This is a genomic window from Psychrobacter sp. ANT206, from assembly GCF_056880555.1.
In genome coordinates this window covers 2,133,846-2,191,516 of the sequence record NZ_CP096271.1, presented here as the reverse complement: position 1 = coordinate 2,191,516, position 57,671 = coordinate 2,133,846, and the positions used below count along the sequence as shown (strand labels likewise).

Here is a 57,671-nt window from a genome sequence, read left to right as displayed (position 1 = left end):
CGATGGACGTTCGGTGGGAATGATTAGTGGTGGCTGCCTTGAGCCGCATATTATCAAACGTGCATTTTGGCTGACCCGTCATGGCGCGAGCGTCCAGATATACCAAACAGGGGATGACATTGGATATCATAACAATGGCGATCCTGATTCAACTGTTGTAGAAGAAGGCACTACTGTCAAAGATGAAGATAGGTCTGAAGACGATCTTTTAGAGGGCGAGCTCAATTTTGGCTTGGGTTGTAATGGACGAGTGCATGTATTGTTTGAGCGTTTAGCGACAGCAATACCGCTACTCGATTTAATTCGTCAGGTTCGTCACACTCAACAGTCAGCAACCATTGCTACGCTTATTAGGTCGGATAGTGCAAAGATTAAAGTGCCAGAAATGAAAGTTGGTAGCCGTATTTATTTAAATCAGTATTTAAGAGCAGGAAGTCTGACCGATTTATATTTGAACCGCAACATGATAAGCGATTCGAATACGTTTATAGATGATATGTTGTTAAATACCATTCAAAAACTATCAAAGCATAAGTTTCATAAAAAAAATGCTGAATACATTAAGTTAACGAGCGATCTAGAGCTACAAGCTACAGGTAATCGGAAGCATGAGAGTGAGTGGTTATTTCAGCGGATTTACCCACAGACACGATTAGTGATTTGCGGGGCAGGTAACGATGTTATACCGCTGGTGACAATGGCAAAGTTACAGGATTGGCATGTCACCGTCATAGACAGTCGACCCCAATATGCAACACGTCTGCGCTTTAGCCAAGCAGACTCAGTACTGTGCGTGGCTTTGGATGATAGCGAAACATTGCTCAATCTCAGTGCTGGCGCCGCCGTTGCTGTGATGTCTCATAGTCTGGCTCAAGACCACGCCCGACTAGCCGTACTACTAGAGCATTCTGCTCAATATCGTTATCTTGGACAACTGGGACCTCGCTATCGTACTGAGCGTTTAATCAAAGAAATTAGTGAGACAAGTGCTAACCCACATATTTTAGCTGATGGTATTCGTAAACTGCATTATCCTATCGGTTATAAGTTGGGTGGGGATGGACCTGAAGCATTGGCACTCAGTATCATGGCACAAATGAGCGCGGTGATTCATGGACACGCGCCGCAAATATCACTTCCAAATAGCTACTATAATCTGGACGCTTCAGAGCAATCAGGCTTCAATAATTATAAAAATGATTACGCCCATGACTAGCGATGTTGATACTAATAATTCTACTTTACCAACCAAAAATCCATTGCCCAATAGTACAGAAAATGATGAACAAAACCACGCTGTTATTATTTTAGCAAGCGGTCTGAGCGAGCGTCTTGGTCAATCTAAGCAACTGCTCAGCAAGCATGGCGAACCTCTCATCTGTTATATGACTAAAATAGCATTAGCCACAAAGCCTCTTGCCGTTATTGTTGTCCTTCCTAAAGATCAACCAGCAATCACTGATGCGATTAATGAGTTGGTCCGTCAAAATCCAATAATCTATACCGTGATGAATTTAATACCTAAAACGGGTATGGCGCATAGCTTGTCTCTTGGTATTGAAGCTCTGACTAACTTGAAGATCTCATTGATTAATCGAGTGTTAATCATGGGGGTAGATCAAGTATTGTTAGATAGTGAGCATTTGAAAGAATTGTTAGCGTTCAAAAGCACAGTGGTCGCTAGTCGTTATCAATGTCTAGATAAAGTGTATTCTACTAATACAAGTAAAAATAATATCACCGGTCTTCCGATAGTCATTAACGTTGAGCGTCTCAAACAGTGGCAACCAGCACTGATAGGGGATAAAGGTCTGCGCCATTTTATTAGAGCCTTACCATCAAATGAGTTAAGTACGGTCATAAACCATCAACTTAGCTATGATATCGATACGCCCAAACAGCTTTTTTATGCCAGACAACAGCATTGGCTTGATGCTTAATCATTTATAAGAAAATGGGTAGTTATAAGTACAGGAGCATATAGTTTGAGGGTTGCGATGAAAGAAAATGATAAGAGTAGCGTAGAATCAAGGGACGAACTGATTAAAAAATATTATCAAGACAGTAATTTGGGATTATTTGAATTACGCTCAAAAATCAAGTCGCATGCTTTGGGTAAGTATGAGGATCTATCATTAAATAATCTCAAGTTAATTACAAATTGTTTAATGCTATTGGAAGATTTTACTTATCAAAAAAGCTTAGAAGACAAAGAAAAAGACAAAGTAGCGTATTACAAGAGCTGCAAGTTACAAATGAGCGCACTACACGAAAAGCTAAGCGCCATTGAATTACATACAATGTATAGCGGTCTGCTATAAATGGCAACCGTGTTTAATGAGTTACAGAACTCACGTCAAACAGCACACTCTGGTCACTAGATTTTTACTGGAGCTATGGCACACTTCTTATTAGATTTAGTTGCTTAATAGTGGCCTTCCTATAGATCTATATTAAAAACGACAGTAACTTTTAGCAGCTAAATTATTTCAAACTTAGGTGGTGTTAGAGCGAAAAATGTTCTCATATTAAAAGGGAAGAAACGTGACTTCAGGAAGAAATCCCAGCATAAATAGGCGACCTATTTATATTCTGCCAAAAAACTTTGCTGACTATTTATGCCCTCAGCAAAATTATTATTTGTTTCTAGATATAGATGGTACGTTAGCTGATTTCACACTGAATCCAAAAGACAGTGTTATCCCAACATCAACCTTAACTCTTCTACAAAAAATACAAAGCCATGGTGTAAAACTTGCTGTCATAACAGGACGCAGTTTGGCTGAAGCAAGGCAAATGCTGTCTCCTTTAACATTACCGATTGCCGCAACGCATGGACTAGAAATAGCGTTTGATGATATCAGTGATCATAATGAGACACACGTTGTATCTGTTGACATCATGGAACTTGCTGTAATAAGAAAGTCTATTATCCAATCTTGCATTCCTTTTGATGACCTCACCGTAGAAAATAAACCCTATTCTGTCGCCCTCCATTTCCGAAAGAACCCTGTGTTGGCTGATGCGGCTTATACTCTCATGGTAGAAACCTTAAAAACTTATGCTAACTGGACATTGAAATCCGGTAAATATGTTTGGGAGGTAGTGCCAAAAGGAGTGGATAAAGGTAGCGCAATTCTGACTTTATTAAAAAGAATGCAGAGTAGTAATAGTGTTTTCCCTATTTTTATCGGTGATGATATTACGGATGAAGCAGGGTTTATCGCTGTACAAGGTGAAAATCAAATAATAGTCAGTCAACCACAGCCATTAAAAGGAATGGGGATTAAGGTTGGTAGTGAGGCTACGCATGCCAATTACTATGTACGTAATACTCATGAGGTCACCATGTTACTGAATAGCTTTTTAAGCTTTTGCCAAGAGCATTCAATGCTAGCAAAAGAAACAGTGAGGCACGTGATATGAGCCGCTTAATCGTCTTGTCTAATCGGGTTAAAATGCCTGATAAAAATCCAATGGCAGGCGGACTGGCGATAGCACTGCAAGACGTATTGATGGAAAAATCAGTCGTTTGGATGGGCTGGAATGGTGAAATCGTTAATATACTTGATGATGATTTCTCTCATGAATTTAGTATTACCAAACAAGCCGTCTTATCAGGCATAGATATATCACAGGGTAAGACCTCTATTACTTATATGACCACTGCTTTTACGACTAAGCAATATCAGCAGTTTTACTGTGGATTTGCCAATAATGTATTGTGGCCATTATTGCACGAGCGACCTGATTTAATTCATGAAACACCAGAGGATTACGCAGGCTATCAAGAGGTAAACCGTCTTTTTGCTAAGCAATTAAAGAAGATTATTAAGCCTGATGATGTGATTTGGGTTCATGATTATCACTTTTTAAGTGTGGCATATCATTGTAGGCAGTTGGGTATTCACAATCGTATCGGATTTTTTTTACACATCCCATTTGTCTCATTGCCATTTTGGCAATCGCTTGATAAAAGCGATGAGCTCATTAGGCACCTTGCTCATTATGACGTACTTGGTACACAAACTCATCAAGGTAGAGCCAACTGTCTTGTGGTTTGCAGATATTATTTAACAGATAAGATTTTAGAGGTATGTTCTTTAGAGCTCTCACCAATAAATGTTTTACACGACAAACATGCTGCTAGTCTATATAAATCATCTGATGTGCAGTTACTGCTCAATTTAGATTTAAAATCCCAGCATTCTTTAATGGTTAAGGCTTATCCAATCGGTGTGAATGTGGAGAGAATCCAACAACAGGTTAGCCATTTGTCTGCGCAGTGCTCAGTACAATACGTCAAAGCCCATCAGAGCAAAAAAAGCATAAAGTCTAACGCCCAACAGATTATTGCAGTAGATAGAATTGATTACTCAAAAGGTTTATTAAAGCGTTTTTCAGCATATCGCAATTTTTTACAGCAAAATCCGTCCTATCAGAATCAACTGAAATTATTACAAATCGCCTGTCCTAGTCGCTTAGATGTGCCTGCTTATCAACGACTTCATCATGATGTTAAAACTGCTGTTAATGATATTAATCAGCAGTTTTTGCCTCATAAATATACAAAAGATGCTTCTACAGGTAATTGGCAAGCTATCAGCTATGACGAAAGCGTAATAAGCCACGAGACATTAATGACGATGTTTTGGCAGAGTGATATCGGCTGGGTCAATTCGCTTAAAGATGGTATGAATCTGGTTGCCAAAGAGTATATTGCCGCTCAAAATCCTGATAATCCTGGCGTGCTATTGCTCTCACGTTACGCTGGAGCAGCGGCGCAAATGCAAGCCGCAGTCATTATCGACCCACATCAACCAAAAAGTATGACAAAAGGTTTAAGCATTGCTCTGACGATGCCATTAGGTGAGCGGCAGTCGCGCTATCAATCGCTACTGCAAGGACTGCAAAAAGATAACTTGCAAGCTTGGCAGCAGAGTTTTTTAGATGATCTGTATGATGTTAAAAGGCGACAAACAGATATTTTGAAACCTGTCACAGTCCAAATGTCTGACTCATAAGAACGATCAGGAGACCCTTATGCTACCGTTAGATGCAAAAAATCCTTTATTATCAGAGATTAAAGCCAGTATAGACAATATCATACATACTGATAATCAAACCATTAGGACGCTTGGCTTAACTGATGCATTACGTCATGACATTCTAAAAGCCTTAATCACCTATAGCAAGAAAGTCCCGCATCCGGCAAGTGGTGCTACCAATGTAAATGGTGCAATATCAAGCACATTGATCCGTTGGCAGATCTTGGCCTACGTTGCAGGAATCGATTTAACGATTGCAAAATGGTTTGAGTCGCACTTGGATGCGCTAAGTATTTTACATGAGGTGGGCTATGCTAAAGCTGATCAAGGGTTGTGGGCTGTTTGGGCAGCAGAGGGTCACTCCGATCCTATTCATTATCAGCAGGGTAAAATCAGCGGTACAAAAGAGTGGTGTTCCGGAGCCAACATTGTTGATCGCGCGCTAATGACCTATCGTGATAAGAACGGACAATCGCAATTACTTATTGTAGATATGCAGCAAACTGGCATTGAGATTGATAACGAGGAATGGCGGGCGATAGGGATGCAAGCCACTGATACAGCGACTTTACAGTTTTGTAAGGTGACAGCCAATCAAGTTGGGACAGCCAATGCTTATCTAGAACGTGTGGGGTTTTGGCATGGGGCGGCGGGCGTTGCTGCTTGCTGGTATGGGGCAACCGCTTATCTAGCAGACTATTTAATCAGCGCCTATGAGCAAAAACCAAACGATTATAAAGCCATGTATTTGGGTCAAATTAGTACGGCATTGGCAGTCACTCAGCAGTATTTTCATTATGTTGCTGGTTTAATAGATAGCCAGCCACAGCTGAGTCATGAACTTGCCATACGCCAGCTAAGATTACAAGTTGAGAAAGTCGCTCGCCAAGTAATGGAGGTTGTCGGGCAGGCATTGGGAGCAGCGCCATTTTGTCGCAATGCCCATTTTGCAAGATTGTCAGCCGATCTGCCCGTGTTTATCCGCCAAAGTCATGGCGCTGTTGACTTACAGAAAATCGGCGAATTAACTGGTATTTTAGCCAATGACTTAACTGATGGGCAGGACAATATATGGCAACTATAATATCCAATAAGGCTGTAGAACCTGCCACCAAAGATAATGCTGCTACCCATGTTGCTTTTCCTGAAGGCAACCATCCGATTGTAGGTGACCGTGTTATTGAAGGTGATGGCACCAGTCAAGATGCCTGGAAAAACTGGTCAGGCCTGCAAGACATGCCTCGATTTGATATTGCAAAAAGCTTTGCCCCGCATCAGCGTGTTTGTATCTTCGCCCCGCATCCTGATGATGAAGTGCTAGGCTGTGGCGGTCTGTTGCAACAACTGGCGGCGAATGGCAATCCTATCGTTCTTATTCACGTGACTAATGGCACACAAAGTCATCCAAACTCGCACGTTTATTCTCAAGAAAAGCTTAATATCATCCGTCCACAAGAAAGTATTAGAGCGCTAGAAGTATTGAGTGTGGCCCATCAAGTTATGACTATTGCTTTAGACTTAACAGATGGCAATGTCTTTGCCCAACAAGATCAGTTTCACCAGAAACTATCCACCATTATTAAACCTAACGATATTTTAATAACGCCTTTTATGCATGACGGGCATCCTGACCATGAAGCAACTGGACAAGTGGTGGTCTCATTTGCCAAGCATCATCATTTAGCCTGTTATCAAGTGTTGATTTGGGCATGGCATTGGGCAAAACCTGCGGATAGCCGTATTCCTTGGCACTGTGCCAAAAGAGTCGACTTAACCACTGAGCAGCTACAGCGTAAAATAAAGGCCATTGCCTGCTTTGAAAGTCAAATCACTGCTGATGACAGTACGGGCAATCCGCCTATTTTATCCGCGCAAACGATCGCTAGAATCAGCCAACCTTGGGAGGTTTATTTATATGAATCACACCTCTGAACCTAAGCCATTAATGAATGCCGATAATTTAGTTGATAGTGTAGATTATGATAAAACTGTCTTAGACGATAATTCTGCTACTAAGTGCCAATCATCTGCTTATTCAGAATCGTATTTTGACGCATTATATAATGACAATACGGACCCATGGCAGTATCAAACTCGCTGGTATGAAAAACGAAAACGTGATATTTGTCTAGCGATACTGCCCCAATCTCAATATAACAATGCCATTGAACTGGGCTGCGGAAACGGCGTGCTTAGTGAATTATTAGCTCAACGTTGTCGGGCATTAGTGAGTATCGATGGGAATCAACGGGCAGTGCAACTTACGAAAGAGCGCTTAGCAGAATTGTCTCATGTTAAGGTTATTCAAGGTGTGGTTCCTAATAGATTATTAAATTTAAAGGAGGCAATCATAGAGGCTTATCCTTTATCAAACGATACACCTACTATAGAGCCAGCCTTTGATTTAATTGTCATTAGTGAAATTTTATATTATTTATCACCCAATGATATTGATACAGTGATCGCTTGGACTCAGCAAAACCTTGCTATAGGCGGTACATTGCTATGCTGTCATTGGCGCTATGCTATTGATGGCTTTGCTATGACAGGTGAAACCGTACATCGGCGCCTGCAACATGCCTTTAACTTTGCAAATAATGAGAAGCATCAGGTTGCGTTCAATCATCAAAGCCAAGTGATAGACAATGATTTCTTATTAGACGTTTGGCAACGTTCTCCAAGCTCGGTAGCCATGCAAGAAAACTTGATATAACAGAGTGTAAGTTTTAAAAAACTGAGTAGAGAGGTGAATAGGCTATGAAAATTGGCATTGTGATTCCCGCTCATAATGAGGCAATGACCATCGCTAAATGCTTGGCATCAGTACGGACCGCTATCGAGCAATTGCCCTCAACGATTAAAGCGTATCCGCTAGTGGTGTTGGATAACTGCACTGATAATACGCAGTCCATCGTCAAAGCCGCTGGCATTGATTACTTATGCTGTGACTATCAATGTGTGGGAAGGGTGAGAGATATTGGTATTCGTCATGCGATCACAAATGGTGCCACATGGATTGCCTGTACAGACGCTGACTCCGTGGTAACTGTGGATTGGTTGGCACAGCAGATTGAACATACTAGCCACCAGCCGACAGATATGATTTGCGGCGTAGTGCAAGTTGACAGTTGGGCACGGTTAACACAGCAAACTCGAAAGGATTATATCGCTCATTACCAAGATAGAATGGGACACCATCATATTCATGGAGCAAATTTAAGTTTTAGTAGTGAGGCTTATCTGGCTGTTGGCGGCTTTGCATCTATACCTTGTCATGAGGATGTGGACTTGGTTAGTAGATTTGAAGCTCAAAACTATGCCATCACTTGGAGCAATCGTGTCCGTGTAATGACCAGTAGCCGACTACAGGCTCGAGCAACTGAAGGTTTTGCAGCATTTCTAACCCATTTAGAACAAAACAATATACATTAAGATATGCAATATGAGACTGTACTGTAGTAGTCAGATGTTCTAAATTAGTTGACCACTACAGTTGATCTACCAATACCAAGTGAGTTTGCTACATCGGGTATTTTACGTTGATGATCAACCACTAAGCTGATAGCTTCAAGTTTGACTTCTTGGATATATTGGTTGCGTTTGTTGGCCATACTATTTTCTTTCTTTGGGTTCAGCTAACCTCTTAGAAGCTGTCCAGTTTTATTATGCCATTACATCAAACCATTGATACCCTTAGCCTACAGCCTACAGCCTACAGCCTACAGCCTACAGCCTACAGCCTACAGCCTACAGCCTACGATTCAAGTCCTCACTAGGGAATTGAACCTTCGGCTGCGCTGAACCTATTTTTCTGGGTATAGCTATATTACAAACTCGAAAGCAGAACACTGGTTTCACTATTCAGAATGCCGTCAATTTCTCTTACTTGACGCAGTACTTCATCAAACTCTCTCAAGCTTGTCGTGTGTATCTCTCCTACCAAGTCCCATGCCCCATTGGTCGTATGTAGCTTAATCAGTTGCGGGATACCTCGCAGTTTCCTAATCACTTGTGACGTAGACTTTCCTGTTACTTCAATCATCATCATTGCTTTGACGGTTTCTTTGTCTAGTGCCTCATGCACTCGAATCGTAAATCCTAAAATAGCGCCGTTATGCATCAGTCTATCCAATCTGTTTTGGATAGTGGCACGAGAGACTTTGAGTTTTTTAGCAAGGTTTGAGATGGTTGCTCGACCATCTTGTCGAAGTTCAGATATCAGTTCGCTATCTAAAGAATCATAAGTGTAATACGCCATAAAAACGCTTCCTCCATTGAATTTTGACATTATGCTAAGTAACACCTAACAATATGTCAAAAATAGGCCCATATTTAATAACTTATTGACATTTTAACTGACAATTATAGTTGGTAGGATATTAATTGTCGGTTCAACAAACAATATTCATGAAAAGGAACAGCATTAATGTCTAAATTTATCGTATCACCCAAGGAAGGCGTGCCATTCGTTAGTGTACAAGCGATGGCTAAAATGATTCATGATTATGGTGTTGAGCAATGTATTAAAGATCTAGTGGATGCTTTAGAGCAAGATTTTCTTCGTTGGGATCAGTTTGAAAAATCTTCTCGCTTTGCTTCGCATTCCAAAGACGGTGTCATTGAGTTGATGCCAGTAAGCGATGGAGAGATGTTTGCTTGCAAATATGTCAATGGTCATCCAATCAATACCAAACGAAACTTGCAGACCGTAGCGGCGATGGGTATATTGTCTGACGTCGAAAATGGCTATCCTATTTTGCTGACAGAGATGTGTATCCTGACGGCATTACGTACGGCTGCCACATCAGCTATGCTGGCCAAACATTGCGCGCCAAAAAGCGTTACAAAACTGGCACTAATAGGAAACGGTGCTCAGTCTGAATTTCAAGCCTTGGGCATGAAAGCCATCATGGGTATCTCAGAAGTTCGTTTGTATGATATTGATCCAGCGGCATCACAGAAAACGGCTGACAACCTTGCAGACTCAGGTCTGAAAGTGATTGTTTGTCGCACGTTAGAGGAAGCTGTTTTAGGTGCAGAGATTATTACTACCTGTACGGCTGATAAAACCAATGCCACTATTTTACGAGACGATATAATCACAAAAGGTGTTTATATCAATGCGATAGGCGGTGATTGTCCTGGTAAAACAGAGCTAGATAGCAATATATTAATGCGAGCAGACCATGTGATTGTGGAGTTTGAGCCTCAGACACGCATTGAGGGAGAGATTCAAAATCTATCAAGCGACTTCCCTGTTACTGAATTTCATCGCATCCTCAAAGGTGAAGTGCAAGCTCGAACGTCAGCAGATGATCTAATCGTGTTTGATGGTGTTGGTTTTGCTTCAGAAGACTTTACGGCGTTGGTCTTCTTACGCGACTTAATCAGAGAGCAGGGAGGGTATGAGATTTTAGATCTAATCCCGCAACAAGCTGACCCTAAAAACCTATATTCGGTAGTGAAAGCACATAGCAAAGATCATAGCCTAGTGACGAATGAAGCTGAATCTGTGACTATATCGTAAGTGATTAATACAATAGTTATTAATACTACAAAACGACAAGCACTTCTCATTTTGTGTAGCGTTTAAAATCTGCATTATTTTTTTAAATTTTATCTATATTTAGCAAGGCTCTTGGACAGTTATGGATATGTTTATTGTTTTAAATATATCTGCTAATTTTCAAGAGCTTTAATATATAAAAATGAATTTAATTTAAATGATGTAAAAATTATTTTATTTAATAGAGAAAAAAATCATGACTGATATGATGAAAAATATAAGAATAGTAGAAGTTTATTCAGATATTGCAGGATATAAAAAAGGCGCTTCTCTAGGCATTGATGCATTAAAAGCGTCATCGAAAGAGCTTAATGCAGATTATTTTGAAAAATTGCAATTCGACAGTATTGAGGATGATAGCAACAGTGAGGGGGAATCACAATTTGCGCATGCAAAGTATGCTGATGTGATTGAACCGATTATCTCTAAGTTAGCACATAAAATAAAAGATATAAGAAATGAGAATAAATTCCCCATCGTCTTAGCTGGAGATCATTCTAGCTGCGCAGGAACGATGCATGGCCTAAAAATGGCGCATCCTGATGCTGAAATTGGTGTGGTCTATATAGACGCACACGCTGACTTTCATTCGCCCTATACCAGTGGATCAGGAAACATGCATGGAATGCCTTTGGCGATGGCGTGTGCCATTGACAATCTAGAATGCCAGCGCAATGAGCTTTCTGAAAAAGAAAAAGAGTATTGGGAAAAATTGAAATTTATGGCATCTGATGAACCCTCAATCAAGCCAGAAAACGTGGTCTTTTGTGCCGTTAGAGATTATCAAGAAGAAGAAATGGATTTAATTAGAAGACATAAAATCCCTTTATATAGCGTTGCTGAGATAACTCAAAAAGGCATCAGTTCCACAGTAGAGGAAATCTTCAAAAAATTGGAGTATTGCGATCATATCTATGTCTCATTTGATGTTGATAGCGTTGACCCTTTGTACGTGCCAGGAACTGGTACGCCTGCAATGAATGGTCTGTCGTATGAACAAGCCATGCAACTTAACATAGAGTTAATCAAGAATAAAAAAGTATGCTGTTGGGAGATGGCAGAAATCAATCCTTTGTATAACAATTCAAAAGATGACTCAACCAGAATATTTAAAATTTTAGAAAAAGTTACGCAGTCTCTTTTAAAGAATTACTGATATTAAATGTTTAAAATAAGTTAAAGCATCTAGCCTAAATATATTTATTGCAAATACTTATTTAGGTTAGTTAAAAAATGGACTGCGAGTAACAATAATATGGACATTATTAAATCTAGTTCTTCAAGTCAAGACGTTAGCAGTATCAGTACCAGACAGTTTTTAAAATTCTTTATACCCTCTATAATAGGTTTGTTGCTCTTCGTATTTCCAATTCCCTATGTAGATGGTAAATTTGTATCATATGCAGAAGGATTTACCATCCCTATCTCTGTATTAAAGGATTATATACAGGGTTACATGGGCAGCCTGTTGCCAATGTTTGTTGTAATATCCATTATGATTACACTGTGTTGTACGTTATATACTAAAATAATGAAACCTTCATTTATTCTAAATAATGCGTTTTTAAATAATTTACTGAACGTTACAACACCTTGGCTTATTATTAGAATGCTTGGTGCGTTTTTTGTTGTCGTTACCTATTTTAAATTTGGGTTTGAGGCAATATATTCAGATAATATCGGTGGGTTAATATTATATGAATTAATGCCAATACTTTTTATTGTGTTTTTCTTGGCTGGATTACTGCTACCGTTATTGCTTGATTTTGGCTTATTAGAATTTTTTGGTGTTTTATTAAGTAAAGTGATGAGACCTCTATTTGGTTTGCCCGGTAGGTCCTCTGTAGATTGTTTGACGTCATGGTTGGGTGATGGCACTATCGGCGTATTATTAACTGATAAACAATTGGAAGGTGGGTTTTATACTAAAAAAGAAGCAGCTGTTATTGCTACCAGTTTTTCAGCAGTTTCGATTACATTCTGTTTGGTCGTCATCTCTCAGGTTAAGCTAGAAAGCTACTTCCTCAATATGATTGGGGTGGTTGCTTTATGCGGGATTGTTTGTGCTTTAATAGTACCAAGGTTATTGCCTTTATCTAGAATTGACAATACGTATGTAGTAGAAAATAGTGATAGAGATCATGAAACCATTCCTGAAGGAAAAACGTTATTTACCCATAGTTTACATAAAGCCGTTCACAAAGCAGAAAAGAGTCCAAGCTTTTTTACTTTCTTAAATGATGGGTTAAAAAATATTTTGGATATGTGGATCGGAATATTGCCTGTTGTTATGGCAATCGGGACGATGGGTTTAATCGTTGCAGAAGAAACACCTGTATTTGATTATTTAGGTATGCCGTTTATTCCATTCTTAGAATTAATGAATATACCTTTTGCAGCAGAAATGTCAAAAACCATTATGGTGGGCTTTGCAGATATGTTTTTGCCTGCTATTATCGGCTCTTCAATAGAATCAGAGTTAACGCGGTTTGTCATCGCTTGTTTGTCAGTCTCTCAACTGATCTATATGTCAGAAGTAGGGGGATTGATTCTAGGCACAAAAATTCCAGTGAGCTTTTTTCAGTTGTTAATAATTTTTCTATTAAGAACCATTATTTCATTACCAATTATTGCATTATGTGCTCATATGATTTTTTAAATTGGGTTTCATGAAAACTGAATGCACTATATCTGAAAAAAAGAATATCTGAAAAAAGAATAAGCAGCAAAAGATCACTTATCAAGGTGGTCTTTTGCTATCAATATCAAGCTACTCACAAGATCATCGTTTTGCAAGGTTAATCATACATCGTGCAACAGGTATCTGACCAACTACAACTGCATAAGTTTGGTCGCTATTATCCGCGTCAAGACACCGCTTTGATACATAGAGCAGTCTGTAATGTATACCACGCTATATGACAAAAGTCACTTTGACCGCTTTAGCCTCGTTATCACACAAATCATGGGTCACCATATGCGCAAGGACGCGGTCTCTAAGAACATCAATATTACCTCACAGACAAGTATCAAGAAAAAACAGTTTACGGAGGTTGGAGATATGAATGAGTGTAAAACAGCTTTAGAAATTATGAGACGAAATAAGAATACTATAGAGGCTAGCCTGGCTTTCCATAATAATGTTGAAAAAATGAAAAAAGAGTTTGTCGGAAAGCTTAAATTAGATTTATACCTAAATGCTAAAAGTTGTCCTCAAAAACTTATTCTAAGAAATATGAAAGTAGATAATAAGTATGAAAAATTCAGCTTCGGAAGTATAGAAAATATTGGAATTATTTGTTTTGAATTTCAAGATTATTATAATAAACCAAGCTTAGGCGTAAGATTTTTAGGAAAATTCAGACATTCTGAATTTGCAAGTGAACATAAAAGTGAAATAAACAGATTACTAAACGAAAATATTAAAAATAAGCAGTTTGAAAGTTCTAACTGGTGGCCCGCTAAGGACAAGTTTGAGCCTTTCGATTGGAGAAACTCTAGTAAGCCGTGGCAAATGATGAAAGATGACACGATGGCTATAAAGATTCTAGATGAGGTTTTAGAAATCTATAAAGTATTAATTGAAAATGGTTATGAAATTACATAAAGGAATACCATGACATGGCTCGTGAACCGCACTTTTTTTCATAAGAAATGTTATGGCAAATGACTCTGGATAGAAGAAGTCGGTTTACACTGGTTTCATTGAGGTATACTTGTCTAAAATAAGATAAACGTACCTTTTCGAGATTATTACATGAAATCTGATCCAGCCTTTTTATTGATAGGGGCATTGGCAAAACAAGCCAATACGACTAAAGATACTATTCGCCATTACGATGAATTGGGATTGCTGAGATCTCGTAAGCGTCAGGCAGGGTCACGATTATATACAGAGTTTCATCCAGAATGTATTGAGCGTATCGAAATAATTAAAAACATAAAAGCTGTCGGTTTTAGTCTCAATGAAATTAAGAGTGGTCTTAATGATTATTACGATGGCAATTTCAGTATCGATAAACGAATGCTTGCCGTTTCTGAAAAGCTTGCTCAAGCGAAAAGCGAACAAGCGGCTCTTACTAATGTCATTAATCAGCTTACTACTCGTTATAGGGTATTAGAAGAAATGAAATCAAATAATAATACGCTTCTTTCTAAAGATGAATGGCAAAAACGAATAGCGGAGCTACTGCCAAGTGATACGCCGTCTTAATTCAAGTTTGCCTAACTTCACAAACTTGAAGGCTGACTGTTTTTTTCGTGAATACCTGCAGATGTATATCAAACCTATAGAAACTAACTAAGTGAAGCAGTTGCTTAGCTAAAAGAGACAGCGACTGCGCTACATAAGTAATGTCCCACTTTCAAGATATAGCGCTTCCGTTATAGAATGCATGAAATATCAGACTTTTAGTGGGCTATAAATATTGTCGAATAGTTATAGTGAGTTCAGTATTAAAGCGATACAGTAGGACTGGGATGAATTTTACGCAGCCTCTGTCAGCGTAGTCACAGCACGCCAGAAAAATTTATACCAGTACTGCGTTGGAACATAACGTATCTGTTTTATTTGGAATTGACTATACATTGATTATAAATAAGGAAATTAAGATGCAAGTAAAATTAGGTTTGTTAGTAGCTACCGTGTTGGCGTCAGGATCATGCTTTGCTGCTGATGCTTATAAAGTTTCTACCTCTGTATTTAAAGATGGTGAGTTAATTGCTTCACCTGTGATGCTTGTAAATGCTGAAGAGATGGCATCGATCGCTGTTGACACTGAGTTTCAGTATAACCTGACAGTAAAGCCCTATAATAAACATACGGCTAAAGTCGTTACGGCTCTTAAAGTTGGTGATGATGTTGCGGAACATGAAACGACCGTCGCCTATGATAAGGAAGCTACAGTTGATAATGGCAAAGACAAACTTACTTTATTGGTTCGTAAAATTACCAGTTGAAGATTATGGCATTCACAGCTATGAAGTCTATATATATAAAGAGTAAAACCTCTGATCAGTATCCATTCAATTCACCAATTAATTGAATGGATACTCTTGGTTTATAGCGATTAGATTCAGACAATAGGAAAAATATCTACCCGACTATAATTTCTGCTGAACCGAGTCGATATCTGCGTAGACTTAGGTAATGCTATCCTTATTACGCTGCATACTCTGATACGGTTCAAACTTATCTTTATACTCCATACTGGGGCTACCGACAGGCATACCCGGTACAACAAGACTCATTGCTTGTACGGGTGGATTTTCTGAAAACTGTGCCATATATTATCCCACTACACCTTGTACTGAAATTTTTTTTAGTGCTTTTTAGTATCACCGACAATCTTATCCATCAAAGCAAACAACAAGCCAGATAATACAAACGTCATATGGATAATCACTTTCCACATCAATACATCAGCATCAGCATCGCTCATCTCTTTGGGTATATCCATAAATGATTTGAGAAGATCAATGGCAGAAATGGCAACGATGGCACCGATTACTTTAAGTTTCAGACCAGAAAAATCGATTTTTCCCATCCATTCAGGACGATCTTCATGATCACCTGTATCAATTTTTGAGACAAAGATCTCATAGCCACTAAATATGATGATGAGTAATAAGCTTGCGACCAGTGACATGTCAATAAGAGCCAACGTGCCGACGATGACATCGGCTTCAGAAGCAGTAAACACATGGGTAATCATGTGCCATAGTTCTTGGAAAAACTTGATAAATAGTAGAATAATACCGATCACTAGACCCAAATAAAATGGGGCTAGTAGCCAACGACTATTAAATATTGTTTTCTCTAATGTTTGTTCAGCTTTCTTTATCATGTATATCTCTTGTTTTTGGGAATATGCGTTATAAAGTAAGATGCTTATCTTAGGCAATAGAAAGTGATCCGTGACAGAAAACAGGTCATACCAATCGCTTGATACAACCTGTCATAACTACGATTTTTTACTAAAGCGCTTTTTCTTAATTTGAACGTAGCGTTTAAACTTGAGCTAAAATTAACACTAAGTAATCGCCTTCGCTTGTTGCTTGCGATGCTTAAGTGAAGCAAGCAATGCCCAACCGATAAAGGCAATACCAATCAAACCAGTAATAATCTCTGGTACATGGAATTTCACTGATAGCAGCATAATAATTGCCAAAGCACCAATGGCATAATGCGCACCATGCTCTAGATAGATGAACTCATCAAGTGTGCCTTTGTCTACCAAGAAAATAGTCATCGAACGCACAAACATGGCACCAATCGCCAGACCTAACATAATCACAATAACGTCATTGGTGATTGCAAATGCGCCAATCACACCATCGAAACTGAATGAAGCATCAAGAACTTCTAAGTATAAGAAACCGATAATACCGCCCTTCATAATCGCGCTGGTCGCTGCGGCGCCTGAACCCTTTTCTTCATTTTCTAAGTCTTCCTCAAGGTCACCCTCGAGCATACCAGAGATAACTTGGACACCAAGATAGACCAAGATACCCCAAACACCCGCAATCAGTACGGCAGAAGCTTGCTCCGCACTGGCCCAAGATACAGCGAACATCAGGACAATTAGAGCGACAAACACGCTCATGGCATCGACTTTGCCAAGCTTTGCTAAGCGGCTCTCAAGCCAGTTAAACCAATGCACTTCTTTATCATCAAAGATAAAGTTTAAGAAGACGAGTAACAAGAAGATACCACCAAAGGCTGATATTTCAGCATGATGTGCCATCAGTCTTGCTGAGTATTCTTTAGGGTCGTTCAATGCCAAATCTATCACTTGCATCATGCCAAGGTCTGCGGTAACCGCAACGATGACAATTGGGAATACCAAGCGCATACCGAATACAGCAATTAAAATACCAACGGTTAAAAATATTTTTTTCCAAAACTCGTCCCAGCCTTTAAGGACTGAGGCGTTGACCACTGCATTATCAAAGGATAATGAAATCTCCATGACGGCCAAAATAGCAGTAATAGAAAGGGTGGTTATCAAACCGCCCATACCGCCATGTGAATATCCCCACCATGCAGCTACCATCAATGCGATAGCTGTGAAGATGAAGTCTAAATAAAAATGTCTCATGACACATCCTGTCTGGTTGCGTAAAGCTAAGGTTGTCTATTATAGACGCAGCATAAAAAAAGTGGCTATCGCTAGCCACTTCTCCATGTGTGATTTTTAATAAAATATAAAGTATTCTTAAAGAATCTTCTATATAAAATTGTGAACGTGTTTGTTATAGATAATATTCTATGGTTTGGCGTCAAAAAATATCTTGTACGTTATCTAAAATTATTATGCCAATAAAAGATGACTTCATTAGAAAAGCACTAAAATTTGATCATCTCAAGGGCTTGAAATACTTCTATAGTCAGTCTTAAATAAAATAAGTACAAATATTATAACGTGCTACTGGGATAAATTTTTCTTGCTTACTGTGCCTGCGCAGACAGAGGCGGCGCAAAACTTATCCCAGTAGCACTTTGTTCGATTTATAGTGGATTGACTATAGTAATATCAGGTTCTCTATATTTTAGTGAATCTAATATTATTATCTATAGCGCATACCCGAATGTTTGAATGTTTGAATGTTTGAATGTTTGAATGCTAATTAGGCAACCACTATTATTTCCATCAATCTAGTTTATATTCACATATTTTTAAGCACGTGCTAAATCCGCCGCTAGCGTAATTTGTTTCGCCATCAATTGATTCATATCGACACCGACTATTTGACCCTCTAATACACGCCATTTACCGGCAACCATTACCTTATCGGCTTTGGTTGCACCACAAAGTAATAGTGCTGCAACAGGAGATCCTGCGCCCGCAAAGCGTATTTCATCAAGTTTAAATAGGGCTATATCAGCTTGTTTACCTACCGCTATTTCGCCAATATCATCACGACCTAAACATCCTGCCGAGCCTATAGTTGCCCATTCAAACGCTTTTTGATGGGTTATTTCTTCAGCACCATAGCGCAAGCGTTGTAACAATAATGCTTGGCGGACTTCGCCAATCATGTTCGAGCCGTCATTTGACGCGGACCCATCAACACCAAGACCGACAGGGCAACCCGCCGCTTGCAGGGCAATGGTAGGGCATTGTCCTGATGCTAATAGCATATTTGATGAAGGGCAGTGGGCAATACCTACATTCGCTTTACCCAATCGTGCTATTTCTTCATCATTAAAGTGAATACCGTGCGCAAGCCATGTACGATTATTTAACCAACCAACGCGCTCAAGGTAATCAACGGGACGCACGCCAAACATTTTTATACAAAAGTCTGTTTCATCATGGGTTTCGGCCAAATGGGTATGTAATCTGACATCAAGCTCTTGGGCCAAATCAGCCGTTGCTCGCATTAATTCTTCACTAACAGAAAATGGGGAGCAGGGGGCTAGTGCTATGCGGGTCATCGCGCCATCTTCATATTGGTGATAGGCTTTAATCAATCGCTGGCTATCATCTAAGATTTCGCGATCTGTTTGAATGGTGGTTCGAGGAGGCAGGCCGCCCTGATCTTCACCTAAGCTCATTGAGCCACGGGTAAGGTGAACGCGGATACCCAGTTTGGTTGCCTGCTCTACTTGAATGTCAATAGCATGCTCTAAACCATTGGGAAATAAATAATGATGATCGCTGGCTGTAGTACAACCAGAGAGTAGTAATTCGCAAAGCGCTATTTGGGTAGATGTTGCTATCATTTCAGGGGTTAGTCTGGCCCAAACGGGATAAAGACTTTGTAACCAAGGGAAGAGATTTTTGTTTAAGGCGGCAGGAAAAGCACGGGTCAATGTCTGATAAAAGTGATGGTGGCTATTGATTAAGCCGGGTATAAGAACGTGTTCATGAGCATCCACTACCTCATCAACCGCTCGTAAGGGTTGTTCACCAGCCCTTATTAATTCGACAATAAGATCATTTTGAATAACGATACCGCCAGCATAAGCGGGGTCTAAACAGTCGAGGGGGTTTTTGATCCAAGTTCTTTGAGATTTAACCTGCATAGTGACTCCTATTAGTCATCAGGTTTAGAAAAGATTAAGAAAAATCTTAATCGCTTAAACCCGGATGTAGGAGCTACTAACACACAAACCGGAAAGGTGTGAATAGTAGTTGATTTAAAATCACGGCTATTTAATGATCGCCTCCAAATCATTGTTCATAAATATCTTGGCAAAAAACAACCGTGTTGTCAATTATTAAGTAACTTGTGTTCTGCTTGACCTATGTGACTTATGATCTATACCCTGTTAATCAAGAAGAAAAAAACGGCTATGGTGTTTTGCTAGTGACCTAATTGGACAAATGACTATAGAGAGTCTTGATTAAAAACAACAGACAGCTCATTTGCAGCTTCCTGTAAAAGAGGTACATGGCTTAATAACGTTTCTAAAGACTTTTTGACAGTGGGACCATGAGTAAATACGGTGGCAAATGCTTGCTGCTCACCATTTGGAATGAGTACCGCACAGGCGACCATGCCTGGAATAAACTCTTCGTTATCTATCCCTATCTGAGTATCACGCGTTTTAGCGATGGTCTGCAGTAGCTGATTTTTATCGGTCTGTGTGTTGGTGGTCAAGGCATGTATCGACATTTTATCAATAATACGTTCGCACTTATCTGTAGGTAGCTGTGCGAGAAGTAACTTACCACTGGCACTTGCCCAAACTGGAATATGAGAACCCGCAGGTAAGTATATTTGAAGGGGCCAATCAGACAATACGCGATCGACGTAAACCACGTCTAAATCTTGCATAATCGCAATGCCTACCGTTTCGCCTATTTGTGCCGAAAGCTGTTGCAAGATTGCCAGCCTTTCAGTTTTGAAATGATTGTTTTGCCATAAATCTATGGCTAGCTGATAAGTTCGTTTTCCGCAGGTTACTTTTCCAGGCAGATCTAATTGGACGAATCCGAGATTCTGTAATTGTTCTAGCAGCCGATACATACTTGGTATCGGTATGTCTAACGCTTCTGCTAGGTCGCTGACACTCATAGGTCTTTGAGACTTGGCTAACATTTCAACTATCTTCAAAACACGCTCAACGCTTGAGCCTTTTTTTTTAGCATTATTCATGGTTTGATTCATATCCTTAGCGACACAACGCCGCATAGCTACGTCAATTATAACGAGAAGGCTTGAGCATTTACATCTTGTTATGATAAATCAATTATGTTATTTTACATAACGATAATTTATCTATCGATATATGAAAATTAATGTGGCATAAAAAATATATTGGTGACATGCTAACTTCTAATTTAAGTGATTAAAGGCGAACAATCCTCTCGTTACAAATATTGAGGTTTTGTAGTCCTAAGAATATATAAGGAATAAATATGAAAGCCTTTGTAGTAGAGAAAGTAGCGGACAGAGTGTTTTCTTGCGCAATACAAGAAGTTCCTGTACCAGAAGGTGATAAAGATGAAGTGGTCATAAAGACAACTTATTCATCATTAAATTATAAAGATGCTTTAAGCTCCGTAGGCAATCCGGGTGTGACTAGAAAGTTCCCGCATATCACCGGTATCGATGTGGCGGGAGTGGTACACGAAACGACATCTGATGCCTTTGCAGTCGGAGAAAAAGTATTGGTGACTGGCTACGACTTGGGTATGAATACTGATGGCGGTCATGCAGAGTTTGTCAAAGTGCCAGCGTCATGGGTCGCCCGTATTCCTGACACAATAACTGATAAAGAAATCATGACTTTCGGTACTGCAGGATTAACCGCAGCTTTGAGTGTTAATGAATTACTAGATAACGGTGTCAAGCCAGAAGATGGTGAGGTTTTAGTCACTGGTGCTACTGGTGGCGTAGGTTCTTTAGCGGTTTCTATCCTAAACAAAATTGGCTTTACTGTCGTTGCCGTATCAGGAAAAGAGGAACAAATTGATTATCTCAAACAAATTGGCGCGTCAGAAGTCATCCTTAGAGATACTTTCAATGAGGATGCTAAAAAACCCATTATGGCTGAAAGATATGCAGGGGTTGTCGATACGGTTGGCGGTGATATTTTAGCCAATGCCCTAAAATATATAAAATATGATGGGGTTGCTACTTGCTGTGGGTTAACAGCGTCACATGAACTCAATACCAATGTATTCCCATTTATTTTAAGGGGCGTCAGACTAATAGGTATCGACTCGGTTGAATGTAAGCTTGAGAAGAAGCAAGCAGCATGGGACAAACTGGCTGGTGAGTTTAAAATAGCTACTCTAGATAGTATCACTAATGAGATTGGCCTAGAAGATATCAAAGACACCTACGCATCGATGTTAGAAGGAAAATCAGTGGGCAGGTATGTCGTAAAAATATAAAGGAAATCTATTTTCTTGTCGATATGATATGTAGTAAGAAACTCTTAATTTTTTAAAATTAAGAGTTTCTTAGTTTCTATAGATAAAATTTTATCGACTAGTAATGACTCGTATAAGAGGTCATATTTATCCTAAAGATGATCAATTGATAAAATTATAGAGTTTTTAGGAATGTAAGATGGTAACTATAATACAAGGTTTAAAACAAGACTGGTCATTTTCAGCGTCTGTTGCTGGATTTTTAGCGGTACTCATTGCTTATGCAGGGCCCCTGGTTATTTTCTTTCAAGCGGCACAAGCAGCACAAGTGTCAGAGGCCATGATGGCGTCTTGGATTTGGGGTATATCGATAGGCACTGCGATACCTGGTATTTATCTTTCTATCAAATATAAAGCGCCGATAGTGACTGCTTGGTCTGCTCCAGGAACCGTGCTGCTCGTAACATTATTTCCACAGATGAGTATTAATGAGGCCGTTGCGGCTTACATTATCTCAGCCATTGTCATTTTTATGGTCGGTGCGACTGGCTATTTTGATAAGGTTTTACAGTGGATTCCTAATAGTATCGCCGCCGGTATGATGGCAGGTATCCTATTTCAGTTTGGCTTAGCGTTATTCGTCGCCACTGACACCATGCCATTTATTATTTTTAGTATGTTGGGCTGTTATTTATTGGCCAAGCGCTTGTCACCGCGCTATACAATGATTTGGGTATTATTATGTGGCGTCATCTTAAGTTTGCTACTTGGCAAGATGAACCCTGTTGATATCAATTTTACGATGACCATACCCGTCCTCATCTGGCCAGAATGGTCCTGGCACGCAACGTTTAACCTTGCAATTCCTCTTATTCTCGTGAGCTTAAGCGGACAATTTTTACCCGGCATGGCTATCTTGAATTTAAGTGGCTATGACACGCCGGCGAAACCTATTGTCATGGCCACTAGCATTGCCTCACTAGCGGTTGCTTGCGTAGGAGGTATCACCATTACATTAGCAGCAATCACCGCTGCACTATGTACAGGAAAAGATGCGCACGAGCTCAAAGAAAAGCGTTATGTCGCCGGTGTCGCTAATGGTATTTTTTACCTATTGGGGGGATTGTTTGCTAGTAGTATTGTGCTGGTGTTTAGCTTATTACCTAAAGAGCTGATCGCCGCTCTAGCTGGTCTGGCGCTAATAGGTGCTATCTCAGCCAATATTACGGTTGCCATGAAAGATGATAGTCAAAGAGAATCGGCACTGATTACTTTTTTAGCCACGGCATCTGGCATGCAGTTTTTGGGATTGAGTTCGGTGTTTTGGGGCATCTGTATCGGTATGATTGCTCACTACATATTGACTAAAAAAAGCAGCAAGCCGGTTGTGGTATAACTGGTTGGTAAAAAGGTGATTGATTGAAAGATATTCTTAGTGATTATGGTTGGGAATTATGAGTCCAACCCTCTGCTACAATTCATTTAACCGCTTGGTTATCATATTCTGAGAGTTTTCGATCAATATAGTAAGGCGGTTCAATAATAAACACAGCACTAATCTTAAAAACTCCTCTAAATAAAACAATGCTAGTAAACGCTTAGAAATCGTGTCATAAGTAAGATCACACAACAAAGGAATGTTGTCATGAGCCAGCTTGTATTTGACAAAGTAGTATTGCATTACTACAAGCTATTAGGGACACTATTATTGCTGGTAGGTTTTACGGTTAGTAGCTTTGCCGCCACCTATAAAATTGAGCCTGACACCTCTAACGTACGTTTCGCTATTGACCACCTCAAAACCTCTGTCACCACTGGCGGCTTCTATAATGTGGCGGGAATACTCCAGTATGATCCGAGCGCAAAAACTGGCGACATCTCTCTTATTATCCCCATAAAATCCTTAAACACAGGCAACAAAAGCGTCACTCTCAAACTGATGGGCTCTGATTTTTTTAATATGGAACAGTTTCCATTGGCTCATTTTGAATCTACCAAATGGCATTTCACTTCTGACACAGAAAACCCAAAGGTCACACAAGTGGATGGCAAGCTAACCTTAAACGGTCAGACCCATCCTATTAGCTTATTGGCGACCAAATTTAGTTGCTATCTGACCGCTCTAGATAAGAAGAATATCTGCGGAGGCAATTTTACCGCCACTATTGACCGTACTCAGTGGAATATCAAAAAATATGTCTTGTTCGGTATGACTAAAAATCTGACTTTAAATATAAAAGTTGAAGCGGCTAAACAATAATCTTTTTAGCGTCGATAAATAATAAACGTGTCATAAAGTCATGGCTAAAATGATTAAAAATGAGTTTTTGCCAGCCTAGTGAGGATAGTATGAAACCAAGTTATATGCTGTTATCAGCACTTGCACTCAGTATGGCTTCCAGCGCTGTCATGGCTGATAGTGCAGGCTTATCTAATACGACGAGCCTATTCAATATCAGTCCCGCTACCAGCTTACCTAATGTCAGTCCTACCAATAGTGATTTGGTTAATCGCGGTGCCTATATTGCCCGTACTGCTGATTGCATGGCGTGTCATCGCGAGGACTATAGCGGCGGCGTCGCGATTGAAACCCCTATTGGTAATATTTACTCGACCAATATCACGCCCTCCACACGTTATGGTATCGGTAACTATACTGAGACTGACTTTAAAAAAGCCCTGAAAAAAGGTCGTGCGCCTACGCATCAGCTATATCCTGCGATGCCATATCCTTCTTATCATGGTATGGCGGATGCGGATATCAGTGCATTATTTGCTTACTTTCAAACCGTACTTCCAGTAGAGGAGCCACCTGAAAATACCACTAAGCTACCATTCCCGTTAAATATACGAACATTAATGTTGGCTTGGAATGTGCTTAACGTACCTTCTACCGAAAATCGTGCAGGGCTTACCCAAACCCAGCAGCGTGGTGAATATCTGGTTAATAACTTGGAACATTGCGGTACTTGTCACACACCGCGCAATCTCACGCAAGGTCTTGATAAAGACAAGTATTTATCCGGTGCGCCGCTTGGTAAATGGTATGCGCCCAATATCACTCCAGATAATGACAGCGGCATTGGGCGCTGGAGCGAGAGTGATATCGTCACTTATCTACGTACTGGCATGCTCGACAAACGGGCTTATGCAGGTGGACCAATGGCTGAAGCCGTCGCCCATAGTACACGCTATCTAAGCGATAGCGACTTAATTGCAATGGCGGCTTATCTAAAAGTCGTCCCTATCATTAAGACAGACGATTACGTGATACCTATAGATACATCACGGCTGCCTAATCCGGTCAGCAGCTCTATTGCTTATAATTTAATAGAGCAAAAAGACTATTTGGCACAGGCAAAAACATCTACGAATGCTCATTCTAATAATGACCAAAACTCACCAAAAGCGCTATATCTTGCTGCCTGTGGCAGCTGTCATGGGGTCGATGGTTACGCGCAGCCCGATGCTCGTTACGCCTCTATCGTAGGACTGAGTAGTATTCGTCGCGTTAAGCCAGACGCACTCATTAATGTCATTGCGTATGGTGCTAAAGGGGCGTTAAACACCGCACCCAAAATGCCAGGCTTCGAGAAAGAGTTAAGTCATGCGCAGATTGCCAGTATTACCAATTACGTGCGGGTAACTTTTGGTGGTCTACAAAGTAGTGATGTTAGTGCTGCTGACGTTAAACGCATCTTAAAGTAAGTGCCATTAACCGCACTATCGATACAGCTATAAAAATACTTAATGCAACCTGATGACATGGATGACGGTTCTATAATAAGGATAATAAAATGAATGATATGCTTCAATCGCCCACACGCCGGCAACTGCTATCAATGATCGGTAAGACCGCAGGGGCGACAGCAATGTATCAGGCGATGACTACGTTAGGGTTTGCTTCTGAATCTAGCTTTAAACAAGAGATGAATTTAAAGGGTGCGCCTGCTGGTGCGAGCATTGTGATCCTTGGCGCAGGATTGGGCGGACTCACCGCTGCTTATGAGCTACGTAAAGCCGGCTATAAAGTCACTGTTCTTGAGTTTCAAAATCGCGGTGGTGGTCGCAGTTGGACACTAAACGCAGGTGATAAATATACCGAGCTTGGTGGCGGCGAGGTGACTTGTGACTTTAAAAAAGGCAATTACTTTAATGGTGGACCATGGCGATTGCCCGTTCATCATTATGCGGTATTCCATTATTGTAAAAAATTCGGTGTGGCACTGCAGCCTTTTATCCAAACCAATGACCGCGCCTATTTGCACCGCACCACCCATTTCAATGGTGCACCGCAGCGATTGGGTGAAGTACAAAGTGACATACGTGGCTATGTCTCAGAGCTATTATCCAAAGCAGTCAATACCGGTAGCCTTGATAAGACAGTTAACAAAGAGGATAAAGAGAAGTTATTAGAAGGATTAAAAGGTTGGGGTGTCCTTGATAATAATTATCGCTATGTTAAAAGCCACGAAACCAGCAAGCATCGTGGCTATAGCGTTTATCCGGGTGGCGGTTTGATGCCTGATGCCAAACCTTCGACACCGATACCGATGGACAAGCTCTTAAATTCAGGGATGTGGTCAGATATTTATAGTAACTATACGACATATGACCATCAACCAGCGATGTTTCAGCCTGTCGGTGGTATGGGAAAAATCGGTGATGCATTCACTCGCGAATGTCGAGACATGATTACATTCAACGCTAAAGTCACTAAGATTCATCAAGATGAGACTGGCGTCACTGTCGATTATGTCGATTATGTCGATAGCATCAGTAACAATCTAGATGGCGAAACTAAAACTGTACGTGCTGACTGGTGTATCTGCAACATTCCACTATCAGTATTGACCCAGATTGGCATTAACGTCTCAGCGCCGATGAAGCAAGCGATGGCAGCGGTACCTTATGACACCTCTTATAAAGTAGGTTTAGAGTTCAAACGCCGCTTTTGGGAAGAAGACGAATGGATTTACGGCGGTATCACCTATACCGATATGCCTATCTCACAGATATCCTATCCTTCACACGATATGTTTACCACAGGCTCAGGGGTGCTACTCGGTGCCTATGGATTTGGAGAAGCCTCTTATCGATTTAATACGCTGAATCCAAAAGAGCGTATTGATGCGGCACTACAGTATGGCAAGCATATTCATCCGCAATATACCAAAGACTTCCGCTCTGGAACGTCCGTCGCTTGGCACCGTATTCCATGGTCGCTCGGTTGCTATGGCATTTGGAGCGAGTCAAGCCGTGATCAATACTACGATACGCTATGCGCGATTGACCACCGTATCGTACTAGCAGGTGAGCACTGCTCGCATATTCCAGCATGGCAAGAAGGGGCAATTTTATCTGGCATGGATGCCGCTCAGCGACTACATCAAAAGGCAAAAAAACTTGGTTAGTAGAAGTGATTATTACAGTAAATTAATCATAATAAATTCAGAGGTAATCATGGACATGATCAAACCAAACCTGCTTGCTGTGGTAATGATATTAGGTATCGGAAGCACAGTCGCGCTATCAGGCTGTAGCCAATCCACTAAAGCCAACGCTGTCACTTTCGCCAGCCAGCAACAAACCACGCAAATGGTCTTTGATAATCAAGCCAGTCGCAATAATGGTGCATGGGGTGCAGTGTATATGACTAGAGAAGCGCTTAGATCGCCAACAGCCAATATCGTCGATGTCAGCTCACTACCGAAAATGGTAGAAGATGCTAGCTTGCAAAAGTGGTTAGCAAAATTCGAAGGTAGCTCTGAAGGTAAAAAGGGGTTTATTACTACCAATGCTAAAAAGCTCTATAATGATTCTTGTGCTGGCTGTCATATGCAAGATGGTAAGGGTGCAAAGGGGGCAGGTTACTATCCGCCGCTTGCTGATAACAGTAAGATGCAATCAAAGTACTATATTATTAGTGTTGTGATGAATGGCTTACGCGGTATGCCATCCTTTCAAAGTATGATGAATGATGAACAAATAGCAGCGGTCACTCAATATGTGCATAGTGACCTTAATAAATTTACCGATACAGTCACTGCTGCCAACGTTGCTCAGCTCCGTCACGAATTTCCACCGGGTTCTGATCCGAGTGAATAATTTGATTTTATGATATCAAATCTTTAGGCACTAACTTGGGAGAGTTTAATCAGTCAGCTCGATGATAATGAACCGTGCTGTCAATGTCATAGTCATTATTTCTAGAGGAAGCTAAAAGAATTGTATTTGAGACTGAAGATATGATGTTTAGTATTACGGAAGGTTATATAAAGAGAGAAGATTATGAAAGGGCGTGTAATAACCTAAGAACCAATCTTAACACTATGGTTATTTAATACAGCAATTCATTGATGATACCGCATCACTCGCTTGCCGTATTGACCAGCTCAAGAGCAAATATCGAAGACCCACGAGTCCAACAGCTTTGGTCTGCTAATGTCACATAAAAACCATACAGAGTAATGCTTTATGAATACACTATATTAGAACATAATATATAAAAAATAGGTGCAATAACCAGTGTGTTGGGCATCATCCCTTACCTTAGACAAGGAATAATCATGATATTTCGTCAATTGTACGAACCCCTTTCGAGCACTTATACCTATCTGTTAGGGGACGAGGATACAGGTCAGGCTATCCTGATTGATCCGGTCATCGCGACCATGGATCGTGACTTGGCTGAAATCCATAGATTGGGACTGGAGTTGGTCTACACAGTTGACACGCATATCCACGCAGATCACATTACTGCAGCGTTGGAGATGAAGCGTGCCGTCGGTAGCAAGATCGCAGCGCCTGCCTTTGACCGTCTACCATGTGTGGATGTCGGGCTGGAGGAAGGAACACCTTTGCAGGTTGCTGGTATTACCCTGCACCCATTGCATACGCCGGGACACACCGATGGTCATTTTGCGTATCTCTTTAATGAGAGGGTATTCACTGGCGATGCTTTACTTATCGATGGATGTGGCCGGACCGACTTCCAGAATGGCGATGCCGATGCGCTGTATAAATCTGTGCGGCAGAAACTTTTTTCTTTACCAGACGACACGCTGGTCTATCCTGCGCACGACTACAAGGAGCGCTTTGTTTCTTCAATCGCGCAGGAAAAAAAGCGCAATCCACGGCTTGGCGGGGACATAACACTCGAAGAATTCAAGGTCATCATGAGCAACCTAAATCTATCATATCCGAAATTCATTGATTATGCTGTCCCTGGCAACCAGCAGTGTGGCGTCTGCCCAGAGGATTTACCAGAAAATTTAGCCACTTACTGTCGCCAGATGATGCAGAGCCCTCAAGGATAACGTTACTGATTTTAAAAGAGTCGACGTTTAACGATGGTTAATTTATCGGCTCTGATCTTGAAGAGATGTAATTAATGAGCATTTGATATTCCCATGCTTAGCGCGCACACTACTATTAATGCCAATACTATAATCTACGGAGAAATACTATTATGAACGGCATAATGAATGGAGAAATGATGCAGGGAACGATGATGCAAGGGATGGGCTGGGGCTGGATGATTCTCTGCCTACTATTTGCGCTACTTCTTTTTGCTATACTTGTGTTGATATTAATAGCAATTCTGAAATATCTGCGTAAACCAGATTAAAGCTTGTAATAAAGAGATGCGTGTAGTCGTCGGGAAATGGCGTTTGAGTAGCAATCTCGTAGAGTCTGAATCTATATTTTAGATAAAACTATCCAATAGAGAGTTATTGCTCTTTAAGATTAGGTGCAAATATATTATTGGATGACTGAGACCTTCGCTATACGCCTTTATTCAGTAGCCTAACAGTAGCCCAATTTTAAGTGCTATTGGTACATATTACCTTTCCTCTAGCATCCGTCTCTAACATCAAAATTAAGATTTTATCAAATAGTAATCATGATAACGGGCATCTCTTAACCATTGAGTTAGAGCGCAATCTTTACTCAATATAAGTGAAGGAGTTATCTGATGAATCCTAATAATAGCGATAAAAAGAATGGCCTTAATGGTCAAGATTCAAAGAATACTAATCAAACATATACTACCTTCAAAGAGTATAACCAAGTGCCAGCTGATTATAATGGCACCGTTTATACTTGTCCGATGCATCCAGAGGTGAAAGACGTTACAGATAGCGGCTGCCCAATATGCAACATGTCTCTTAAACCTGAAGACAGTATTGCCGAAGATAATGTTGCCGAGATGGCAGCAATGAAAGATGACCATACCAACTGCCACAGCGCGTCGAATACCGATACTCATCCTACTAAAGATAGTAAGTACGACAAAGTACCAGAGCACTATAGCGGTACGGTCTATATTTGCCCGATGCATCCCGAAGTACGAGATGTGGAAAAAAGCGATTGCCCAATATGTGGTATGTTCCTTAAACCCGAAGAAGAGGTTACTGATGAAGACAGTCATTCACATTGTCATGGCAAAGATACTGACCGTACTAAGGTAAAATCTGTCAAAGGCGGCAAATACGACAAAGTGCCAGCTGATTATAGCGGTACCGTTTATATTTGTCCCATGCATCCAGAAGTCAGAGATGTGAAGAATAGCGGCTGTCCAATATGCGGAATGGCACTTGAACCAGAGACGGCTACTATTGGTGAGGAGGACACCTCAGAGCTCGACGATATGACACGCCGTTTCTGTATTTGTACGGTGTTGACCATACCGCTATTTCTGTATGCTATGAGTGACATGGTAGGTCTAAGCTTTGACAACCTTGGTCAAGGTGATATCTCTGGACAGATCGCTCAGTGGATTCAGCTAGCGCTTGCAACACCAGTGGTGTTATGGGGAGGCGCACCGTTCTTCGTCCGTGGCTGGCAATCAATAAAAAGCCGAAACCTTAACATGTTCACTTTGATTGCAGTTGGTGTAGGTGCAGCTTTCGGTTTCAGTCTGGTAGCAACCTTCCTTCCGGATGTTTTTCCAGACAGCTTCAGGGACGCCACTGGCCAAGTAGGGGTGTACTACGAAGCGGCAGCGGTCATTGTGACCTTGGTGCTATTGGGTCAAGTGTTAGAGCTCAAAGCCAGAAGTCAGACCTCAGGAGCAATCCGTGCGCTACTCGAGCTGGCACCACCAACGGCAAGACGTGTGGATGAGAACGATGTCGAGACCGAAGTATCACTTGACGAAGTGATTAGCGGCGACAGATTGCGAGTCAAGCCAGGAGAAAAGCTTCCTGTAGACGGCACAGTAGTTGATGGTAGTAGTAGCATCGATGAATCAATGGTGACTGGCGAACCCATCCCAGTCTTAAAGGCACAAGGAGATACAGTCACCGGTGGCACAGTCAACGGTACTGGGACACTACTGATCAAAGCGGTCGATGTTGGTGATGACACTGTATTATCCAAGATCGTCAAAATGGTCGCTGAAGCTCAGCGCAGCCGCGCACCAATACAAAAACTGGTCGATAAGGTGGCAGGGTGGTTCGTGCCAATCGTCCTTATATGTTCTGTTATAACCTTTATTGTCTGGGCGATATTTGGACCTGCGCCTGCAATGGCTTTTGCGCTGGTCAATGCTATCGCTGTATTAATCATTGCCTGCCCTTGTGCGTTAGGGCTCGCCACACCGATGTCGATTATGGTTGGTACCGGAAAGGGTGCGCAAAATGGGGTGCTTATCAAGAATGCTGAAGCGTTAGAGAGCATGGAAAAAGTCGATACCATCGTTGTCGATAAAACCGGAACGCTGACAGCAGGCAAACCAGAGCTTACCGCTATCGAAGCGCTTGGCGGCTTAGACGAGGATGAGCTGCTTATACTTGTCGCAGCGGTAGAGACTGCCAGCGAACATCCGCTGGCAGAAGCTATTGTCAAGGCTGCAAAGGCAAAATCTCTCGATATGGTTAAGGCAAGCGATTTTAGTTCAACTACTGGTGAAGGCGCGCAGGCGCTGGTCAATGGCAAGCAAGTCGCCGTAGGCAACTCAAAATTTATGCAACGCCTCAATAGTTTTGATAGTACGCTTTCAGAACGCGCCGACAAGCGCAGAAAAGATGGTGAAACTGTCATGTTTGTCGCAGTAGATGGGCAAGCTGCTGGTCTCATATCAGTCGCTGATCCGATCAAGCCGAGTACCAGTGAGGCAATATCGCTGATGCACAAAGCGGGACTGCGGGTAGTCATGCTGACAGGTGATAATGAGATAACGGCTAGAGCGGTTGCTAGTAAGTTAAAGATTGATGAGGTACATGCTGACGTCTCTCCAGAAGACAAAAACCGTATCATCAAAGAGTTGCAAAGTAGTGGCAAGGTTGTGGCTATGGCGGGTGACGGTATTAACGATGCTCCCGCTCTTGCCCAAGCAGATGTCGGCATCGCTATGGGCACAGGAACAGATGTGGCCATGGAGAGTGCTGGGATCACGTTAGTGAAAGGTAATCTGATGGGAATCGTAAGAGCCCATAAACTGAGCCATTCTACGATGCGCAATATCAGACAAAACCTGTTCTTTGCCTTTATCTACAATGCCCTTGGGGTGCCGATTGCGGCGGGTGTTCTGTATCCGTTCTTCGGGCTTTTACTCAGTCCAATGATAGCGGCGGCGGCTATGAGTCTCTCGTCAGTATCTGTTATTGGTAACGCGCTGCGGTTGCGCCGTTTGAAGCTGTAATTTTGGTACGGTGAAGAGGGTTTTAAAGCACACATACACATACTGGTCTAAACAAGATCTCAAAATATAAGGATACCGTTATGGGCAGTTTTTCTATAACACATTGGCTGATTTTACTGGTTGTGGTTGTTGTCGTATTTGGCACTGCTAAGCTTAAAAATGCTGGCAAGGATTTAGGCGGTGCGGTAAAGGGTTTTAAAGAAGCGGTCAAAGATGAAGAAGCCGAGCATGCTCGCAAGAATCGTATGCTTAGCCATGAAAATAGTACGCCCGCTGCAAGTAATGATTTAAATACGCAGGTAGGTACTCAGGCTGAAGATATAAAGATTAGCCCTGTTACCACTGATGATCAACACAAAGTATGAAGCATGCCTTTTGTTCCAGTAAGAAATATTATGAAAAATGGCTTTAGATAGAAGAAGCTAGTTTTCAATGATCCCTTTGAGGTATACCCTAAAAGATCTATTCCATGATACTAAATCGCTAAGATTGTCGGGGATTCAGCATTCTGAGATAATGTAAAACGGTACACCCGAACTGAAAGCAAAGCGCTATTTGCATGCTCACTAAATTATCAGTACATCTATCAGAATAAATGAGAAGCCCTATAATGAAAAAATCCGTTCAAACTCTTTTAAATCAAGTAGGACTTACCGCTTTAGTGACAGCATCATTACTATCTGGAACCGTACATGCAGCTGACAGTGATGATCTTCTGAAAAATGCCGTTGATCAGCAAGCCAAATTACTAATGAATGAGCATAATATTTCAGGGATGGCTTTTGGTATTATTATTGATGGTAAATCACACTTCTATCATTATGGTTTGGCTGATAAGAAAGCTAAAATACCTGTCTCAGAAAACACTATTTTTGAGCTAGGCTCAATTAGTAAAACGTTTGCTGCTACCTTAGCCAGTTATTCAGAATTAAATGGCACACTTAAATTAGAAGATACCGCTGATAAATATATTCCCTACCTAAAAAACAGCGCCATTGGCAACACCAAGCTTATAAACCTAGCAACCTATTCAGCTGGTGGTCTACCACTATAAGTACCTGATGACGTCAAAAACAATAAAGAGTTGCTTCGTTATTATAAATCTTGGCAGCCTGTATTCCCTATCAACTCAAAGCGTCTGTATTCCAATGCCAGTATAGGATTGTTTGGCTATATATCTGCATTGAGCATAGACGCTGATTACACACAGTTGATGGAAGAAAAAATACTGCCGTCACTCAATATGCCCAATACCTTTATCAATGTGCCTAGCGACAAGATGGCGGATTATGCGTTTGGTTATAATGCTGCTGGCGATGCTATCCGAGTCAATCCTGGCATGTTAGACGCTGAAGCCTATGGCATTAAATCTACCATTAAAGATATGACGCACTTCATGGCGGCGAATATGGGGCTAGTACCGCTGGATAAAGATATTCAGCAAGCGTTAGACAATAATAGAAAGGGTTACTATCAGGCGAGCACTTTTACCCAAGGGTTAGGATGGGAGATGTACCCTTATCCTACTCAGCTAGATAATTTACTCGAAGGTAACTCAATGGATGTGGTACTAAAGCCTCAATCCATGAAAACAGACAATCATCCAACAGCTGTTTTAAACAACGTCTGGGTCAACAAAACAGGCGCTACTAATGGGTTTGGTGGCTATATCGCTTATATTCCTGCCGAAAAATCAGGCATTGTCATTCTGGCAAATAAAAACTATCCCAATGCAGATAGGGTCAAAGCAGCGTATACGATTTTAGAGAGTGCGATAACTCATTGATTGAGCATGAGTCACAAAGCAACTTTATAGAAAATAGCCTTTCGTAAAAAACCCAGCTAGATGCTGGGTTTTTTATATTTATTTCTTAAGAGCAGCCTTCGACCAAATAAATCGCTTCTGGTATACCGATATCGATGCTTTCTACCTCACCTTTTAATAGATTTTTATTGTCTGCTGTCCACTCAGTCGCCTTAATTGTAGAATCACTCAGCTTTTGACCGCCCTTGATATGATATTTAATTTGTAGGGGTAACTTATCCTGTTTATTATTGAGCTCAATATTTTCGTCTTTTAATGATTCTCCAAGTGGGCTTTCTTTTATTACCTTGAAATTAACATTAGCAATCAGGCTATAGTAGTCACCATCAACCGCATATTTATCGACCTCGTAGTCAAGCTCGTTGCTGTGTACTTTCATAACTGCTGTGGCTGAATCGCCAACGTTGATGTCTTTATAAAACGGTATGCTTGGATCCTGAATACTAATCAGGGCAACCTTGTTGTCTATGATTTGATATAGCACAGCAGCACGATCACCGTACTCTTTATCGATATAGCTCAATTTTGGATTACTGACGTAATAGCACTGTTCGTTATCGCCCTTGGCTTTGGTCATTCCTAGGCTACTTAGCAATTCAGGGGTAATAACCTGACCGAAGCTTAGTCTCTGATACCCTGACGGGCTGACGATTTGCTCATCAGCTATATCTGCTGCGTCGTTAGTTTGTGTCTTATCCATAACACTCGTATCTGTAGGCGCTGGATTAACAGGCATCTCATCATTCTTAGTCATGTCTTTGTCTATATTATTCGTTTGTGTAGTGCCGTCATTATTCGAAGATGAGGGCTGTGAGTCACAACCTATCATCAGTTGGACAGTACCAATTAATAAAGTAGAAACCATTGCCGTTTTGAATATCGGAAATGATGATTTTAAATGAAAAGTTAACATGGCTTAATTCCCGAATTCGAGTCATTGATATTAATATATACCTTAATGAACCTTGTATAAACTGTCTTTTTTATGCTCGATTTCATTGATGCTAAAGTTTGATTGATACGTATACAGCGAACCGATCACGAATAGTATATGTATGGCATATATATCACGAAATACACCGTAGCTATTTCAGAGAATAAAAACATTGACACCATTAGCCTACAGCTAAACACTCGAGTCTTCAATAGGGTACCGAAATCACTGAATAATGTAATACTTGTTGAAGTGCTTTAATTGGGTTCAATTCCCTATATGGAAATCGAAATTCTAGTGTTGGATATGAATTTAATGGCTATGAGGTCGATAGCATGGGTCATTATCATTAAGCTTTCTTATTAAAATTTCCTAAGTTAGTTTCTACAGTATTGCCAGCATAGGTACACTATGCAAGTCACTATGTTAAATAATTTACTCACAGACTTTTATGGCAAGCTGACTACTAAAAAATGGTCAGTGATGACCAAGTGTTCTGTAGACATAGCACTGCGTGATATTAATGATCTGATACAGAAAGGGATGCTGAAAAAATCTGAGGCTTCGGTGCGTAGTACGAGTTACGAGGTGGCTTTGTAATAAAGAACATGTGGTTCTATTACGCGTAACGCAATAGACGAGCTAGTTCAGCATTCTGATAGCTGTCTATTTTGAGTAGTCTATTAATAGGTATGAAGGATGAAATAACTGGTTCCACTGGAGTATACCCTATATTAACTATGAATTTTTTGGACAGGTAAAATAATAAGAAAGTGAGTGTATGATGCATATATTTCACATGCACTTTAAAGAAAAAATATCTTATGTTTTATATGAAATTGATTTTCCACTACAAACTATCTTAAATCGGAAAAAGCGATGATTCAAACCGTTATCCATTATTTTCTACATTTTGGTATGCCATTGGTCATCGCCTATATATTTTTTCGTGACGACTATAAACGAGTATATTTGATTCTTTTAGCAACCATGCTAGTTGATTTAGATCATTTGCTGGCCACTCCTATCTTTTCGCCCGATCGTTGCAGTATTAACTTTCATCCGCTGCATACTTACTATGCAATGGCAGCATATGCGGCTATGCTATTTCTACCAAAACCCTATAAAATAATTGGTTTGGGATTATTACTACATATGCTAACTGATTTAAATGACTGCGTGATGACTTATATTAATTGTCCGCAGTGTTTGAGTCAGGCTCCTGCCCGTGAGTTGGTAGCATGGTTAGGCAGAGCGACTAAGTTTTGATACGGCTGTGACTACATCTTTTTGTGCCTCTCTCATAGACCACCTTTTCAATAACTCCTAGAACTAGCATGTATGCACTGCTATCCAATCCTAAATAAGTCCTCGCATTAGACCGCTTGTGGTCTAATGCGAGGATTGAGTTTGTCTAGCTTGTTACTCTAAGCTTAGTGAGACAGCTCTGGCTCTAATCAGGTAATAACGGCACGAACCACTCCCTACTTTTTTACATCGTTTTAATAGTGCTGTAATCGCCACGGGTACGCAAGACAACTTGAACATCTGATTGTCCTCGGTTGCGCCAGAACCAACCATGATTACCTGTAAATGCGGCTTCTAGAACGCCTCCATCAGCGGCAATTCCGCGACCTTTTTCATAGCTAATCGCTTGGCCTGATGCGTCACCATGGGTGTCGAAGTTAACATCACCGCCTGTCACGACCCAAGAGTATTCAGTCTTGTCACCTGAATCCATTTTCATTTTAATCTCTAACCCTTCACCTGGCGTCAAGGTGAAGGGAATTTCATCGCGCCACTGTCCGTTAGCGACAGCAGTATCAGAAAGTGTGGCACTCACTGCTTGTTCAGCCACATTATCAATATCTGGTGTTTCAGACGCCAGTGTATCAGTTGCTAATAAACCAGCAGCATCGGCGGCGGCTTCTTCTGCTAATTGCTGCTTAACCTGTCCCATTTCTGTCAAACGAAGCATTTTACCAACCCCAGTTGGATCAATACCATATTCAGCTGGGAGAACCACCGTAAATAAAAGAACTATGGCTGCAATTACAGCCAGAACAGTAGATTTCATAAGCTGCTTTGAAGAGGGAAGTTCAGCCTGCAAGGGGGTATCACTGTTATACATATTAGAAATCCTTAGATTATTGAGACATTAAATAGCCAGTGAGCTGCATGCCCACTAAAATAAATCCTGCGCTCATCATGGCAACGTTGGCGGTATAGGCGTTACGGATGAAACTTGACGTGCGTCGCCAGTAGCTCATACCAATCAATATGATCGCTAGAGCCAGTAGTTGCCCAATTTCCACACCCACGTTAAATGCGAGCAGGTTAGGAAGTAGACCGTCAGGTGACATCTCATATTCAAGAATTTTAGTTGATAACCCAAAGCCATGGAAAAGGCCAAATATAAGCACTGCTATTTTGGTGTTTGGTTGATACCCGAACCATCGCTGAAAAGCACCAATGTTATCTAAAGCTTTGTAAACAACTGAGAGACCAATAATGGCATCAATCAGATAACTGTTCATACCGATGTTGAAGTACACACCTAAAATCATCGTAGTGGAGTGACCTAATGCAAATAGGCTCACATAGATACCAATGTGCTTCATGCGGTAAAGAAAAAAGATGACCCCGAAGAGAAACAGTATGTGGTCATACCCCGTTATCATATGCTTAGCGCCCAAGTACATAAAGGGTAAAATATTGACTCCTGAAATCTCCTGAATATATCCTTTATCCCCTGCGGTTACAGCATGAGCAAGCGCTTCATTGCTGCCAGTAAGAAGACAAATAAGAAGTACTGAGAACACTAACAGACGGGTCTGCCAAGTCGCCCATAGCGAGCTTGAAAGCCTATTTAAAACATGGCTATACATTAAGAATCCTGTGGTCTGAAAATAATGAATGCGTTGCGTGATGAAATGCGATAAGAACAGTTAATCCTAACCAATGGAGTAATTATGATTTGCGTTACTAAGCATTTTTTTCACGGACTATAGTCGGTCCTAAATAAAAGAAATACAAACATTATAAAGTACTACTGGGGTTAATTTTTCTTGCTTGCTGTGCCTGCGCAGACAGAGGCTGCAAATAATTAACCCTAGTAGTTCTGTACCCTTTTAAAAATGGATTAACTATAGTAAGTAAAATCGTGAATTTTTCGAATGCAAACTAAGCGATTAAGGAGTAAGATAATATCCCCTAGGGGGGGATAATGTCAACCGTAAAAACTCAAGTCTTATAGGGTATAATTGCGCTCTCTAGAGGAAGGATACTGTCATTATGAAAAAACCGCACATACACGCTTCTCATCCAGCCGTTATCACACGCCTTAAAAAAGCGAATGGTCATCTAAGCAGTACGATAGAGATGTTGGTTGAGGGTCGAACCTGCCTTGATGTAGCACAACAGTTACAAGCGGTAGAGAATGCGATTCACCAAGCCAAGAAAATTTTAATCCAAGACCATTTAGATCATTGCCTTGAAGATTTGTTAGGGTCTGTTGACAAAGATCAGCAGAATTCTATCGAGGAGTTTAAGGAGATAACCCGTTACCTATAAGATCAATCGACTGATCTAAAGAAGCATTGGAGACATTGGATGCTCAGTATCTTTGCAAACCGAATTTATCGCCATTTATTTGCCGCGCAAGTGATTGCTCTGATTGGCACAGGTTTAGCTACTGTAGCGCTAGGCCTTTTAGCTTTTGATTTGGCTGGTAATAATGCTGGGGTCGTTATGGGAACTGCATTGGCCATCAAGATGGTTGCTTATGTTGGTATTGCACCAATTGCAGCAGCCTTTGCCGAACGGCTGCCCAAACGCACGATGCTGGTAACGCTGGACGTGATACGAGCAGGTGTCGCTCTGCTACTGCCCTTTGTCTCCCAAATCTGGGAAATTTACGTGCTGATCTTTGTATTGCAAGCCGCCTCAGCAGCATTCACGCCGACTTTTCAAGCCACTATTCCTGACGTTCTACCTGATGAGCAGGATTACACCAAAGCCTTATCGCTTTCACGCCTCGCGTACGATATGGAAAGTCTGGTCAGTCCCATGTTAGCAGCAGCATTGCTGACAGTAATGAGCTTCCACAATCTGTTTACGGGGACGGTACTGGGATTTTTAGCGTCTGCCATATTGGTCGTGTCGGTCACGCTACCCGCGCATGCTATGCCCGCGCGCCGTAGCATTTATGATAGAACCACACGCGGCATTCGAATCTATTTAGCCACCCCTCGACTGCGCGGATTACTCGCGGTCAATGTTGCTGTGTCTGCCGCAGCGTCTATGGTCTTTGTGAATACAGTGGTGATTATTCAGGGTGGCATGGGACTCACTCAGAGCGCAGTGGCATTAGCATTGGCAAGCTTCGGTGCTGGTTCTATGATTGCTGCATTGGCTTTGCCAAGCTTACTGGTTAAGCTGACAGACCGTAGTGTCATGTTGAGTGGCGTGGGGTTGTTGGTGGTGGGGATGTTCGCTGGAACAGTGATGATGGGACAAAACTCGCTCATGGTCTTATGGTTCGTGCTAGGTTTGGGTTATTCTGCTGCTCAAACCCCTTCTGGACGCTTGTTATGGCGTTCCTCACATCAAGAAGATCGCCCAGCACTGTTTGCCGCTCAGTTTGCTTTGTCTCATGTCAGTTGGTTGGTATTTTATCCGTTAGCGGGTTGGTTGGGTGCTCGCTACAGTATGACCGTAGCTTTTGCGGTATTAGGCTGTGCTGCTGCGATAGCGGTATGGGCGGCGTTTAGAGTCTGGCCGTCTATTGATTTAACAGAGATTGAGCACGAACATGCCAATCTACCAGAGGGTCATGTTCATGCTACAGGATCTCCTACACCCAACGGGATACGCCATACCCATCCTTTCGTAGTTGATGACTATCATCCGCGTTGGCCAAGTTCTGGTCGTTAGCTTTAAATCTGTACCTTGAAGGAACGGCACTTCATACTGAAAGGCACACTACTATGTACACTGAGCTACCATAAATAACTTTGACTACTGATATAGATAGCCTACAGCTAAACACTCGAGTCTTCAATAGGGTACCGAAATCACTGAATAATGTAATACTTGTTGAAGTGCTTTAATTGGGTTCAATTCCCTATATGGAAATCGAAATTCTAGTGTTGGATATGAATTTAATGGCTATGAGGTCGATAGCATGGGTCATCATCATTAAGCTTTCTTATTAAAATTTCCTAAGTTAGTTTCTACAGTATTGTCAGCATAGGTCAATAACGCAAGCTTTCATAAACACGTGCAAAAGCTAATTAATAGGCACGGCGATCGCCTGTTATTTTTTACCACCATATAGCCCTGATCTAAATCCTATCGAGAAGAAGTGGGCACGAGCTAAATTTCTACGCTAAGGATGGATAGAGAAGAATCTACCTAAACTATTTCATGACATGGGCTGTATCGATTTTATATTAAACTGACTATAGTCACTTCTCTTCTCCATGGTCCAATTTGAGTGGGCTGTCCCATAATAAGGACTGTCTCTTTAGCTATACTTTTTTCCTTATCTAAAGCAATAATGGCATTGCCAAGCCTGACGTAGGCTCGCAATAAGAGGAATGTCGTTTATGCTAAAAAAGTCGCAAAAATAAATAATGAAGAGATCATATAGCTGCTGCGCATAGACAGACAATAGCTACCATACGGTAAAACACGATTATTGTCATCGTATTGTCATAACGGCATCGTATTCTTGAGCTCACTATAAATAGCGGTTGCGTATCACTCATATCTTTAGTCATTCACTGATTTGTTGATAACAGTTAGCGCATAGATATCAGGTGTGTTTATGAAGGTTGTTGATCGGTTTGGTAGTATCTCCACCCGTATACTGATTATTTTAACATTAGCTTTTTTACTCATTATTTTGCTGGTGTACTGGGTCATCGAAACCCAAGCTAAGCCTCGCATACTGGAGATGACCTCAGAGACAGTGGTTGAAACAGGCAACGAAGCCATCAATAGCATTATGGCGAATATCAGCCACGTTGACGGACTGGCAAAGGCAACCAGTGCGATGGCGGGCGGCTTGCCAAAACAAGACGTTCTTTATAAAGAAACCTTTGGTAATCTCATGCAACAGACCGATCAACGGATTGTGGGTGGTGGCGTGTGGTTTGATCCAAATATGTACGCTCAAAACCGAGAGCGCCAGTCCTTTGTATGGGCGCGGGATGACGCAGGCAACATGCAGCCGTTAGAGCAGTATAATCAAGTGCGCCAAACGCCGAGTCCCTATTATCGTGATTGGTGGTACATTCCTGCGATGTATGCACGTCATGACCACTGTGTCTGGAGCCGTGCATATGTTGATCTGCAAAGCAATCAGCCGATGATGACGTGTGCCAAGGCATTGTATGACAGTCGCAATCAGGCTTTTGATGGGGTAGTGAGTTTTAATCTGCTCTTGGATAACCTCGATGAGGCCATGAAAAAGTGGCAAGATAAGCTGGGTGGTTATGTCTTTTTGGTAGACTTGGATAATCGGTTTTTGACCTTTCCTGATCAATCTATGGTCACGCAAGCGACTGAAGATAATCCCCAAGGAGAAATGGTAACCGCGCATCAATTGGCCGAGAAACATTCAAGCTTTGCCCCTATTGCGGACAGTCTAGATAGTATTAATCAGACACTGATAGATGAGGCAGTAGCCAAAGATGAAAGCCGCTATACGCTCGCTGCTCGTAGTATTCTAAGTACGACCAATCTGAATAAAATCAGCGAGCAAGAGTCCAAATTACTCTCAGCATTATTGCTGTTAAATATCGATCAAACGTTTAATTTGGTAGACAGTCATTTGGTCGATACCATCGCTGTGCCCAATGATTTTGTGTTGCAGCAGCCCGCCACCGCCTTCGTGTTTCGCATGCCGTTTACGTATTGGAAGATGGTCATCGTCAAGCCTGATAATGACCTGATGAGCGTGGCAAATGCCCTGTCTAATAAACTGATTCAAGCCATGCTGTTGGGCTTCATTCCTATCTTGTTGTTGACTGCATGGGTATTTCGTCGCTACTTTACGCGGCCGCTAAAGCACATGGCACAGTCAGTGGCTGACATGGGGGTGTTAATTGAACAAAAAAAATATCAACAATTAAGCGCGCATAAACTGCCTTATTCCAATGTCAGCGAGATTCAAATCATCAGTGAGCAGACCAATCAACTGATTGATCGTGTTGTCGAGAATGAAGGTGCACTTGCTGAAATCAATGTTCATCTAGAAAAACAAGTTGCTGCACGCACGCAAGACTTACAGCAAGCCATGGATGAATTAAAAGCCTCGCAAGTACATCTGGTGCGTTCTGAAAAAATGGCTACGCTTGGCCAAATGGTGGCAGGGGTGGCGCATGAGGTCAACACGCCACTCGGCTACGTGCGAAGTAACATGGAATTGGTTGGCGATAATCTCATGCGTTTTGATGAGTTGCTACAACATACTGATCAATTATTGCAGGTCTTAAAAGCGCCAACTATCAATCAAGAACAAGTCGAGCAACTGATAGAGCAAACCTTACAATGCTGTGAGGAAATTAAAGAAGATGAGGTCAGTGAAGATTTGGCCGATTTGATTAAAGATGGACTTTATGGCGTTGATCAGATTGCCGAGCTGGTAGTCAGCTTACGCGACTTTTCTCGAATTGATGAATCTAAGGTAAAGGATGTCGATATCAATGATTGCATCAATACCTCATTGATTATGGCGCGCAATAATTTAAAAACTCTAGACGTCAAAACCAATCTAGTCGAGCTGCCACCGATTCAATGCAATCCTTCACAAATCAACCAAGTATTATTGAACCTATTTAATAATGCCGCCCAAGCTATACCGATTGATTATAAAGGGACATTGCAAGTCAGCTCGTCTATCGATAAGGCGCAGCAGCACATTATCGTGAGTGTCAAAGACAATGGTGTCGGTATCCAAGAAAATACGCTGGCGAAGATTTTTGAGCCGTTTTTTACTACCAAAAAAGCAGGCGATGGCACAGGGCTAGGGTTGGCCATTACGGCACAAATCATCGAGCAACATGGTGGATATATCGAGGTTAGTTCAATCGTTGGCGCGGGCACGACCTTTACCATCAACCTGCCGATACAGTCTAGCGCTCATGAACCTAAACCTTCACAAGCCTTATTTGAAAGTTAAGAGACTTCCCATCACTTATTTAAAGAGAGCGTCATGCAAAAACCAAAAATCGCTTTTATCGATGACGAGCCGCGTATCCTGCGCAGCTTAAAAATGCATTTTCGCCAGTCACATGACGTATTTATTACTACCGATGCTACTGAGCTGATGGAGTATGTCAGCCAGAATGAGGTGCAGGTGGTCATCAGCGACCAACGCATGCCAGATAAGCAAGGTACGGAAGTATTGAGTGACATCAAAGCGGCTTCGCCAAATACTATTCGTATCTTGCTAACCGGTTATGCGGATCTAAATGCCGTGATGGATTCTGTGAATGAGGGCGAAATTTATCGCTATATCACTAAGCCATGGCAAAATGATGAACTTAAAAAAATCGTTAATAAAGCCACAGAAATTGCTCAGAAAACCCAAGAAATCACGCAAAATTCTATGGAAAAGAATGCGACTCAAAACCATGCTGATAGTGGCACTGTTAGCAATCGCAATATACTGGTATTAGATGACGACGAGAGCGTCTATCAGCAAATAAAAAGTCATGTTAAGAGCGCTTATAGTGTGAGCTGGGCTAGTAACCTTGAACAGGCAGCAAAGTTATTACAAAAAAAACGCTTTGGCGTCACTATTACGGATTCGACACTCAATAAAGAAAATATTACCCCCATTGTTTATGCCTTAAAAAACATCCAGCCAGATTTGATGGTTCTGATGCTGACTGAATTCAAAGACGCCCATATGGTCATTGATTTAATTAATAAAGGTCAAGTATATCGCTGTCTACCACGGCCGACCAACTTCTCTATCATGAGTATCAGTCTTGATCGCGCTTTTGATCATCACGAAAGATTGGTAGAACAACCGATACTGGCGGCTCGCCATCATGTCGAAGAAGTGACAGAATCGGAGGCTTTGAATTTTTCTGAAAGACTTAAGGGTTTCTTTGCTAAGTTCAGAGGTTGGCGCATTATTAGATAGAATATAGCCTCAGATATAATCAATAATGGCACTCCTAGCTTCAGCGAATGTCTGACTGGTGTGATATGCCATTTGTAGCGTCTTAGCGGTCAGCACACTGTCTGTCAGGGGAGTCTGAGACTGAGATGGTAAAGCCCACCATATGCTGGGCATATAAATCTAAAACAACGGCTAGATAGCACCAGCCGCTTTTAATACGAATATAAGTCACGTCGCCCGTCCAAATTTGGTTGAGCGTAGTTGGGCTAAAATTACGGTTCAATAGGTTCTCATGGGCTTTATACGCGTTCCTGTTGAGTGTCCAGCAATACCGGGACGGTTCAGTTGAAAGCTGTAATTAATTACAATAATTGTGATGATGTCATTAGTTTGTCACATCAGAAATCTAGTATAGCGAGTTATAAATTCTTAAGTACAAGACAGCGGGAAAGATAATGTTCGCCACAAAAAAGCAAAGTGATATACAAGTTAGTCAGCAAAGTTTTGACGCCATTATGATGTTAGCAATCACTACGGTCTCAGATGATATTGGTAGTGCACCTACCGCTGATACGCCCTTGTTTGATGAGGCGCATGAAGCTTATTGTGCCCAGCTTTTGCAGAGTATCATTGGGTGGCAAGAAGAGAACAATCAAGACCGATTAGTTGATACCAATGCTACCCAAAGTTACGATTATGCTAAGCGTGAGGCATTGATAAAAGTTGCAGAGACGAAGCTCTACAACGCACTGCATAAGGATGATTGTATTAATAAGGAGATGATGTAGTGGTATGTTAACCAAGTTAATAAACTATAAAAAATAAAGCAAGGAAGAGCGTGTTTGTCTAGGTGTTATGATATGACTTAAGCCACGCCGCACTGTAGTGTTATATTTTCTATACTGTATGAGTTCCACTAAGTATAGCTAAGCAAGTCCTAAACGAAAGATACCTCTCTGGTTCTTTCGTTTTTTTTATGTTGAGGCGATAATGATATAGTAAGCTCAGTATAAAAACGATACAGCGGGACTAGAATGAATTTTTTCCAGCCTCTGTCTGCGCAGGCACAGCAAGCTAGAAAAATTTATACTAGTGCCGCGTCAAAACATGATGTATCGGTTTTATGTGAATTAGACTGTATAGCAAACTGAGCTAATTGATGATCTACCCTAGTTCCTATAAGATTAGCAGCTTGAATCAGTCATAAATTTCTAACTTTCTTAGTTACGATAAGCTTCTGTTAATACGCTTATTTTACCAAGTTTGGTTTTACATTTTTCTGAGCATAGCTCAATTTCTACATTTTAAATTATTAATTTCGACATGTTTTTAGTGAAAAAATTCTTATAAAAATATGAATTTTTATTTAGCATTACCAATAGCTAAATCATTAATTTCACTATTATGAATATATTTATTCTGTTGTTGTATTTTATCTATTTTTTGTTGATTGCGTTTTTTTACTTCATTAATAGCATCGCTAAGTTGGTCGTTAGTTTCTTCTATTTCAGATTTTATGAGATCATACTTACTATCTGTTTGAGATCTTAAACTTCGTATAGGCGTATCTATATTAAGCAAACCTAAATCATCTTTAATATTAGCTAAATCTTCATTAGGAAAACTGTTAGGTTCTATACTAATACTTCTTTCGTTTTCTAATATATTGTTGTTTTCTTGTAAGTTTTTATTGCTTATTGTTTCTATTTTCGAGGGATAAGTAGTGGTAAGATTAATAACTTTTAAAGATTTACTAGGTATTTTCTCCTTAGTTTTACTGATTGGTTCTTTGCTTATATCTAAATGTCTCTCTTGAATTTTGTCAATGTCATGGTCTTTTTCTGCAGTATTAAGCGTTGTTATATGAGCTTGAGTCATAGTCGATAGATAATCCTTTTCTATATTAGTACGCATAGTAGTATCTTCAATAAATTCCTGACTATTAACCATATTATTTGTACGATTTTCATACGAATTTATATAGAAGAGAAAGAAGATACCTAGGTGTAGAAGTATTGCAAATACTAACGCTGCTGACCATTTTTTAAAGAATTGAGACATCATAAAAAATCCTTTTTTTCTAATCTTAGAATGTGGCAGCCATGTATATGTTTATCAAACTATTGATAAGATTTTCTAAAAATAAAACTTTCTATTGAAAGTTTTATTAATCAAATATATAAAATACAATATGAAATTATCCGTTATTAATGACTCCATATTGTACGATCGTTTATGTAATATTCAGAAAAACATTACATAGTCTAATTTAGATGACATAACAATAAGTTCTACTATGTATTCAAAGTCAAAGTATGTATTTGATTGAAATCACTCGATTGCATTATAAATATAGGTATATATAATAAAATGAACGCCGCAGTAAAAGTTAGCTATTGCTTTTTTTTGGAGGCATAATTTTTTAGGAAAATCTAGTTTAACCCTAATATCAAATATTTGTAACGCTGTTGATATTTATATGCTGGATTTTCCATTGACGGGAATAAGATGCTATGGACAGCAGAACTGTATTGTTATCAATCGTGATTTTTTCAACAATTGGTTTAGTAGGTTGTCAGACTATAAAAACCGATTCCATGTTATCTACCTCTAATAATAGCCATGAAGTTAAAGACGTTACTTGGGGAAAAACTGGCGAGCTATTTCATGTGCCTACTGATAATAATTTAGCAGCTAATGAAAGTAGGGTTGTCTTTTTCCGCGACTCGAATGATAACGAGCAGTTACATAATGTCAAAATAGGAATGGGATCTGATAACACCTTCCATGTGAGTCTTCAAAACGGATATTATTCAGATGCCGTTATCTGTAGCGGCGATCAAATCATTACTATAGGAAAACTAAATCAGGAAAGTGGTCAAGTTATTTCTCATTCTAGAAATTATCAATTTATTCCTCAAACAACAACTTATTTGCAAGTTTTCTTGTCAGCAGCAGGTAGTCCTGTTATTCAGCAGATACCAGCTGATGAAGCATTGGTGTTATTAAATCAAACGACGCGTCAAACTCATCAGATCAGTCGGGTTTTAGCGGGCTGCAATGTTTCAACATCCTTTCCAATTTTAGCTTCACCCCAAAACCCAATAGTGATCCCTGCGGTAGATAAAACGGAAATTAAAAACCCCGCGCAGTTTAATGTGCTGTTTGACTTCAATAGTACAGGTGTTAAAAGCAATCACTCTGCAGTGTTAAGGAGCATGGCTAATTTTATTCAAGCTTATCCACAGATGTCAGTTACGTTAGAAGGTCATACGGACAATAAAGGTTCTGAAAGCTATAACTTAAAGCTTTCGGAGTCCCGTGCAAATATGGTTAAAGATATTTTAGTAGACCAGTACGATGTTGAAGCTATGCGTTTAAGCACAGTAGGGTATGGGGAAACTATGCCAGTGGATACCAATGATACTGAAAAGGGTCGTCAAAACAACCGCCGAGTTGTTGCTATCGTTAGTCAATGAAATAACTAAACGAACTCATACTTCTATATGGATAAGTCTCTCATTTAGAACCAGTTAATTAAGGATGATTTTATGAGCACTATAACTGTCAAAGTCAACGCCCAAACTGAAACTATTACTAAACATAAGGTTGTGACACAAAATGGTAAACCTACAATAATAAAAGCCGTTGATAAAGTGAACTACGAGCTACTTGATGAGTCTACGGGCCGCGCTCCGAACCATATTGTTACCAAACGTATAGATAAAGCACTGCATATCTCTTTTGAAGACAATAATGAAAATCCTGATCTTATTATTGAAGGGTTCTATGATGATATCGATAGTGCTCTTATCGGTGTTGCTGAAGATGGCAGTTATTATTATTACATTCCTGATTCCGGTGAAGTTGGCGACTACGTCACTGAGCTACAAGCAGGTGAAATGCAGGGTCAAGCGCTAGGCGGCAATCCACAGGTCGCGCCTTGGTGGGTAGGTGCTACAGAGACTGAAGGTTTTAATGCGTTACCATGGTTGGTGGGTCTTGCAGGTGTAGGGCTATTAGGCGCTGCTCTAGGTGGTAGCAACAATGATAGTAACAATACCAATAAACCACCAGTTGATACCACGGCTCCGGATGCACCGACTGACTTGGTGGTCAGTGAAGACGGTACCAAGGTAACTGGTAAAGGTGAACCTGATACTAAAGTTGAAATCACAAATCCAAATGGTGATGTGATTGGTGAAGGTGTGGTTGATGCAGACGGTGAGTTTGAAGTCGAATTGGTTCCGCCACAAGTTGATGGTGAAAAGATAGAAGCTACTTTAACAGATAAAGCGGGTAATACCTCTGATTCTGAAAGTGCAACAGCGCCTGACTTAACTGCACCTGACGCTCCGACCGCTGAGATAAACCCTGAAGGCACACTAATCACAGGTACTACTGAGCCTGGTGCTATCGTTAAGGTAGATACTGATGGTGATGGCGTCCCCGAGTATACTGTTACCGCTGATAATGATGGTAACTATACGGTTGATACCAGTGGCACGCCATTAGTTAATGGTGAGACCATTACCGTAACGGCAACCGATAAAGCGGGGAATAAATCTGATCCTACTAAGATTTTAGCTGCAGACAGCACAGACCCGACAGCCCCAGAGATTAATACACCTATTGCCAGTGATGATGTGGTTAATAGTGAAGAAGCTATAGAAGGATTTAATGTAACGGGTACTGGCACTGCTGGTGACACCATTACTTTAACCAACGAAGCGGGCGCTGTGATAGGCGTCACTCAGGTGAATGCGAATGGCAGTTGGATAATTCCTGTTAATACAGATAATGTTGCTGCAATGGATCAGGGTTCAGAAATATTAACGGCAACCGCATCTGATCCTGCAGGTAACACAGCATCTACCAGCACAACTATTAATATTGATACTGTAGTACCTGACGCTCCGACCGCTGAGATAAACCCTGAAGGCACACTAATCACAGGTACTACTGAGCCTGGTGCTATCGTTAAGGTAGGTACTGATGGTGATGGCGTCCCCGAGTACACTGTTACCGCTGATAATGATGGTAACTATACGGTTGATACCAGTGGCACGCCATTGGTTGATGGTGAGACCATCACTGTAACGGCAACTGATGCTGCAGGTAACAAGTCTAACCCTGCTGACATTGTAGCAGAAGACAGCACAGCGCCTGGTGGCCAAGAAGGCGCCACTCAAGTTGCCCCTATCATTGCCATTCCAGAAGCTGAAAATGGCGTGAATGCAACAGAATTTGCTGATGGCATTCAAACCCAAGTGACCCTACCGACGGGCACCTTAATGGGTGACACCATCACTATCACGGTAACCCCAACGGGCGGCGGCGCTCCAATAAAAATCACTCATACCATTACTGACTCTGAGATCGAAGCTGGCGTCTCAGCGGTTACCATACCTAATGCAACCAACGGCATTACTGCAGATGGTGATTACAGTATTGTTGCCACTGTAACAGACAAAGCAGGCAATAGTAGTGCACCAAGTACGGTAGTGAATATTACGGTTGATACCACAGCGCCTGGCGGCCAAGAAGGCGCCACTCAAGTTGCCCCCATCATTGCCATTCCAGAAGCTGAAAACGGTGTCAACGCACAGGAGATTGCTGATGGTATCCAAACCCAAGTCACATTGCCGACAGGTACTTTAGAAGGGGATAGTATCACCCTAACTGTGACCCCAGTGGATGGTGGAGCGCCCATACAGATTACTCATACTGTCACTGGTCCTGAAGCTGCAGCTGGCTTCTCAGAAGTTACGATACCCAACGACCTAGATGGCATCACCGTTGACGGTGACTATACTATCGTAGCCACTGTCACAGATAAGGCGGGTAACAGCAGTGCGCCAAGTACCCCAGTAGATGTGACTGTGGATACTACCGCCCCAGATGCACCAACCACAGCGCCCATCGTCACAGACAACGTTGCCAATGATGGTAGTGGAGACATATTAAATCCACCAGAAATAATCCAAGCTGGTGATGTCACCAACGATAATACGCCAAGTATCACCATTCCTGCGGCGCAAGCGGCTAAAGGGGTGCCGCAGTTGATAGTTGATGGGAAAGTGGTGCCATCGATAGCCTTCACCAACCCAGATAATGGCAACGTGACATTAACATCGCAAGTAGCGCTTGCGGAAGGTAAGCATGACCTAAGTTACAATCTGAAAGATGCTGCTGGTAACGTGAGTGAGAGTGCGCCTGTAGTGACAGTAACGGTAGATACCATCGCTTCATTAACCGTCAATAAGCCGATTGCAGGCGATAATATTGTCAATGCTGACGAGGCAGCTCAAGGTTTTAATGTAACAGGTACAGGTACGGCAGGCGACACCATTACTTTAACATATGGAACAAATGGTGAGATTGGTACAGCTATCGTAGGAGCTAATGGCAAATGGTCAATTGCTGTCACGCAAATAGACGTTGCCAATATGAATCAAGGGTTAGAAACTTTGACGATCACCGCCAAAGACCCAGCGGGCAACGTCAGTTCTGAAACCGCTGATATTACTATTGTTCCTGCAGATCAATTAACCATTACCTCGCCAATTGCAGGTGACGATATCGTCAATGCTCAAGAAGCAGATACGGGCTTTAACGTAACAGGTACAGGTGTGGTAGGTGATACCATCACATTAACCAACCAAGCAGGCGATATCATCGGTATTGCAATTGTGGATGAGAATAATAAATGGAGTATACCAGTCGCTCCTCAGAGCATTGCTGCCATGGGAGAAGGATTAGAGACTCTGACTGCAAAATCTACACGCAGCACTGATGTGACCAGTGCGACGATTAACATTGATACCATTGCCCCTGATGCCAGTACTACTGAGATTATTGTTGATAACGTGACTGCTGATAACGTCATTAATGCGATAGAAGCTGAGGGGACTATCGCAGTCACTGGTAGCGTGACAGGTGATTATAATGAAGGAGATGCGATTACGATAACCGTTAATGGTATTGACTATACAGGTGTGGTGGATCTTGCTGGTAAATTTAGTATTGAGGTTCCAGGTGTTGAATTAGTCGCTGATGCTGATAAGACTATTGAAGTCAGTGTTACAGCAACCGATGCGGCTGGTAACACGGGCACAGTAAATACAACTAAGGAATATACTGTAAATACAGATGAAATCATCGCTGCTGCTGATAACTTTGTTGATTTTCAGATAACGGCGACGCCATTAGAGATAAAAAATGATACGCCATCAGATTTGAATAAGACAGGTTTTACCGTTGTCGGTGCAAGTTTAGGTCCTGTATTAGGTGCAGGCGTTGTCGCTGATGTCGTCAAAAATTCAGTGGTGCTTAATGTAGGTGAGGATCAAGTCCGTGAAGTCACCGTTCAAGGTAATGCAGGCGGCGTACAAGTCGCAGGCACCATGAATCTGAACTTATACAAATTAAATGAGTCTACCAACGAATGGGAGCTGCAGGCTGTCAAAGAAAATTGGGTAGTGTCTTATTTACTAGGGGGCGTGTCCAAAGAGGCCAACTTTAGCTTGGATGAAGGTCAGTGGCTCTTTGTTATGTCTGGTAATGAAGGGATCTCAGCGCTGACAGGTTATACCTTAAAATTCCTAGAAGATACCGTCTTAGATTACTCCCAAGCAACAGCGGTGAGTGGTTCAGTGACAGGAAATATTTTAGCAGATGATGATGCAAGCTCTAGTTATGATGAGCTACCAGTTGGTACTACGGTGACATCCATCACTTCATCTAATGGAGCACCACAAACTCTTGAATCAGGCGAGACAACGATTCAAGGACAGTATGGCACATTGACCATATCACCTGAAGGTAGTTATGAATATAGGGTTAATGAAGACTTCCGTGGACCTTATGGCAGTGAAGAGAGCTTTACTTATACTATTACCTCGCCTGATGGCAATACTGCTTCTGCCGAGCTTAATATTCAATTAAATATTCTTCCCGTTGACAAGCAAATCAAGATAGATCAGAGCTTAATTGTTGATGTTGAACCAACGATAATCTTAGATACAACCGATTCTGAGATTAAAGATGCTGTTGGCTTTGGGGTTCTTGATTTAAGCTTTGGCTCATCATCCGTGCTTGATCTTGAACTATTAGGCGGCAAGCCGCCACTTGAGTTTACGGTTGGTGACAATCAAGTGCGCGAGCTTACCTTACATGGTAGTGGGGGCGGGGTAGATATTGCAAAAACTTATAGTATGGCCGTCTACAAGCTAGATGAAAATACGGGACAATATGTACAAGTGCACTTTGAAAAAAATTGGTTCAATGTTCCATTCCTCGGTGGCAAGTCAGATCCTTTGACGCTAAGTTTTGGTGAAGGCGACTATAAAGCCGTTTTATTAACTGCAGGCGGTGTTGGGGTGCTTAGTGGTAATGGCTTATATGTGGATCGCGATATCATCTATGATTATGACCAACCTTCCAAGTTTATGGGTGAGATAACAGGAGACGCCACCCCTGATGCGGGCACAGTCATACTTAAGGTTGGCGAAGAATCTGTCACATCAGATACACCAGTGACTTACCAAGGTAAGTATGGGCAGCTCACAATAGATGCAAATGGCGATTACACCTATAGCGTAAACAATAACGCTAGTGATCCTAATTGGCAGCCGCCATATGGTGAGGTAGACTCATTTAGATTGGTGACTAAAGACGCAAATGGTAAAGCTGCTGTTGAAACCTTGAATATTAAGATTGGCACTCATACTGCGGTTGATGACTTCAATAAAGTGACAGTTCAAACGCAAAATACAGTGACAGTAAACGATATCGATATGCCAGATAAATTTGGTCAAAACTATGGGAAATCTTATTCAACGGAGTTTGACGTTGCTGATCATGATGCCGCTGCTCCAGTTGTTATAGAAGCAACAGCTAGTTCAAGCAATATAGCTTTTGGTGCTAATGTCACCATTACCTATACATTGTTAAATACCACAACTGGCGATAGCTTTACTGGATCAGTAGAAGGTACAAAGGCTAGTGCATCATTTAACGCTTCATTACCTGATTTGCCAGCAGGCAATTATGAGCTCACGATTACTACTAATAAAGGCAACTTGCAAAGCATCAACTTTAAGTCGTCGGTAATACATTCAGAAGATTACACAGCATCCTCTCTTGATCCGGTAACGGGTTTGTTGCTTGATAATGACACAGGTACAGACAATATCTCTGAACTAAAAGTTGGTAGTAAGTCAGTCTTTATCAGCGATCCAAACCAAGGTGCTAAATCGATTGATATCGAAGGTTTGTACGGAACCTTGACGGTCAATAAAGATAGTAGCTATAGCTATCTACCAAATGGCGAAAGCTTTGGGATTGAAAACTTTACCTACCAAACTATATCTGTGACTGGCGTCAAAGAAACCGCTAATTTAGAGATTAACGTTGGTAAAACAGTTACCGCCTCTATTCATAATGATGTTGCTATTAGCTCTGCTGCTAACGATAGCTTCATAATGGGTGTGGGTGCTGATACTTTAGTCTTCGATAATCTAGGTACAGCAAACGGCGGCAATGGTAATAATGGTCGGGATGTTTGGAGTGACTTTAGTGCGGCCCAAGGCGATAAGATTGATGTGACAGGCTTGCTCGATGGCAATCAAACGACTGAAAATATCGATAACTACCTGAAATATGAGAATGGCGTTCTCATGGTAGATCGCAATGGCAATGCTGAATATGAAGCACTATTACAAGTCACAGCTACTGATCTTACTGAGTTGTTAGGCAGCATAAAGTGGCAAGTGGCAGGTGCTAATATAGCAAGCTATAGCATTGGAGCTATTGGTGAAGATACTGTTTATCTGGATGATATCTATGGCTCATCCTTCCGTAACTTTGATGAAGGTTCTGATATTTTCAATGTGACTGGCTCGGGTCAGACCATTAGTTTGTCAGATTTCTTCGAGACTAAAGTGATTGATATTAGCGGTACGGGTGCAAATACCTTAAATATTGGAGAGGAAGATATTACTGGTTCTGAAATGTCGAATCCGATTTATATTAGAGGCGATGGTGATGACACAGTACATCTTCAAGGGAATGATTGGAGTAATACTGGACAAACTGTTAACGACAATGCAGGACAGACATATGATGTCTGGCAGATAGATAATAATTTCTCTTCTCAGGTTTATATTGATACTGAGATTGCCAATATTATCTGATGATATTGCGATCTAAAAAACGCTTCCCTAGTTGGAAGCGTTTTTACACTTATTGCTGAGTGGTTTTAAAAGGTAATATTTGGACCTTCATGACCAATTACTCATACCAAAATATATTTACAGAGCTAACTATCGAAACCTAATATGAAAAATCTGTCATACCAAAAAACTCTGTCTAATAGCTTGATACCATGCAGCCAACTAACAATATTAGCTGCAACCATGTGTTTTGCTATGAATACGCAAGCTGCAGTAAAAGATATGCAAATCAATACTTTGATTACACATGCAGTTCAGACTCACCCTTTGGTTGGATCAGCTCGCGCCAATCAACAGGCAACCACGGAAGGTATCAATGCGGCAAAATTGAATCTATTACCAACCCCAAGCGTCAGCTCTGGCTATGATAGAGATAATGATTTTGTCTCACAAGTTACCATTCGCCAGCCATTGTGGACAGGCGGTAAGCTCACCGCTGAGGTCAATCAAGCCATATTTGATGACAAGGCTGCAGTTGAGTATATCTATGAGCAGCAAAATCTTGTAGCAAAAACCACGATTGATGCTTGGCAGGCTTATATACAGGCCATTGCTAAACAAAGCGTTCATATTGATGGTTTAAAAGAGTTGAATGAATTTGAAGCCATGATGCAGCGCCGTGTTAATCAGGGTGTCTCTGCGCGTATTGAGCTTGATCTAGTGACTAACCGTATATTGCAGGAGCAAAATGCCTATCAAGCGGCAGTAGAGCAGCAACGCATTGCGGCTGCGCGCCTTGAGCAAATTGTCGGGGAGCCTTTGTCGCAGAGTAGTGTGATGAGTTTACCCAATATCAAAGCCCTCGTAAATCAAGCCAAACAACAATCCACCAATTTTGAGCGCATGGCGTTTGAGCAAGCCGGTTTTTATAATCCCACAGTAGTAAAAGAGCACTTTCAAATTGAGTCGGCAAAACAAGGTGTCGAAGCCCAACAAGCCTCTAAATATCCGACGGTTTATGCACAATATGAGCACGCTTACTATCACGAAGACAATGAAAATAAAGGCAAATTCTCATTAGGGTTAAATTACGCGCCTGGCGCAGGGTTTTCTAACCTAGCGCTGGCACGTGCCTCGCAGGCGCAGGTGAGCAGCCTGGTACAAACCCAAGAAGCGGCACGTCGGCGCGTTATAGAAAACGTTCAAGTACAATATCAGCAATTTGTTAGCGCTAGAGATCGAGAAACCTCATTAGTAGCAGCGGTAGCGGGAGCGCAGATTGTCGTTAGCTCTTATCGTCGTCAGTTTATTGCCGGACGTAAATCGTGGTTAGAGGTACTAAATGCCGTTCGTGAGCACAATGAGTATCAAGTGCAGCTGGTGCAGACAAGAGCAGACATGCTAGGCGCATTTTATCGTCTTCAAGTAGATTTCGGCAGCATGCCTTGGCAACAGTATGGACACAATCGTGAGCCAGTGACATTATTTAAGCCATTGGATCCAGTAAAAGAGTGGATTAACAATCAGGAAGTAAAAAAATCCGCCAAGAGCATGGGTTATGTATCGACAGTAGAAGAGGATTATATAGAAATTAGGTTGCCTGACAATGTAGAAGACAGTCTTAACAATGGTAATTTTATTATGCTAAACGAAGATTATAGTGTCACACCCATCGTTGATCAGAATACTATGATAGAGCTGAAGAAATGACTGATATGAGTGAAGAATTTAAGCTGACAACCGCAGATCTAGAAAGTAACCAGATGAGCAATATGGCAGATCAAATGTTGACGTCATCTGATTTGATGCAGACTTTGGCTGATGCTATTAGGCATTTACTGAGCCAGCAAGGTTATCCGATAGACAATGTGCGCTTACAGGAAGTGGTTGCCCGCTATGATGGCAGGTCAACCAATGATAAAGATCAAGTCATTAATGAGCTTGGTAGCGTGGTTGCAGTATTAAAAGACGTTGGAATAGATAAGACGCCAGAAATACTAGAGCAGCCAGACGCGGCTTTTTTACCCTTATTGGCTTATCGTCCGGATTTAGGCTGGGGCGTTATTGACGGTCAAACGCCACAAAAAAGCTGGAATTTTAGACAAGAAAATAATCATATCCATACGCGTGCTGATGAGCTGACATCGGTGCTAAGGATTCGTCTTAGTGATGAGCATATCCAAAAGCGTAAATCCTCTTTTACGGACTTATTAAAATCTGATTTAGGCAACTATAAAGGCGTTCTTTTCGAAGCTGTTTTGGCTACCTTTTTGATTAATATGTTGGCATTGGCCGTGTCGTTATTCTCTATGCAGGTTTATGATCGAGTTATACCCACTCGCAGTGAATATACGCTCATTATTTTAGCCAGTGGTGTCTTTCTCGTGATCCTTTTTGAAGCTTTTATGAAATTCTCACGGTCGAGAATTATGGATAAAGTCGTTGTGGGATTGGATCAATACTTGTCTCGTGAGGTGTTTCAACGTCTGCTAAAAGTTCGTATAGATCAAATGCCAGGCTCAGTAGGCTCGATGGCGGCGCAATTACGTGGTTATGAGCAAGTGCGCAGCTTTTTTACTGCCAGTACGTTATTTGGCTTGGTCGATTTACCTATGACCATTATTTTCATCTCTTTAGTTGCTTTCATTGGGTCACCACTGGTGGCAGTCGTTCCTGTTATTGCCGCCGTGATTGCTGTCACGATGGGACTGTTCGCTCGTAAGCGTATTGATACCATTGCTGCTGAAGGTGCTACTGCCTCTTACTATAAGACAGGTCTGCTGGTTGAAGCGGTTGAAGGCGTTGAAACCATCAAAGCGGGGGCTGGAAGTTGGAAATTCTTATCACGTTGGCTTGATGTGATGAAGGTCACTATCAAAAACGATTTAGACATGAAGCACACCAATGATAATCTTACCTATTTTACCCAGATGCTACAGCAGATCAGTTATGTTGGGATTGTGATTGTAGGATCATTCGTGGTGATCAGCGGCGATATGACCATGG

General features: G+C 41.3%; 49 protein-coding genes and 1 pseudogene (2 of these 50 cut by a window edge). 38 read left to right on the top strand and 12 right to left on the bottom strand.

Annotation, left to right across the window (positions count from 1 at the left end):
• The 9 genes from M0221_RS09065 to M0221_RS09025 all read left to right on the top strand — a co-directional run.
• On the top strand, positions 1 to 1,216 hold the 3' portion of the coding sequence (locus M0221_RS09065) for an XdhC family protein (RefSeq protein WP_483283619.1). It extends 134 nt beyond the left edge of the window; 1,216 of the gene's 1,350 nt are visible here — the last part of the coding sequence; its start codon lies off the left edge, out of view; it ends in the stop codon at positions 1,214 to 1,216.
• On the top strand, positions 1,209 to 1,940 hold the full coding sequence (locus tag M0221_RS09060; protein WP_483283618.1) for a nucleotidyltransferase family protein: 732 nt from the start codon (positions 1,209 to 1,211) through the stop codon (positions 1,938 to 1,940). The genes M0221_RS09065 and M0221_RS09060 overlap by 8 nt, the downstream gene beginning before the upstream one ends.
• A gap of 57 nt (positions 1,941 to 1,997) precedes the next feature.
• Positions 1,998 to 2,321, top strand: a complete 324-nt coding sequence (locus M0221_RS09055; protein WP_483283617.1) for a hypothetical protein — start codon at positions 1,998 to 2,000, stop codon at positions 2,319 to 2,321.
• A 223-nt stretch (positions 2,322 to 2,544) separates the two neighbouring features.
• Positions 2,545 to 3,426, top strand: coding sequence for a trehalose-phosphatase (gene otsB, locus M0221_RS09050; RefSeq protein WP_483283616.1), 882 nt, complete (start codon positions 2,545 to 2,547; stop codon positions 3,424 to 3,426).
• Positions 3,423 to 5,024 carry a trehalose-6-phosphate synthase gene (locus M0221_RS09045; RefSeq protein WP_483283615.1) on the top strand — a complete coding sequence of 534 codons (1,602 nt, stop codon included), beginning with the start codon at positions 3,423 to 3,425 and terminating at the stop codon, positions 5,022 to 5,024. The genes otsB and M0221_RS09045 overlap by 4 nt, the downstream gene beginning before the upstream one ends.
• Positions 5,025 to 5,043: 19 nt before the next feature.
• Entirely contained in the window at positions 5,044 to 6,132 is a 1,089-nt protein-coding gene (locus M0221_RS09040; RefSeq protein ID WP_483283614.1) for an acyl-CoA dehydrogenase, read from the top strand.
• Positions 6,120 to 6,980: a PIG-L deacetylase family protein gene (locus M0221_RS09035; RefSeq protein WP_483283613.1), complete on the top strand. Its 861-nt coding sequence runs from the start codon at positions 6,120 to 6,122 to the stop codon at positions 6,978 to 6,980. The genes M0221_RS09040 and M0221_RS09035 overlap by 13 nt, the downstream gene beginning before the upstream one ends.
• On the top strand, positions 6,964 to 7,761 hold the full coding sequence (locus M0221_RS09030; protein WP_483283612.1) for a class I SAM-dependent DNA methyltransferase: 798 nt from the start codon (positions 6,964 to 6,966) through the stop codon (positions 7,759 to 7,761). The genes M0221_RS09035 and M0221_RS09030 overlap by 17 nt, the downstream gene beginning before the upstream one ends.
• A gap of 44 nt (positions 7,762 to 7,805) precedes the next feature.
• On the top strand, positions 7,806 to 8,480 hold the full coding sequence (locus M0221_RS09025; protein ID WP_483283611.1) for a glycosyltransferase family 2 protein: 675 nt from the start codon (positions 7,806 to 7,808) through the stop codon (positions 8,478 to 8,480).
• A 44-nt stretch (positions 8,481 to 8,524) separates the two neighbouring features.
• On the opposite strand, the gene M0221_RS09020 is transcribed toward M0221_RS09025, so the two are convergent.
• Positions 8,525 to 8,659, bottom strand: a complete 135-nt coding sequence (locus M0221_RS09020; protein ID WP_483283610.1) for a transposase — start codon at positions 8,657 to 8,659, stop codon at positions 8,525 to 8,527.
• A gap of 215 nt (positions 8,660 to 8,874) precedes the next feature.
• Positions 8,875 to 9,306: an Lrp/AsnC family transcriptional regulator gene (locus M0221_RS09015; RefSeq protein ID WP_149492220.1), complete on the bottom strand. Its 432-nt coding sequence runs from the start codon at positions 9,304 to 9,306 to the stop codon at positions 8,875 to 8,877.
• A 168-nt stretch (positions 9,307 to 9,474) separates the two neighbouring features.
• Here M0221_RS09015 and M0221_RS09010 point away from each other — a divergent pair, with 168 nt between their 5' ends.
• The 6 genes from M0221_RS09010 (at position 9,475) to M0221_RS08985 (ending at position 15,573) form a co-directional block, all read left to right on the top strand.
• Positions 9,475 to 10,575, top strand: coding sequence for an ornithine cyclodeaminase (locus M0221_RS09010; RefSeq protein ID WP_483283609.1), 1,101 nt, complete (start codon positions 9,475 to 9,477; stop codon positions 10,573 to 10,575).
• 235 nt (positions 10,576 to 10,810) lie between these two features.
• The gene (locus tag M0221_RS09005) at positions 10,811 to 11,770 is read left to right on the top strand and encodes an arginase (RefSeq protein WP_010199096.1); all 960 of its coding nucleotides are present in this window, start codon (positions 10,811 to 10,813) and stop codon (positions 11,768 to 11,770) included.
• A gap of 99 nt (positions 11,771 to 11,869) precedes the next feature.
• Entirely contained in the window at positions 11,870 to 13,273 is a 1,404-nt protein-coding gene (locus M0221_RS09000) for a YjiH family protein (protein ID WP_483283608.1), read from the top strand.
• 318 nt (positions 13,274 to 13,591) lie between these two features.
• Complete coding sequence (locus tag M0221_RS08995; RefSeq protein ID WP_483283607.1) at positions 13,592 to 14,221, top strand: hypothetical protein; 630 nt, start codon at positions 13,592 to 13,594, stop codon at positions 14,219 to 14,221.
• A gap of 150 nt (positions 14,222 to 14,371) precedes the next feature.
• On the top strand, positions 14,372 to 14,827 hold the full coding sequence (locus M0221_RS08990; protein ID WP_483283606.1) for a MerR family transcriptional regulator: 456 nt from the start codon (positions 14,372 to 14,374) through the stop codon (positions 14,825 to 14,827).
• A 398-nt stretch (positions 14,828 to 15,225) separates the two neighbouring features.
• Complete coding sequence (locus M0221_RS08985; RefSeq protein ID WP_227672994.1) at positions 15,226 to 15,573, top strand: hypothetical protein; 348 nt, start codon at positions 15,226 to 15,228, stop codon at positions 15,571 to 15,573.
• 183 nt (positions 15,574 to 15,756) lie between these two features.
• On the opposite strand, the gene M0221_RS08980 is transcribed toward M0221_RS08985, so the two are convergent.
• The 5 genes from M0221_RS08980 to M0221_RS08960 all read right to left on the bottom strand — a co-directional run bounded on the left by M0221_RS08980 (position 15,757) and on the right by M0221_RS08960 (position 20,721).
• A complete protein-coding gene (locus M0221_RS08980; RefSeq protein WP_483283605.1) occupies positions 15,757 to 15,900 on the bottom strand; it encodes a hypothetical protein in 144 nt (47 codons plus the stop codon).
• A 35-nt stretch (positions 15,901 to 15,935) separates the two neighbouring features.
• Positions 15,936 to 16,460, bottom strand: coding sequence for a TIGR00645 family protein (locus M0221_RS08975; RefSeq protein WP_011514108.1), 525 nt, complete (start codon positions 16,458 to 16,460; stop codon positions 15,936 to 15,938).
• Between the two features lie 186 nt (positions 16,461 to 16,646).
• Positions 16,647 to 17,714 (bottom strand): DUF475 domain-containing protein, encoded by a 1,068-nt coding sequence (locus M0221_RS08970; RefSeq protein WP_011513117.1) that lies wholly within the window; start codon positions 17,712 to 17,714, stop codon positions 16,647 to 16,649.
• A 578-nt stretch (positions 17,715 to 18,292) separates the two neighbouring features.
• Positions 18,293 to 19,645, bottom strand: coding sequence for an 8-oxoguanine deaminase (locus M0221_RS08965; RefSeq protein WP_483283604.1), 1,353 nt, complete (start codon positions 19,643 to 19,645; stop codon positions 18,293 to 18,295).
• Positions 19,646 to 19,950: 305 nt separating this feature from the next.
• Positions 19,951 to 20,721 (bottom strand): IclR family transcriptional regulator, encoded by a 771-nt coding sequence (locus M0221_RS08960; protein ID WP_483283603.1) that lies wholly within the window; start codon positions 20,719 to 20,721, stop codon positions 19,951 to 19,953.
• A gap of 263 nt (positions 20,722 to 20,984) precedes the next feature.
• Here M0221_RS08960 and M0221_RS08955 point away from each other — a divergent pair, with 263 nt between their 5' ends.
• From M0221_RS08955 to ampC, 11 genes and pseudogenes are all read left to right on the top strand, one after another.
• Positions 20,985 to 21,965, top strand: a complete 981-nt coding sequence (locus M0221_RS08955) for a YhdH/YhfP family quinone oxidoreductase (protein ID WP_483283602.1) — start codon at positions 20,985 to 20,987, stop codon at positions 21,963 to 21,965.
• A 178-nt stretch (positions 21,966 to 22,143) separates the two neighbouring features.
• The gene (gene benE, locus M0221_RS08950; protein WP_483283601.1) at positions 22,144 to 23,340 is read left to right on the top strand and encodes a benzoate/H(+) symporter BenE; all 1,197 of its coding nucleotides are present in this window, start codon (positions 22,144 to 22,146) and stop codon (positions 23,338 to 23,340) included.
• 249 nt (positions 23,341 to 23,589) lie between these two features.
• Positions 23,590 to 24,204: a YceI family protein gene (locus M0221_RS08945; protein WP_483283600.1), complete on the top strand. Its 615-nt coding sequence runs from the start codon at positions 23,590 to 23,592 to the stop codon at positions 24,202 to 24,204.
• Positions 24,205 to 24,293: 89 nt separating this feature from the next.
• Entirely contained in the window at positions 24,294 to 25,652 is a 1,359-nt protein-coding gene (locus M0221_RS08940) for a c-type cytochrome (RefSeq protein ID WP_483283599.1), read from the top strand.
• Positions 25,653 to 25,741: 89 nt separating this feature from the next.
• Positions 25,742 to 27,358, top strand: coding sequence for a flavin monoamine oxidase family protein (locus M0221_RS08935; RefSeq protein WP_263241805.1), 1,617 nt, complete (start codon positions 25,742 to 25,744; stop codon positions 27,356 to 27,358).
• Between the two features lie 49 nt (positions 27,359 to 27,407).
• On the top strand, positions 27,408 to 28,052 hold the full coding sequence (locus M0221_RS08930; RefSeq protein ID WP_263241807.1) for a c-type cytochrome: 645 nt from the start codon (positions 27,408 to 27,410) through the stop codon (positions 28,050 to 28,052).
• A gap of 461 nt (positions 28,053 to 28,513) precedes the next feature.
• Positions 28,514 to 29,263 (top strand): MBL fold metallo-hydrolase, encoded by a 750-nt coding sequence (locus tag M0221_RS08925; RefSeq protein WP_133104391.1) that lies wholly within the window; start codon positions 28,514 to 28,516, stop codon positions 29,261 to 29,263.
• Positions 29,264 to 29,415: 152 nt separating this feature from the next.
• Positions 29,416 to 29,574 (top strand): hypothetical protein, encoded by a 159-nt coding sequence (locus M0221_RS08920; protein WP_156772648.1) that lies wholly within the window; start codon positions 29,416 to 29,418, stop codon positions 29,572 to 29,574.
• 348 nt (positions 29,575 to 29,922) lie between these two features.
• A complete protein-coding gene (locus M0221_RS08915; protein WP_483283598.1) occupies positions 29,923 to 32,592 on the top strand; it encodes a copper-transporting P-type ATPase in 2,670 nt (889 codons plus the stop codon).
• 80 nt (positions 32,593 to 32,672) lie between these two features.
• Positions 32,673 to 32,957, top strand: a complete 285-nt coding sequence (gene tatA / locus M0221_RS08910; RefSeq protein ID WP_483283597.1) for a Sec-independent protein translocase subunit TatA — start codon at positions 32,673 to 32,675, stop codon at positions 32,955 to 32,957.
• Positions 32,958 to 33,187: 230 nt separating this feature from the next.
• Positions 33,188 to 34,378, top strand: a pseudogene (ampC, locus tag M0221_RS08905) (class C beta-lactamase).
• 85 nt (positions 34,379 to 34,463) lie between these two features.
• Here the strand turns inward: ampC and M0221_RS08900 are convergent.
• A complete protein-coding gene (locus M0221_RS08900; protein ID WP_483283596.1) occupies positions 34,464 to 35,330 on the bottom strand; it encodes a hypothetical protein in 867 nt (288 codons plus the stop codon).
• 432 nt (positions 35,331 to 35,762) lie between these two features.
• On the opposite strand from M0221_RS08900, the gene M0221_RS08895 reads away from it, so the two are divergent.
• Positions 35,763 to 35,951 carry a cell filamentation protein Fic gene (locus M0221_RS08895; RefSeq protein ID WP_483283595.1) on the top strand — a complete coding sequence of 63 codons (189 nt, stop codon included), beginning with the start codon at positions 35,763 to 35,765 and terminating at the stop codon, positions 35,949 to 35,951.
• A gap of 279 nt (positions 35,952 to 36,230) precedes the next feature.
• Positions 36,231 to 36,620, top strand: a complete 390-nt coding sequence (locus M0221_RS08890) for a DUF6122 family protein (RefSeq protein WP_483283594.1) — start codon at positions 36,231 to 36,233, stop codon at positions 36,618 to 36,620.
• A gap of 223 nt (positions 36,621 to 36,843) precedes the next feature.
• Here the strand turns inward: M0221_RS08890 and M0221_RS08885 are convergent, their stop codons facing one another.
• Both M0221_RS08885 and M0221_RS08880 read right to left on the bottom strand, forming a co-directional pair.
• Positions 36,844 to 37,329: a transmembrane anchor protein gene (locus tag M0221_RS08885; RefSeq protein WP_483283593.1), complete on the bottom strand. Its 486-nt coding sequence runs from the start codon at positions 37,327 to 37,329 to the stop codon at positions 36,844 to 36,846.
• 169 nt (positions 37,330 to 37,498) lie between these two features.
• On the bottom strand, positions 37,499 to 38,239 hold the full coding sequence (locus M0221_RS08880; RefSeq protein ID WP_483283592.1) for a HupE/UreJ family protein: 741 nt from the start codon (positions 38,237 to 38,239) through the stop codon (positions 37,499 to 37,501).
• A gap of 406 nt (positions 38,240 to 38,645) precedes the next feature.
• Between M0221_RS08880 and M0221_RS08875 the strand changes: the two genes are divergently transcribed.
• The 5 genes from M0221_RS08875 to M0221_RS08855 all read left to right on the top strand — a co-directional run bounded on the left by M0221_RS08875 (position 38,646) and on the right by M0221_RS08855 (position 44,511).
• Positions 38,646 to 38,924: a metal-sensing transcriptional repressor gene (locus tag M0221_RS08875; RefSeq protein ID WP_011514090.1), complete on the top strand. Its 279-nt coding sequence runs from the start codon at positions 38,646 to 38,648 to the stop codon at positions 38,922 to 38,924.
• A 39-nt stretch (positions 38,925 to 38,963) separates the two neighbouring features.
• Positions 38,964 to 40,286, top strand: a complete 1,323-nt coding sequence (locus tag M0221_RS08870) for an MFS transporter (RefSeq protein WP_483283591.1) — start codon at positions 38,964 to 38,966, stop codon at positions 40,284 to 40,286.
• Positions 40,287 to 40,648: 362 nt separating this feature from the next.
• Positions 40,649 to 40,744 carry a transposase gene (locus M0221_RS08865; RefSeq protein WP_483284776.1) on the top strand — a complete coding sequence of 32 codons (96 nt, stop codon included), beginning with the start codon at positions 40,649 to 40,651 and terminating at the stop codon, positions 40,742 to 40,744.
• Positions 40,745 to 41,181: 437 nt separating this feature from the next.
• On the top strand, positions 41,182 to 43,539 hold the full coding sequence (locus tag M0221_RS08860; RefSeq protein WP_483283590.1) for an ATP-binding protein: 2,358 nt from the start codon (positions 41,182 to 41,184) through the stop codon (positions 43,537 to 43,539).
• 33 nt (positions 43,540 to 43,572) lie between these two features.
• Positions 43,573 to 44,511 carry a response regulator gene (locus M0221_RS08855; protein ID WP_181211017.1) on the top strand — a complete coding sequence of 313 codons (939 nt, stop codon included), beginning with the start codon at positions 43,573 to 43,575 and terminating at the stop codon, positions 44,509 to 44,511.
• Positions 44,512 to 44,593: 82 nt separating this feature from the next.
• Here M0221_RS08855 and M0221_RS08850 read toward each other — a convergent pair whose 3' ends face one another.
• The gene (locus M0221_RS08850; RefSeq protein WP_149409656.1) at positions 44,594 to 44,773 is read right to left on the bottom strand and encodes a DDE-type integrase/transposase/recombinase; all 180 of its coding nucleotides are present in this window, start codon (positions 44,771 to 44,773) and stop codon (positions 44,594 to 44,596) included.
• A 172-nt stretch (positions 44,774 to 44,945) separates the two neighbouring features.
• On the opposite strand from M0221_RS08850, the gene M0221_RS08845 reads away from it, so the two are divergent.
• Positions 44,946 to 45,278: a hypothetical protein gene (locus M0221_RS08845; protein ID WP_483283589.1), complete on the top strand. Its 333-nt coding sequence runs from the start codon at positions 44,946 to 44,948 to the stop codon at positions 45,276 to 45,278.
• A gap of 574 nt (positions 45,279 to 45,852) precedes the next feature.
• On the opposite strand, the gene M0221_RS08840 is transcribed toward M0221_RS08845, so the two are convergent.
• The gene (locus M0221_RS08840; protein WP_483283588.1) at positions 45,853 to 46,554 is read right to left on the bottom strand and encodes a hypothetical protein; all 702 of its coding nucleotides are present in this window, start codon (positions 46,552 to 46,554) and stop codon (positions 45,853 to 45,855) included.
• Between the two features lie 449 nt (positions 46,555 to 47,003).
• On the opposite strand from M0221_RS08840, the gene M0221_RS08835 reads away from it, so the two are divergent.
• The 4 genes from M0221_RS08835 to M0221_RS08820 form a co-directional block, all read left to right on the top strand.
• A complete protein-coding gene (locus M0221_RS08835; protein WP_483283587.1) occupies positions 47,004 to 47,969 on the top strand; it encodes an OmpA family protein in 966 nt (321 codons plus the stop codon).
• A 72-nt stretch (positions 47,970 to 48,041) separates the two neighbouring features.
• Entirely contained in the window at positions 48,042 to 54,686 is a 6,645-nt protein-coding gene (locus M0221_RS08830; protein ID WP_483283586.1) for a BapA/Bap/LapF family large adhesin, read from the top strand.
• A 234-nt stretch (positions 54,687 to 54,920) separates the two neighbouring features.
• Complete coding sequence (locus tag M0221_RS08825) at positions 54,921 to 56,375, top strand: TolC family protein (protein WP_020443897.1); 1,455 nt, start codon at positions 54,921 to 54,923, stop codon at positions 56,373 to 56,375.
• A 5-nt stretch (positions 56,376 to 56,380) separates the two neighbouring features.
• Positions 56,381 to 57,671 carry the 5' portion of a type I secretion system permease/ATPase gene (locus M0221_RS08820; protein WP_483283585.1) on the top strand. 965 nt of this gene lie beyond the right edge of the window, so only the first 1,291 of its 2,256 coding nucleotides appear in the window; the start codon lies at positions 56,381 to 56,383; its stop codon lies beyond the right edge, outside the window.

Excerpts from the sequence above, each read along its gene's own strand:
- M0221_RS09060 (WP_483283618.1), top strand. The coding sequence starts at position 1,209 with ATGACTAGCGATGTTGATACTAATAATTCTACTTTACCAACCAAAAAT.
- M0221_RS09055 (WP_483283617.1), top strand. The coding sequence starts at position 1,998 with ATGAAAGAAAATGATAAGAGTAGCGTAGAATCAAGGGACGAACTGATT.
- M0221_RS09045 (WP_483283615.1), top strand. The coding sequence starts at position 3,423 with ATGAGCCGCTTAATCGTCTTGTCTAATCGGGTTAAAATGCCTGATAAA.
- M0221_RS09040 (WP_483283614.1), top strand. The coding sequence starts at position 5,044 with ATGCTACCGTTAGATGCAAAAAATCCTTTATTATCAGAGATTAAAGCC.
- M0221_RS09035 (WP_483283613.1), top strand. The coding sequence starts at position 6,120 with ATGGCAACTATAATATCCAATAAGGCTGTAGAACCTGCCACCAAAGAT.
- M0221_RS09030 (WP_483283612.1), top strand. The coding sequence starts at position 6,964 with ATGAATCACACCTCTGAACCTAAGCCATTAATGAATGCCGATAATTTA.
- M0221_RS09025 (WP_483283611.1), top strand. The coding sequence starts at position 7,806 with ATGAAAATTGGCATTGTGATTCCCGCTCATAATGAGGCAATGACCATC.
- M0221_RS09020 (WP_483283610.1), bottom strand. The coding sequence starts at position 8,659 with ATGGCCAACAAACGCAACCAATATATCCAAGAAGTCAAACTTGAAGCT.
- M0221_RS09015 (WP_149492220.1), bottom strand. The coding sequence starts at position 9,306 with ATGGCGTATTACACTTATGATTCTTTAGATAGCGAACTGATATCTGAA.
- M0221_RS09010 (WP_483283609.1), top strand. The coding sequence starts at position 9,475 with ATGTCTAAATTTATCGTATCACCCAAGGAAGGCGTGCCATTCGTTAGT.
- M0221_RS09005 (WP_010199096.1), top strand. The coding sequence starts at position 10,811 with ATGACTGATATGATGAAAAATATAAGAATAGTAGAAGTTTATTCAGAT.
- M0221_RS09000 (WP_483283608.1), top strand. The coding sequence starts at position 11,870 with ATGGACATTATTAAATCTAGTTCTTCAAGTCAAGACGTTAGCAGTATC.
- M0221_RS08995 (WP_483283607.1), top strand. The coding sequence starts at position 13,592 with ATGCGCAAGGACGCGGTCTCTAAGAACATCAATATTACCTCACAGACA.
- M0221_RS08990 (WP_483283606.1), top strand. The coding sequence starts at position 14,372 with ATGAAATCTGATCCAGCCTTTTTATTGATAGGGGCATTGGCAAAACAA.
- M0221_RS08985 (WP_227672994.1), top strand. The coding sequence starts at position 15,226 with ATGCAAGTAAAATTAGGTTTGTTAGTAGCTACCGTGTTGGCGTCAGGA.
- M0221_RS08980 (WP_483283605.1), bottom strand. The coding sequence starts at position 15,900 with ATGGCACAGTTTTCAGAAAATCCACCCGTACAAGCAATGAGTCTTGTT.
- M0221_RS08975 (WP_011514108.1), bottom strand. The coding sequence starts at position 16,460 with ATGATAAAGAAAGCTGAACAAACATTAGAGAAAACAATATTTAATAGT.
- M0221_RS08970 (WP_011513117.1), bottom strand. The coding sequence starts at position 17,714 with ATGAGACATTTTTATTTAGACTTCATCTTCACAGCTATCGCATTGATG.
- M0221_RS08965 (WP_483283604.1), bottom strand. The coding sequence starts at position 19,645 with ATGCAGGTTAAATCTCAAAGAACTTGGATCAAAAACCCCCTCGACTGT.
- M0221_RS08960 (WP_483283603.1), bottom strand. The coding sequence starts at position 20,721 with ATGAATAATGCTAAAAAAAAAGGCTCAAGCGTTGAGCGTGTTTTGAAG.
- M0221_RS08955 (WP_483283602.1), top strand. The coding sequence starts at position 20,985 with ATGAAAGCCTTTGTAGTAGAGAAAGTAGCGGACAGAGTGTTTTCTTGC.
- benE (WP_483283601.1), top strand. The coding sequence starts at position 22,144 with ATGGTAACTATAATACAAGGTTTAAAACAAGACTGGTCATTTTCAGCG.
- M0221_RS08945 (WP_483283600.1), top strand. The coding sequence starts at position 23,590 with ATGAGCCAGCTTGTATTTGACAAAGTAGTATTGCATTACTACAAGCTA.
- M0221_RS08940 (WP_483283599.1), top strand. The coding sequence starts at position 24,294 with ATGAAACCAAGTTATATGCTGTTATCAGCACTTGCACTCAGTATGGCT.
- M0221_RS08935 (WP_263241805.1), top strand. The coding sequence starts at position 25,742 with ATGAATGATATGCTTCAATCGCCCACACGCCGGCAACTGCTATCAATG.
- M0221_RS08930 (WP_263241807.1), top strand. The coding sequence starts at position 27,408 with ATGGACATGATCAAACCAAACCTGCTTGCTGTGGTAATGATATTAGGT.
- M0221_RS08925 (WP_133104391.1), top strand. The coding sequence starts at position 28,514 with ATGATATTTCGTCAATTGTACGAACCCCTTTCGAGCACTTATACCTAT.
- M0221_RS08920 (WP_156772648.1), top strand. The coding sequence starts at position 29,416 with ATGAACGGCATAATGAATGGAGAAATGATGCAGGGAACGATGATGCAA.
- M0221_RS08915 (WP_483283598.1), top strand. The coding sequence starts at position 29,923 with ATGAATCCTAATAATAGCGATAAAAAGAATGGCCTTAATGGTCAAGAT.
- tatA (WP_483283597.1), top strand. The coding sequence starts at position 32,673 with ATGGGCAGTTTTTCTATAACACATTGGCTGATTTTACTGGTTGTGGTT.
- M0221_RS08900 (WP_483283596.1), bottom strand. The coding sequence starts at position 35,330 with ATGTTAACTTTTCATTTAAAATCATCATTTCCGATATTCAAAACGGCA.
- M0221_RS08895 (WP_483283595.1), top strand. The coding sequence starts at position 35,763 with ATGCAAGTCACTATGTTAAATAATTTACTCACAGACTTTTATGGCAAG.
- M0221_RS08890 (WP_483283594.1), top strand. The coding sequence starts at position 36,231 with ATGATTCAAACCGTTATCCATTATTTTCTACATTTTGGTATGCCATTG.
- M0221_RS08885 (WP_483283593.1), bottom strand. The coding sequence starts at position 37,329 with ATGCTTCGTTTGACAGAAATGGGACAGGTTAAGCAGCAATTAGCAGAA.
- M0221_RS08880 (WP_483283592.1), bottom strand. The coding sequence starts at position 38,239 with ATGTATAGCCATGTTTTAAATAGGCTTTCAAGCTCGCTATGGGCGACT.
- M0221_RS08875 (WP_011514090.1), top strand. The coding sequence starts at position 38,646 with ATGAAAAAACCGCACATACACGCTTCTCATCCAGCCGTTATCACACGC.
- M0221_RS08870 (WP_483283591.1), top strand. The coding sequence starts at position 38,964 with ATGCTCAGTATCTTTGCAAACCGAATTTATCGCCATTTATTTGCCGCG.
- M0221_RS08860 (WP_483283590.1), top strand. The coding sequence starts at position 41,182 with ATGAAGGTTGTTGATCGGTTTGGTAGTATCTCCACCCGTATACTGATT.
- M0221_RS08855 (WP_181211017.1), top strand. The coding sequence starts at position 43,573 with ATGCAAAAACCAAAAATCGCTTTTATCGATGACGAGCCGCGTATCCTG.
- M0221_RS08845 (WP_483283589.1), top strand. The coding sequence starts at position 44,946 with ATGTTCGCCACAAAAAAGCAAAGTGATATACAAGTTAGTCAGCAAAGT.
- M0221_RS08840 (WP_483283588.1), bottom strand. The coding sequence starts at position 46,554 with ATGATGTCTCAATTCTTTAAAAAATGGTCAGCAGCGTTAGTATTTGCA.
- M0221_RS08835 (WP_483283587.1), top strand. The coding sequence starts at position 47,004 with ATGGACAGCAGAACTGTATTGTTATCAATCGTGATTTTTTCAACAATT.
- M0221_RS08830 (WP_483283586.1), top strand. The coding sequence starts at position 48,042 with ATGAGCACTATAACTGTCAAAGTCAACGCCCAAACTGAAACTATTACT.
- M0221_RS08825 (WP_020443897.1), top strand. The coding sequence starts at position 54,921 with ATGAATACGCAAGCTGCAGTAAAAGATATGCAAATCAATACTTTGATT.